Genomic DNA, 49,165 nt, shown 5'->3' on the forward strand with positions numbered 1-49,165 from the left:
GACGAACGCGACGACATCCTTCCACTCCCCGCCGAACAGCGTCTGGCCGTAGTTCTCGATGACACCGAGCAACAGACCGCCGAGCAGCGCGCCGCGCAGGTTGCCGATCCCGCCGAGCACCGCGGCCGCGAAGGCCTTGATGCCGAGCAGGAAGCCACCGTTGTAGATCGCGCCCTGCGGGATCTTCATCATGTAGAACAAGGCGGCGGCGCCGGCGAGCAGGCCGCCGACCACGAACGTCACCACGATGACGCGTTCCTTGTTGACACCCATCAGCGTGGCCGTGTCCGGGTCCTGCGCCACCGCGCGGATGCCGCGGCCGACCTTGGTCTTGTTGACGAAGTAGTCGGCGAGCAGCCACAGCAGGATCGACGCGGCGACGATGATGACGTCGAGCGAGGTCACGGTCGCACCGAAGATCTCGAACAGCGGCTCCGGCTTCAGCAGGCGGATCTGGCGCTGTGCGTTGAGGCCGAAGATCAGCTTCAGAATCTGCTGGATGGCGAACGAAGCGCCGATCGCGGTGATCAGGAAGACCAGCTTCGGCGCGTTGCGGTTACGCAGTGGCCGGTAGGCGACCCGTTCGAGCGTCACCGCGGTCGCGCCCGAGAAGACGACCGCGACGATGAGCGCGAGGCCGAGGTACAGGATCAGCTCGGCGACCCCGAGATCCGGGTTCGTGCCCGGCCGGAAGCCCAGCACGTAGAAAGTCAGCCAGGTCGCGAAGGTTCCGACGATGAACACTTCGGAGTGGGCGAAGTTGATGAGTTTGAGGACACCGTAGACGAGGGTGTAGCCAAGGGCGATCAGCGCGTAGATGCCGCCCTGTGTAAGCCCTCCGACGGTGTTGTTCCAGAACTGCTGGAAGAACGCGTCCACGTTGAAGTGGATCCATTGTTCGCCAGCCGTGTGGAACGGAGTCAGCGTGGGGTGCACGGTTTCTCGTTCTCCAGGTACGGCTCAGGCATGCACACAGAGGCGGTCGGCCCCCGTGTGCATGCCCGAGTCACCCGCGCAAGCGGGCAAGGTTACTAGTTGATCTGACCGTTGTTGACGATCTTGCCGTTCTCGACCTTGTAGCTCCACACCGGAGTTTCGGAGAGCTCGCCCTTGTCGTTCCACTTGAACTTCTTGGTCAGGCCCTGACCGTCGTAGTTCTTCACGAAGTCGAGCAGGCCCGCGCGGTCCTTGATGCCCTTGTCGATGCCCTTGAGCAGGATGGTCGCGACGTCGTAACCCTCGGGCGAGTAGGTGCCCGGGTCGCGGCCTTCGGTGCTCTTGTAAGCGGCGGTGAAGTCCTTGAAGTTGTCCTCAGGGACACAGGGGCAGGTGAAGTACGCCTTGGCGGCGGCGGAACCGGCGCCCTTGACGAACTCGTCGTCCTTCACACCGTCGGGGCCGACGAACTTGGCGGTGACACCCTTGTCGTCCAGCTGCTGCGCGAGCGGCGAGGCCTCGGGGTAGTAACCACCGTAGAAGATGGCGTCCGGCTTCTCGGTGACCATCTTGTTGACGACCGCGGAGAAGTCGGTCTGCGCCGTCTTCACCTTGTCGGAGCAGGTGGCCTTTTCCTTGAGCGCGTCACGGACCTGCTGCGCGAGGCCGCTGCCGTACTCGGAGTCGTCCTCGATGACACAGACCTTGTTGGCCTTGAGCGTCTGGGTGAGGAACTTGGCGGCGGCGGGACCCTGCACGCCGTCGTTACCCATGCCGCGGAAGAAGGTCTTCCAGCCGTTCTCGGTCAGGTGCACGTTCGTGGCCGACGGGGTGATGTGCACCAGGCCCGCCTGCTCGAACAGGTTGCCGGTGGCCTTCGACTCACCGGAGAAGGGCAGGCCGACGACGCCGATGATGCTGGCCTCGGAGATGACCTGGGTGACCACACCGGGCGCCTTGTCAGGCTTGCCTTCGGTGTCGAACTGCTTGAAGGCGACCTGGCAGCCAGCGTTCGCCTTGTTGTGCTGCTTGATGGCGAGGTCGACACCGTAGAGGATGTTCTGCCCCAGCGCGGCGCTGCCACCGTTGATGGTGCCGGCGTAGGCGAGGGTGACACCCGAGCAGACGGCCTTGCCGTCGCCTGCGGGGTTCGCGGCGTCCGCGGCCTGCTTGGGGGCCTCAGCAGCCGACGTGCTCGCGTTGTTCGAGCTGCCCGTGTCACGCGCCGAACAGGCGGACAAGGCAAGCGATGCGGCCGCCGCCAGCACGATGATCCTCGTGAGTCGTGCTCTTGACACTCGTTCCTCCAAATACAGACTGGCCGCTGTCGCAGCGGCAGTCCCAGCTCGGGACCCGACTGGGCGCTGAACGTAGCCGCCCGGCGGTGGGTTGCACAGAGTTACCCAGGGTCTTGTATCCACATCGTGACGGTCGTCATGAGTAAGTACGGATACTTAACACCCTATTGTCGGGTTGCAACAATAGGGTGATAACGATGGGTAACTATGCCCGAGTGGGCAGTCGGAGGGGCTGAAAGATCAGCCGATGCTGTCGACGACCGCCTCGGCGACCGCCTTCATGGTCGTCCGCCGGTCCATCGCGGTCCGCTGGATCCACCGGAAAGCCTCGGGTTCGGTCAGTCCTTGGCCGGTCATCAGCAGTCCCTTGGCCCGGTCGATGACCTTCCGCGTCTCCAGCCGATCGGTCAAACCGGCCACCTCGGACTCGAGAGCCTGAAGTTCAGCGAATCGGGAAACGGCCAACTCGATAGCGGGAACAAGGTCACGCTTCGCGAACGGCTTGACAAGGTAGGCCATGGTCCCCGCGTCCCGCGCGCGCTCCACCAGATCACGCTGGCTGAACGCGGTCAGTATGACTACGGGGGCCACCCGGTCACCCGTGATCTTGGCCGCGGCCTCGATCCCGTCGAGCTTCGGCATCTTGACGTCGAGGATCACCAGATCGGGCTTGAGCTCGGCGGCCAGCTTGATGGCCTGCTCACCATCACCGGCCTCGCCGACCACCTGGTAGCCCTCCTCGCGGAGCATCTCCACGAGATCGAGCCGGATGAGCGCTTCGTCCTCCGCGACGAGCACCCGACGTTGCGGCACGGTGGCAACACCGTTGGCCTCGGCAGCCTGGTCGGTCACCGGGGTCCTCCTGAGGGCTCGAGGGGATGTGACACGCGGTTTCCCGCGAACCAAAAGCCTACCGGGAACGATCCAGTCAGCCAGATGGCGTTCACCACGTGAGTGACGCCGCCCACCTGGGGTTGACCGGTAACCCGCTTGCGGAGGGTCACGGGCCCTCCCGTAGAGTTCTGACGTCGCGCCCCCGTAGCCCAATCGGCAGAGGCAACGGTCTCAAAAACCGTCCAGTGTGCGTTCGAGTCGCACCGGGGGCACATACAGCATCTACACAAGCACCGTCTGCTCTCGGAGCAGGCACTTCTTGTGTAGTTGTCATGAACTCGGTAATCCTCTCCGCCGCGTCGGCGATTTCAGGCAGATGGTCGGCGGGCAACCGGATCGCGATGGTCACGTGGTCGCCGTCGCCGTGCAGCCTGACTTCGAGCTGAGTGATCTCGATCAGTGTACGGAGCAGCGGTTCAGGCGCGCTGGCCAAGTTGAGCTTCAGGTAGGGCAGAGCATCCAAGAGCGCGGTGTCGTCGAGGCTTGGTCGGCCAGGTTCTGATTCGTCAGCCGCGTCGAGTTCAGCGATAGACCCCGCTGCAGCTGACTTGTCGAATTCCAGCTCGTTGTAGGCACTGCGGAGCGCTCTGGTGAACGGGTCGGCGGGGTCGCCGTCCGCAGCTTGGCGAAGCAGGGAGTCCTGCCGGCGGGTGATGTCCGCCAACGTCCGCTGGAGCCGTTCCCGCTCCGTCTGTCGTCCACGGCTGGCGCGGTCATCGATTCCAGCTATATCGGCCGCCAGGATCGCGTGACGGTCGGTGCCGAACACACGCTCGGCGAAGAATCGACCCACCGCGTCCAGGATGGCGTCCTCACGGAGGAAGGTCGCCTTCGGATGTTCCGCGAACTTGTCCTCGCGTCCGCGGTTGTTGTTGCGGGGCCAGCAGATGTAGTACGGCGCATCGTGTCGGTAGTTGCCGAACATCCGGCGGCCGCAGGTGCAGAACATCACGCCCCTGAGCACGTAAGTGCGTTGAGTTCCAGGGCGGGTATTTCGATCGTTGCCGTCGCGAGAGCCTCGCTTCGCTTTACTCCGCGCGTTCAGCTCGTCGTACATTGTCTTGGGAATCAGCGGCTCGTGCGCGGGTTCGAGCGACCACACCCACTTGATCGGGTCGTTGACCTTCCCGTTGCGAGAGCGGCGCGCGCGTCGATTGAACATCTGGTAGCCAGTGTATTTGGGGTTCCGAAGGATCTCGTAGACGCTGGTTTTGCCCCAAGCGCCTCGCGCTCGCACCTTTCCCGGCGGCTCAGGAGGCGGGTACTTCGTCGGGTCCGCGTTGAGACGTTCGGCGATGGTGTCGTAGCCGAGTCCTTCGTGAAAGCGCCACAGCGCGATCTGAGTGACCGTCTCGGCGCGAACTCCGTCCGGTTCGAGCCGGGTCTTGGTGAGCCCCTTTGCCGCCTTGGACGGGTTGGGGTGCCTGTACGACTTCGCCTTATAGCCGTAGCAGGGCTTTCCGATGTTCCAGCCCTCGCGGACGTGCGTGCACAGCCCGCCCCAAGACTGCTCGAGCGTGTTGAGAACCTCGTACTCGGCAACCGACTGATTGATCCGTCGTTGCAATATTCGCTGCGCTCGGCTTCCCGAAAGCGTGATCGGTTCATTCGACGCAAACAGCGGCACCTCGCACTGTTCCAGCGCGCGCTCGATCGACAAGCCTTCGAACGCTCGGCGCGCGACGCGGGCGATGCCCTCGCAGATCACCACGTCGAACCGGCGCCCGGGACGGGTTGCTTCGTCGAGCAGGTCGGCGACTCCACCGTCCCGGGCGATCGGGATGTCGAAGCGCTCGTAGTTGCTGCCCCTCCCCCGTGCGTCAAGCTCCATCCGCCCGGACTCGACGTCGTAGAAGTGGGCGACGATCACCCAAGCCTCGGGTATGGCCACCTTACAGTTCCCAAGCTGCCGCATGAGGGACTGCCGCGGATCTTGTTGATCCTCTGTGGAGGTACGCCCCAGGAACGCGACGCGCACCTCGTCGCGCAGCAATGCCGTGGACATGCCCAGCGGTGAAACGGCGTAGTCGGAAAGACCGGACGGCCCGGAAATCGGGACTGATCTGGTAACGCTTGGCAATGTCGCCGGGCGAGCGAAATCCTCATCGGAGGCTGTCATGCTGGTTTGTCGTCCTCTGCAGCTTGCGCGGCCCAGCGGAGAAGATCAACGATCACAGCTGCGAGTCGACCTCGGAGCCGCTCGGCTTCCGCACCATGAACGTGAGTAACACAACCAGAATACGTGCGGCTGCGCCCACGATTGCATTTTTGAGCGTACCACCAGGTCGGCGCATCAGAATCAGTCTGCAAGTCAGCCACAGTCTCATCCAACTCAGCACGAGAAGCCGAAACGGCTGCATCCTTCCGAGCGAATGGCTTTCCTGGGACTGACACGTGGCCCACCGTCCTCCGCACTCGCATTCTCACGCGACAACGGGAGGAGCAAGCACTAGTCATCAACAGCAACGATCTCCGTCAACCACAACGAGACCTGCCCCTGGAACGACGAGACTCGTCCGTCTCGCGAAATCTCGTCGTTCTCGTGCCAGTCTCGACGAAGTCTCGCTGGAGCGAGACCGACGGAGCACAGCTCAACACGAGCTCGCCTGAGACATGCGCCCTGCGCCGGAGTTTGATTCACTTCAGAGCACAGCAGACCGGTCGCGGACGCCACCACGCCGCGTCCTGCGCAAGTGGCGGAAGAGCGGCCAAATCCCCAACTCAGACGGCGCAGCTATCGCCAGCGCTGCGTAATCAGGCTGGCAATGCAGCACGTAATCGCACAATTCCCCTTAAGAACGAAGGCTCGAACCAACAATCCTCCGGTTAATTGTCCGGCCTAGTCCTGGGTCGCCCTCAGTCCATCTAGCTGGAATGTTTGCATTCGCTCACGCTCTGAATCGGGGTCAATCGGCGTCATTCGGCGGGGTTTATGAACCATAAATGCACCCTCGATGATGATCATGAACGCGCAGCGAATCTGCGCTGGCATCCAGTCGGCGTCGTCCGGGTTCGTTCGACGTAGACCAGCGCGGCGCCGACGCCGAGTGCGACGAACCCGAAGAACCAGTACCCGATCTCGAAGAACCAGTTGCCGAAGCCGATCGTCACCACGCTCGCGGCCGAGAGGGCGGTGGGTGACAGGGGCTGGCCGCGCTGCACCCGCTTCATCGCGCGGTTCCCGTGCACTGAGCTCGACCAGATTTGCGTGCAGGAACAGCTTCCGGCTCGATGACGCCCCGAATCCTCATGTGCCGCAGCGCGCGGGCAACGGTGAGATCGGTGCGGATCACACGGCGGCGAACCGCCCGCAGGATATCCCCGACGCAGCCGCGGTGTTCCAGCGACGTGACTCGGTTCTCCAGGTCGGCCGGCCGCTCGGGATCGGACCCGCGCTTAGCGACCAGTGCTGTCGGTCAGCTCCCTACGGACCAGATCGGCGAACCGCTCGTTGCGCACTGCCTCCCCGAGCGGCACTCCGGCGGCCCGCTCGGCGTCGATGGCCCGCTGGATCACCGGTAGCAGTTCGCGGACGACCAGCTTTTCCGCAGCCTCCGCGTTCCAGATTATCTTTAGAATTCGGTCGCACTCTTTCTGTGCCACTTTGTTGTTCGGCGGCAGTTTCACCGAACCGACCAGTTTCTGCCGGATCATCGCCATTAGATGATATTGGGTGGGTCGATAGCCACGATTGATGCGCTGGTTTCGGATCATCCATTCCAATCGGTACCAGGTCGCCGCAGCTGTGTAGTATAGGATCGGCGGCTGGCCGGTGACGAACAGCTCAGTGCCGCGCGCCTTGATCAGCTCCTGGTAGTGGCCTACGCGAGACGGCTCGTTCAGGAACATCGCCAGGTACGCGCGGCTGAGTTGGGCACGGCTTATGACGCGGGTCTTCTCCACATCCTTCCGTTCGCTGTACTGCTTCGCGCGACGTTCATAGAACAGCTGGTGTGGCTTGTCCCAGCCGAGCGTGAAGAAGTCCTCCAGCTCCTTGTGGAAGTCCTCCCGTGCGGCCAAGTCCTCGTCGCTGACGGGGGTCTGTTGGTTGGTTGCCGCCACAATACCCTGGATCACGTCCTCGTCCATCGAGTGAACGATGTGGACGCTGACGAAAACCTGGTTGGTAAGCTGATCGCGTTCGTGGAACAACACATGACAAGTTTGGCAGCCATTCACGATCTGAAAATCGTCCAACACGAAATCATCACCAACTCGGTCCAGTTTTCGGGTCACGATGGTAATGCCGTTGTTCATCACAGCGAACCGCTGCCGCTTGACCGAATCTCGCAGGGTGTCTCGAATACCGCTGTTGACCCTGTTGTAGCCCTGAAAAGCACGCACGTTGCTCTCAAACAGGTTCTCGCGCAGCTTTCCCGAGCCGTCCTCCAATATCGTGCGGACCAGCTCCGGTGCGGCGATCAGTCCCACAAAAGACTGTTCAACACCGGGGGCCGCCGGCACCGCGAACTGTTTCGGCACCGGCAGGGTGACTCGGATGGTGCTAGTCGCCTGTTGGTACAGCGTGCGCAGCTCCCGCCAGTTCACGCAGCGCACGTCGGTCGTATCGAATCGGTTGATCTTGTCCAGGTGCTTCTCGGCCGACCGCGCCTTGCGGTTGACCATATCCGAGATCTGATCACCGGTAGTCACATAGTGGACGTGCAGTTGCGGTAGTTGGCCGGCCAGCCGGGCCGAGTTCTCGAACACGATGTCCAGGCAGTCGCGCAGGCTGGTCACGTCGGCTGATATGTCGTACGGGACCACGCCAGACCCACATAAGTGACCAAGATTGTCCGCAAGATCCGAAATCACTTTGGTCTCGAACTTACTGCTGGTCTTGGCCTGGATGATCACAAACTGCACCTGAGGCCGCCTGCGGTTCATCGCCGTCCGCACGTCCATCGGGTCCCGGTACAGGTCTCCGTCGATCAGGACCGCGTACGCATCGATGCCGAGATCGTTGCCACCGCCGATACGATACTCGTCCGGATTGAAGGAATCGTTGTAGTACGAACTGAGCACGCAGTAGGTGGCGAATGCCTCGAACGCCTCGAATTCCGATAGTTCGGTCAGGTCGTGGTCGGCCTGGAAGCCCTTGACCAGGCTCTCAATCACCTTCTCCACGGCTGGTTCACTCCTTGCACGGGCATCAGCTCTGCCGAGCGCGGGCGACGACTTCTTCGACGGTCAGCGGGCTCGACGGGTGGTAGCTCAGGCAGATCGGGGTGCGGATCTTCTGGAACGCCAAACTCTCGGCGACGGCGTAGAACTGGCCGGCGCCCAAGCGGGAGATGTCCGGCACCGAACTGGATTTCGCGGCTGCCATTTCCTTGGCCGCCGCGATCTGCGGCGGACTGTTGAGGAAACCGAAGAACTGAGTGGCGGCGTTGCCGGAAATCCGGTTGTGGATACCGCGCGGCGCCTGCGTGGCGAACACCAGGCCGAGCCCGTACTTGCGGGCCTGCGAGGCCAACGCGAGGGTGCTGTACGTGCTTGCGGTCAGTGAACCGGACGGGGCGATGGTCTGCGCCTCGTCCATGACCAGCAGGCCGCCAAGTGGCCGGTCACCGGCGGGATGCCGCTTAATCCAGGCGAACAGGGCCATCTGGAGTTGGTTGACGAAACTCTGCCGTTGTTCCTCGGCGGGCAGGCCGATCAGGCTGATCACCGAGATTCGGGCACGTTTCCCGGCTGATGGGGTGAGCAGTACGCCGGGCTCCACCGGCTCACCAACGCCGCCGAACAACGGATCGTTGATCATGGCCGCGCGCAAGGTCTGCGCCATGTCCGCAGCCATTTCGGCCGCTTTGGCCAGGGGCGTGACGTCATCGGGCAGGTCACCGAGCAGATCCAGGAAATGGCTGAGCCCGCCGCCGGTGCTGTGCACGAAGTACTGCAACGCCTGATTAAGCACCGCGCGTGACCGCTCGGCCTTCGCGGTTGGGCCGTCGGCGCGGGCACGTGGCGCCAGCGCTGCGACGGCCGTCTCAATGGCCTGGCGGAACTCGTCCGGGTCGTCGGCGACCGCAGCGAAGTCGGGCAGTGGGCGGAACGTCAACGGCCGGCCGGTTTCCCTGCGGGGCGTCCAGACCACGACGTCGGTATTGCGCAGGTAGTCCTCGGCGTGGGCCGCGTCCTCGGGTCTCCAGGCGTCCGGTGGCCGCGGCCATGCGTCGCCGAGTCTGGCCAGGTCATTGTTGGGGTCGAGCACGATGGCGGATACGCCGCGCAGCGCACATTCCTCGACCAGTCGGCGGATCAACACCGTTTTGCCCGACCCGGACCCTGCGAAGATCGCCGTGTGCTTCCGTAATGATTCCAACGCGATCGTCACCGCCGCGCCGGTGTCCATCCGATCGCCTAGGTGCAGCGTCAGCGGGTCCATGGTCACAGGGTCTGCCGTCGCCAGATCCGGTGTATTCGTGGCTGACTTGGTCGTATCCAGGTCGGCCATCGGCCGGGACAGGCCGGAGGGTTGCGGCGCTGGAGTCGGCCCGGGTTCGGGGTGTGACGGCTCGGCGTCCTCAGGTGGGTCGCCGAACACCGCGCGCAGCAACGCGGTGTGGCTGGCCGGACGGCGGCTGAGCAACCACGCGTTGAACTGGGCCGGCGGCTGGGTCGCGGCCAGTCGCTCCACCGCCGCGAACGTCCGGAGGTCGGTCTCCAGAGTCTCTCTCGTCAGCCGGATCACGACCCCGCCCGCCGCCTCGAATTCCTGGACCTTCTCTCGGGTCTTGCGGCCGTTCGACCAATCGCCAGTGCGCAGCAGGTAGACCTTGCGTTTCGGAGCGGCCGGGTCCAGCCCGGTGGTATTCAGGACTCGGTCGATCCGGTTGATCACCGCTCTCCCGTCTGTCCACCCGATCGCCCGGAACGACCAATAGATCTTGTCCTCGGTGCCCTCGTCCACGATCTGTCGCAGTTCGGCATGCAGCGCCGGATTGCCCGCGGCCATCGTTTCCGTTGGTATCTCGTACTCGCGAAATTCTTCGCCCTGTTCAGCGACCCACCGATTCAAAGCGGGGGACAGGAGGTCAGGTATGCGCTGATCCTCCTGGTACGGGTCGAGCGCCTTGGCGACCTCTGCGATCACGCTGGCATCCTCGGCCAGAGCAGCCAAGCTCCGGTCAATCTCGGTGAGCGTGCCGCGATCGACCGGCACCAGCGCGGGCCCCGGTCGTGGCGCGGGTGCGTCGGCGTTGCTCACCTCTGCGAGGCTGGTCAACTCGATGACCTCGTTCGCGTTCAGGCACGCCTGGATGTGGGCGTCGACCCTGAGAATGAGGCCACGCGCAGTGAACCGGACCGCGTCGGCGAACGCCTGTGGTCGTACCGGCCAACTCGGATAGGGCGGGGTGAAGCCGACCTCTTCGAATTTGAGCGCGAATCGTTTTTCGATGAGTGTCTGCCCTATCGCCGCAGTCGGGATGGTGTCCAGCTGCTCGGCACGACGGAACCGTTGCCCGACGGAGCTCGGCGAATAGTCCCTGATGTCCTGCCAGACCGAATCCATGCAGGCGACCAGAACCAATGACCGACGGGTGGCTTCGCGTAGCTCCATCAGCCCACTGCCGACATCCTCGAACAGCCGCTGCCTGGGCAACCCCATCGAGTCAGGCACGACCTCGGATGTGGCGCTGTCGGTTCCTCGCTCCGACTGTTTGATCAGCGTGTCGATTTGGTCCAGTGCGATCACGCTTGGCCCGGTGAGCGCGATCAGCTTGAACAGTTCGCTGACCGTTTCGTGCGGTTTTCGAGGGTCGGCGCGAAGGCCCCATTCGGCCCGTTCGCCGACCGCTGACTCGCTCTCCGAGGACAGGTAGGCAACGCCGACATCCCTCGTCTTCGGCGAATTGCTGGCCAGAGTCAAGGCTCGAAGGGTCTGGCCGCATTCGAACGCGAGCCGTCGATCAATCCGGTCCAGCGCCTCGATCAGGTCATCAAGCCCGGACCGGGTCAGTTTGTCCAGTCCCACGAGTTGTCGGTGTATGGGGTCTGGGAGATTGAGTTTCCGGGACAGTCGCGTTCGCAGGATGGCGCCCTGCTCGAGGCCGTCCTTACCGAGTTGGAACAGGCCGTCGAGCACATCGTGCACGACCTTCTGCCAGAAGGACCGTTCGTGCCGTAGGTCAAGCGCGAAGAAATAGCCGCCCGCCGCACTGACCCGCGACCGTACGGTAGCGACGAGGTGGGTCTTGCCCGAACCAGGCCGGCCTGTGACAACCACGCCGATCGGACTGTCCGTTTCGTTGGCATCGGCGGTGGCGAAGCCGGCCATGACCGTCTGTAATGCCCGATCGTTGAGACCGTCGATGTGCGCCTCGGGCACCTTCCACACGCTTTCCCTGACAGGCGCCCAGTTGATCTTGACGAGCTCGGTCAGTGCGTCGTGTTCGATCTCCTTCATGACTGTTCGATCGATAGGAGATGCACGTCCTCGCCGCCGGTGCGCAGCGCGGCTGCCCGGTCCTCCGCGGTGAGTGTTTTCTGGTTGAACTCGGGATTGAGCCGCACTTTCGGCTCGAGGGCCAGCTGAAGAAGTGTGGCATCAAGGTCAGAACGCGGCACGTCGGCGAAGGCGGGCCGTAGCCGGGCCAGACTGACCCAGGCGCCGGGGGTGGTAGCCAGTTCGGCGTATGCGGTGCGGATTCGATCTGCGAGGTCAACGGCTGGGGCCGTCGGCTTGTCGTCCAGGACGAAGATGTCCGCGACGCGCAGGTCGGATCGCATCAAGAAAGCGGCAAACCGCCGGGTCAGCGCATATTGCAGCCGGGTTGCTTTGGGCGCGCCCTGCGGGGTGATGCTTCCCAGTTCGTCCCCACAGCGCCGCCAACCCGCGTCGGTCAGTTCGTGCATCCACGCCCGGTATCGGCCGACCTGCCACGCCTTGATGTAACCCAACTCGACCAGGTGTTCCCGCACACCTTTCTCGATCTTGATACCCATTTCACTGGTGAGGTCGGCGTTGGACGCGTCCCGGATCATGGCCATCAGCGCGAGTAACGCGGATCGTTCCGGCAGGGTCAGGTCCGAGTCCGCCATGGGTCCGAACGTACCTGGATACCGGCATGACGGGGAGAGTCGTCGCCGGAATGACGCAATGACCCCCATGGCTAGTGACCGGCGGCTAGCACGCCGATTCTGCCGAGTTCGACGACGAGCCATACGCCACCCTCACGGCGCACCTCCGGGCTCGCTGACTCACGGGCTCGCCGGAGCGATCAACGATCACGCCAAACCGGTGACGGTGCAGGTCATCCCCAGGGCGGTAGTCTCACTGCGTGCCTAGCGACACCAGTGCCGCCAATGACAACGGCGCAGAACGCGCCTCCGCCACCGAGGCGCGTGGCGATCAACCAGCGTCACGACAGCACAACATCCACATCGGCGGGGACGTCCGCGGCGGCAACATCATCGTTGGCGGCAACAACAACATCGTCGTAGAGATTGCCATGTTCGTTGGGGTCGCCCTGGGCTCCGGGATCATCGGCAACGCCGCCTACGACACGCTCAAGCTGAGCGTGAAGAAGCTGGTCCGCCGCTCCCAGAACGGCACTCCCCATCTCGGACACGAACGGGAGCTTCTCGCGCGCGCAGCTGTCCAAAAGCGATGCGCCGAGGTCGATTTCCCAGCTCCCGATCTCGACGCACCGTGTGACGTTCAATGGGACACGGGGCCTACCGGCTACACCTATCGCCTGACATTCCGCCACGTTGTTGCAAAAGTCTTGATCCCGAAAGGCCCTCTCGAAGGACAGGACCTCGAGGTCACTCTCCAGTCCCACGCCGACAGCTACGACCTCGCACAAGCGCGACTGGAAGTTGAACAAGCTCGGCGTCGTCGCCAGGGCCGCTCCAAGACCTGACCGCTATCGCCAGCGGGGCCGAGCCGACGGCGAATCCGGGACGGCCGACTTGCTGGCTCGTTGGACACCCGGCGCACGCTACGACGACGCAGGCGAAGAACTGGAGCGACCGCTGGCAGCCACCCTAATACTTCACCGGTTGCTGTACTGTTCGAGCCGTGCTGACGTGTGAAACCCGTGGCGCCGCGCTCGCCAGGCTCGGCCGAGCCCTCGCGGACCCGACCCGCTGCAAGATCCTGGTCGCGCTGCTCGACGGGGTGAGCTACCCCGGCCAGCTCGCCGAGCAGCTCGGACTGAGCCGTTCGAACGTGTCCAACCACCTGGCCTGCCTGCGCGGCTGCGGACTCGTCGTCGCCACCTACGAAGGCCGCCAGGTCCGCTACACCCTCGCCGACGCCCACCTCGCCCGCGCGCTGCGCGAACTCGTGCAAGTCGTGCTCGCGGTCGACACCGATGAGCCGTGCGTCGACGACGCGCCCGTCACCAGGACGATCCGGTGAGCGAGCCCGTCGAACTCCCGCTCGCCAGGTGCGCCGACGGCTGCTGCCCAGCGCCCGCACCCTCCGCGAGCCCGGAACGGCGCGCGGCGCTCGCCCGCCGGGTACGGCTGTTCGTCGCGGCGACCATCACCTACAACATCATCGAAGCGATCGTCGCGCTCTCCGCGGGCACGATCGCCTCCTCCCCCGCCCTGATCGGCTTCGGCCTGGACTCGGTCATCGAAGTCGCCTCCGCGACCGCCGTCGCCTGGCAATTCTCCGGCAAAGACCTCGAAGCCCGCGAACGGACCGCGCTCAAAGTCATCGCGCTGTCGTTCTTCGCACTGGCCGCGTACGTCACCGTCGAATCCGCGCGCACGTTGTTCGGCGCCGACCCCGCCGAGCACTCGACCGTCGGGATCGCGCTCGCGGCGGTTTCCCTTGTCGTGATGCCGTTCCTGTCCTACGCCCAGCGCCGCGCCGGCCGTGAACTCGGCTCGGCCAGCGCGGTCGCCGACTCCAAGCAGACCCTGCTCTGCACCTACCTGTCCGGAGTCCTGCTCGTCGGACTGCTGCTCAACAGCCTCTTCGGCTGGTACTGGGCCGACCCGCTCGTCGCACTCGTCATCGCCGCCGTCGCCGTCAAGGAAGGCCGTGAAGCATGGCGCGGCGACCACTGCTGCTGAATTCCGTCACAGGCTCGACTTGGTGGGACCTGCTGCTCGGCATCATCGGCGCGCTGCTGGTGACGTGGATCGTCCTGGTCGTAGCGCTCGTGATCGTCCGACCGCAGGGCGCCCTCCTGCGGGAAGCGCTCCGAATACTGCCGGACGTACTGAGACTGGTACGCCGCCTCGCCGCCGACAAAGCCCTGCCACGCAAGGTCCGGATCCAACTCGGCATGCTGCTGGCCTACCTCGCCCTGCCGATCGACCTGATCCCGGACTTCATCCCCGTCCTCGGCTACGCCGACGACGCGATCCTCGTCATCGCCGTCCTCCGCAGCGTCATCCGCCACTCCGGACTCGGCGCCGTCCGCTCGCACTGGCCAGGCACCGACGACGGCTTCGCCACGCTGGCCCGGCTGACCGGCCTGTCTCGCCGTGCGAACAAGCCCGACCAATGATCATCAAGCCATTCGCCTTGCATCCGGTACCCAGGTACAGGCTTACGGTGATGCCATGAACACAGACGCACAGACTTGGGTCCCGCGCGCATGCACGCTGCCGACGGAGGAGCACCCGCTACGTATGGCGGAGTTCGACGAACTGTTCACCACGCTGCGCGGCATTGCCCGCAAAGGATCAACGCGACTGCGCATCGAACTCGAACCAGCGCCGCAGGTAGCCGAGAAAGCCGCGGGCTTGGCCATGCGCGAGATCGGCTGCTGTTCCTTCTTCACCTTCACCCTGACAGCCGCGACCGGCGAGCTGCAGCTCGACATCACGGTCCCGGCCACTCAGGCCCCCATACTGGACGCGCTGCACACTCGTGCCACGACGGCGGCGGGATCACCAACGTGACCAGCCTGCGCAGCAGCCAACTCGCCGACGCGGCCGGAGTGAACCTGCAAACGCTGCGCTACTACGAACACCGAGGCCTACTCACCGAACCCGAACGAACGCTCGGCGGACACCGTCTCTATCCACCGGAAGCGGTCACCGTGCTCCGGGTGATCAAAGCGGCGCAGCGCCTCGGCTTCACCCTCGAGGAGATCGCGGATCTACTCGACATCGGCCGCCACCGGCATGGCAGACGCCCGCCGGGCCGTGTGCAGGCGCTCGCCACCGCCAAGCTGGCCGACGTCGAAGCCAAGATCGCCGACCTCAGCGTCATCCGCGACACGCTGCACGCCGCGCTCAACGCCGGATGCGACGACCTGATCGCTTGCTCGCATGCACCGACCTGCCCGATCCCGTTCTCCGACATCGCCGGACATGACCGCGGGCTATCGTCCCGATCATGACGATCGCTCGTTCGCTGGTGCTGTTCGCGCTCGCCGCCCTGGCCGAGATCGGCGGTGCCTGGCTGGTCTGGCAAGGCGTACGGGAACACCGCGGCCTGCTCTGGATCGCCGCGGGAGTCATCGCGCTCGGTGCCTACGGCTTCGTCGCGACATTCCAGCCGGACCCGAACTTCGGCCGGATCCTCGCCGCATACGGCGGCATCTTCATCGCCGGATCCCTCGCTTGGGGCATGATCGCCGACGGCTACCGACCCGACCGGTTCGACATCATCGGCGCGCTGATCTGCCTCGCCGGAGTCGGCCTGATCATGTACGCGCCGCGCGGCTGAACACGTCTTGCCCGCACACAAGATCGTCCGCGCGACGAGAATTTCCTTGCCCACAAGCAACCGACGATCCCGGCCACAACCGCCGGAACCTCGACGGCGATCGCGAGGTCGAGGTCCGCCGACACGATGATTGATTAGCCAGGAAGCGATCACCTCAAAATCGGCTGGAGATGCTCCACCAGGGCAGGAAGTGTCTTCACCAGCTTCGCCCCTCCAGAACGGCTGCGCCAGGCGCGGGCGAGGTAGTCGGCTGCCTTGTTTTCGCAGGCGACCACGTCGGCGTAGGCACTTGCGCAGGCGAGATAGAGCAGGTCGTTGAGGTCGTGGCCGTGCCAGACGTCGCCGGCGTTGCGAAGTCGAGCGTGCGTGGCCTCATACACGGTCCCGACATAGGGCGTTGCCAGGAGATCCTGCTCCGCTTCCTCGGTGTGCCAGGCTTCGAACCGCTCCAGCGGCATACCAGCAGCCAAAGCTGCCTCGATCACGTCATCCCGCATGTCGACTATCAAGCGCGTACGGATCACGGTGCGCGAATTCTCGCGAGCAGCGGTGTTCCTCTTCAGCTCGACGGCTAACTCGTGCAGTGATTTGGCCCAGCGGTCGGCGAGTTCGTCAGCTTGGCCCCGTTCGATCGGCTCGTCGTCGAGCACACTGGAGTACATCGCCGTAACCCAGGTGACACGGCGATGGAGTTCCGCGAACTCGGGCGGCACCGTGCCGCCCGTCGGCGGCGAGGCGTCCGTGCCGAACAGAGCTCCAGGTTCAAGGGTGAATACCGCTGGCCGTGCTTCCTCGCTGGTCTGCTGCCCTGCCTGCCGAACTCTGAACATCGCGCGCAGTTCGTCTTGGCGCACGCGGATCGGGGATCGCATTTGCCATCCGCGGCACAGTTCGAGCATCAGCGGCACGAGCGTGTTCCGGTACCGCGATCGCGCTGAGGCGATCTCGGTCAGGTGCGCCCCCGACAGCGGCAACAGGATGCGCTGATCGCGCGCCCAACGGCACACAGTCTCCGCCGCCGCACGCTCGGGCGCGGTCAGCTTGTCGGGGGTGTGTACGTACTGGGCGAGCTTGATCCACTGATTTTGGTCCAGGTAAACGCACAGCCGGTCACCTCGACGGTGGTCATCGTCTGGAAATCCGCCGATCTCGACCTCGACCTGATCTCCGTGCACCAGGTTGAGGATGAGCACGCGATCGACGAAGTCGTAGGTAGCACTTAGGAATGTCCGATAGGGATCGGAGGTTCCTGGGCTCGACAGCTGGATACGCTGACCGTCGAGGCGAACGAGCTCTACCGTCTCGTGCTCGAAGTCCTGCACCATCCGCGCCCAAGAGTGCACCAAGTAGGACACACCGCCCTTCGAAGATCAGCGTAGGTGTCTATCCTGGCACGAATGGCTGGACCGAAGCGTCACCATTTTGTTCCGCGCGCCTTTCTCGAGCGTTTCGGCTGCGACGGCAAAGTGGCCGTGCGCTGGCGCACCAGGAGCAAACTGGTAGTCACCAGTGCACTGAACGTCGCCGTCGAGTCGGGCTTCTATACAACCGAGACCCCTGACGGGGGCCACTCGACCGAAGTCGAAGAGTGGCTCGCCGGTATTGATGGTCCGGCGGATGCAGCGATCAAGGCGGTGATCGAAGGCGAGGCGCCTCCACGCGTAGGCTCAGCTGAGCGCGAGATTCTCGCCGTCTACATGGCAATACAGGCGAACCGTACGCCCGAAACTCGGGAACGCCTCCGCTTCCCTGTCGAAGTGATCAAATACGCTGGTGCCCGTGCCATCGACACAGCACTCGTGGCGGAGTATCTGGAGAAAGTCCACCTGGGATTCTCAGCCAGTGCGGGAGAAGTTCGCGGTGCTTTGACGATGATCCAAGTGTCGCAGCAGATGGGGCATCTCACCAGGAACGAGGAAGTAACGTTGCCGATGAGGTCGGTGGACAAGAGCATGTCGGCATTGCTGAACAGGCACTGGAGCCTCGAAATCGCCCGTAAACCGCGCCTGCTCACATCGGACGCGCCGCTCGTAATGTGGAGCAAGCCCACCCCCGCGAGCCGCTACCGTGGCATCGGCCTAACAAACGCGGAAGAAATCCGGTTCCCGATCGGCGCCGGTCACCAGCTCGTTCTTGGTAACCAGCCACGGCCACCATCCATCCGGATCGAACCCGATCGTGTGAGACGGTGCAATGACGATGTCGCGGCCGGTTGCCACAAGTTCATCGTTGGGCATCCCCGTCGCCCGAAGCAGATGCACGAGATCCAGCTGGCGGCGAAGCGACCGACCATTCGGTTCAACGAAGCCCCCGGATATCGCACCGGACTCGACGGGGAGGACGAGTTCATCGGGGATATCCTCCATTACTGGATACAACGGGCGGCGCCCGCCGCGCCCCGAGGGAGACAGCGGCACCACCGGCAATAGCTCCGTCGCCTGCACTTTCGCGATGCCTGTCAGGCCGGATGTTCAGCGATGGTTTCCTAGCAAGCACAGGCATCTGACCGTAGCGACGACGAGACACGTGGCGGCGATCAAGGTCTCGGTATTCACACGGTCAGGGGTTTCGGCGGGGGTTTGATAGCCGGGCATGCCCATGCCGATGCCCACAGCAGGGAGTCCGGCGGCGGCATAGCGGCGGTTGTCCGAGGGCATGGCTCCGGCTCGGAGTGGGACGCCCGTGTCGCGGCCGGCATGGTCGAGAGCAGCAAGCAAGTCCTCGGCGGGGCCACCTGCTTGGACGGCGGCGAAACCGTCAAGCTGGGCGGCGCCGTCGAGGTTGATGACGTATGTGCCGGGCGCAACTTCGGGAGCGTGGTGGGCGGAACCGCGGGCTCCGGCTTCTTCGGCGTCGAGGAAGGTGACGGCCAGTCCGACGTCGGGTAGGTCGGTCGCGAGGATGCGGGCGGCTTCGAGGATGGCGGCGACGCCGGAGGCGTTGTCGGCCGCGGCGGGCAGGCGTTGGACGGGGTCGTCGCCGACGCCGTCGTAGTGCGCGGTCAGCAGCACGGAGATCCCGGCGGTCGCGGGCTCGCGGAAGACGCCGTGGACGTTGGAGCCGGTGACGGTGATGCTGCGCAGCGGCATGGACGCGGTGACCCGAGCGGCGCCGGTCTCCGCTGCTCCAGTCAGCTGGCGGTGGAGATCGGTGCGTAGAGCGATCACGGGAAGCTCGCCTGCCGGCGGTCCAGCGATCATCTTGGGCATCCATCCCGCGTCGTCGGTTCCGCGTGGCACCAACAGCCCCGCCGCTCCCCCACGCACGGCGCGCGTCATCGCGTTCGACTCGACGGCATTGGCGAGAATCCACCGCCCGGGTTCGTGATTGGCGCCGTCGAGCGCGAGGGCGCCGTCGAGCGCCAAGGACTGGTCAGTTGAGGTGAGATGTTCGACGAAGTCGCGCCGGTGGACGAGCCGCTGGGTCGTGGAGCCGTCGGTCCATGCGAACTCGGGTGTCTCGTAGAGCTCGCGGACGCCGTGGACGGTGAACTCGTCGGTGGTGACGGCCGCGCCGATCTCCCGCAGCTGGCCGGCGAGCCAGTCGCGGGCGGCGCGGCCGCCGGGGGTACCGACCCGGCGGCCGGTGAACGCGTCGCACGCGAGTGTGTCGACGGTGCTGTGGAGCCGGTCGACGGAGATCTCGGCGAGCGCCGGGTCGGCGGGCAGGGAGGTCATCCGCAGCAGCTCGCGCCGTCGGCGATGGCGTCGGCTTTGGCGGTCGGGTCGCAGCAGCTATCCGCGGCGGTGGCGGCTTCGGGGGTGCCGCAACAGGTTGTCGTGGTGGCCGTGGCGGTCGCGGTGCCGCAGCAGCCGCTGGTGGCGGCGAGGGTGAACGCTTCGGCCCGGTCTCCGGCGAAGCCGCCGGGCGTCTCGTTGCTCATAGGACTGTTCCTTCCAGGCTCTATATAGATGGATATCTAAGTAACGGCTACCTTGCACGCTGATTAGGCGACTGTCAAGATAGACAGATGTCAAATCAGAAGACGGTGCTGGACGTGGAAGACGTGACGGTCGGCGGGGGTTGCTGCGCGCCGCTGGTCGCGGCGCCGTTGAACGCCGAGCAGGCCGTTGACCTGAGCAAGGCGTTCAAAGCTCTCGGTGACCCGGTCCGACTACGACTATTGTCGCTGATCACCTCGGCCGAGAGCGAGACCTGCGTCTGCGACTTGAGCGCGGCGTTTGATCTGACAGGGCCCACGATCTCCCACCACCTCAAAGTGCTGCGCGAGGCGGGCCTGATCGACAGCGAGCGGCGCGGAACCTGGGTCTACTACTGGCCCCGCCCGGAGAACCTGAGCCGTCTGTCGACGCTGCTGGCGACGCCGCGCCTGGCCCCGGCCTAGCCGAGCAGCCGGGCCACAACGTGGCGAGCATCGCGGCCGACGCCGCGCAGCGACGCCGAGGCCAGGCTGCGCTGCCACTCCAGGCCGACGTAGCCGAGCCCGCGGTGTGTTCGCGAAATACCGCCGGAGTGCAGAGGTGTGCCATCGGAGGCGAGGGTGCCCAGGTCGCGGAGGTAGGGCAGGTCGGGGCGGTAACCGGTGGCCAGGATGATCGCGTCGATCTTCTCGACTTGGCCGTCGGGCCAGGTGACCTTGTCATCCTCGAGCGTGGTGAACATCGGGCGCCGGTCGGGGCGGCCGGCGGTGAGCGCGGCGCGGTAGATGCCGGTGTCGAGCACGGGCGCGGTGACGTGATTGGGCAGCCAGCGGCCGATCGGCGCGATATCGAGCCCGGTGACGGTGAACCAGAAGTGCACGTCGCGGCCGAGCGGGCGTTGCGGGACGAAGCTGACCGGTGTGCGGCTGGCGAGACTGACCTCGGCGTGGGCGGCGAGTTCGGTGGCGACCTGGACGGCGGAGTTTCCGGCGCCGACGACGATGACGCGCTGCCCGGCGAAGACAGCGGGGTCGCGGTAGTCGGTGACGTGCAGGACTGTGCCGGTGAACGTCTCGAGCCCGGGAAGGTCGGGACGGTGCGGGCGGCCGAAGCCGCCGGTGGCGGCGATGACGATCGGCGCGGTGAACGTCTCCTGGTCCGTGCGCACGGTGAATGTGTCGCTGCGGGTGACGGTGGTGACGCGGTGGCCGGTGCGCAGGTCGGCGTCGAGGTGGGCGGCGTAGGTGCGCAGGTAGTCGACGACTTCGTCGCGGTGCGGGTAGTGGTCGGGGTCGCCGGGGAACGACATGCCGGGCAATGCGCTGTAGCGGGCGGGCGAGAAGAGGGTGAGGCTGTCGTAATAGTGCGGCCAGGATCCGACGGGGTTCGCTCCGGCTTCGAGCACCAGCGGGGTGATGCCGCGGGCGTTGAGCGCGTGGGTGGCGGCGAGGCCGGATTGGCCCGCGCCGATGACGATGGCGTCGACGTTGTTCATGGGCACCTCGAAGAGACCGTCACCCTGACAGGGCAACGGGTTGGCGGGTGGGTGGGGTTAGTTCTGGTCGGCGGCGCGGCGTTCGAGGAAGACGGTGTCGCGCCAGACGCCGTGGTGCTGGGCGATGCGTTCGCGCACGCCGAGGGTGCGGAATCCGGCGGCGTGGTGCAGGGCGAGGCTGGCGCGGTTCTCCGGGAAGATCGCGGTCTGCAAGGTCCACAGTCCACCGGCGTCGGCGGCGGTGACTTGCTTGTGCAGCAACACTTTCCCGACACCTCGGCCACGGAAGGTGTCGCCGACGTAGACGGAGGTTTCCGCGACGCCGCGGTAGCAGTCGCGTGTGGACACCGGCGTCGCGGCGGCCCAGCCGGCGACCTCGCCGTCGATCTCGGCGATCCAGCGGTGTTCGGGCAGCCATTTGCTGTCGAGGGTTTGCCGTTGCGGGACTTCGGTTTCGAAGGTGGCGTCGCCGGTGGCGATGCCTTCGGCGTAGATGCGGCGCACGGCTGGCCAGTCCTGGGTGGTCATGGCGCGGACGGTGACGTCGGCGGGCAGGTCGGCCGGGCAGCAGCCGCGGGGCGCGAGCACGCCCATGACGGCGTCGGCGGCGTGCGGCAGGCCGGTGCAGCAGGCGGCGTTGACCGTGATCAGGGTGGTCGTGCCTTCCTTTTTCAGCAGCACGAAGCCGACGTCGGCGAGTTTGCGCACGTGATGCGAGCAGGTGGACTGGCTGATCCCGAGCTGCTCGGTCAGCTCCCCCACCGTGACCGGCTTGGTCGCGACCGCGACCGCGTGCAGCAGCCGCACGCGGGTGGGCTCGGCCAGGCAGGCGAACCAGTCCGCATAGGTCGTGGCCTCGTCCGCCCCCAGCGTCGGGGACACCGTCGTCGTCATGCGGCCCATTATCGACACAGATCGATGGTTGCGTCAATCGATCCAGGTCGATACAGTCGCCATCGTTGATTTGATGAATGTCTATACAGGGAGCGTGTGATGGACGAGTTGCCAGCGGTTGTGGTCGGAGCAGGCCCCGTCGGACTGGCCGCGGCGGCCCAGCTGGTCGAGCGCGGGCTCACCCCGCTCGTGCTGGAGGCCGGGCCGCAGGCGGGTGCCGCGGTCGCACAGTGGAACCACGTGCGGTTGTTCTCGCAATGGTCCGAACTCGTCGATCCCGCCGCCGAACGGCTGCTCGCGCCGACCGGCTGGCAGCGCCCCGAGCCGACGGCCTACCCCACCGGCGCCGAATGGGCGCGGGACTACCTGCGTCCGCTCGCCGCAGTCCTCGGGGACAAGGTTCGCTTCAGCGCCCGCGTCACCGGGGTCGCCCGGCGCGGACGCGACCTCGTCGTCGACGCCGGACGCGACACCGAGCCAGTCACCGTGCACGTCGTCACCGACCATGGCGAGGAACGGATCACCGCGCGGGCGGTGATCGACGCCTCCGGCACTTGGGGTTCGCCGAACCCGCTGGGCGGCGATGGCCTGCCCGCGCTCGGCGAGATCGCGTCCAGCGACCGGATCTCCTACCGCGTACCGGATCTCGCCGACCCGGCCGTGCGCGAGCGCTACTCGGGCAAGCGGATCGCGGTCGCCGGGAGCGGGCATTCGGCGTTGACGGCGCTGGTCGCGCTCGCCGATGTCCCGGACGTGAAGATCGTGTGGCTGCTGCGCCGCGGCGCGACCGGCACGGTGTTCGGCGGCGGCGACGCCGACCAGCTGCCCGCGCGCGGAGCACTCGGCCTGCGGGCGAAGGCCGCGGCCGAGGCGGGCTTCGTCGAAACCGTGACCGGGTTCCGCACTGCGGCCGTGCAGCCCGACGGCGATGGTCGTCTGGTACTCGAGTCGTTCGACGGCCACAAGCTCGACCCAGTCGACGAGATCGTGGTGCTGACGGGATTCCGACCCGACCTGTCCTGGCTGTCGGAGGTCCGGCTCGACCTGGACCCGGTGCTGCAGGCGCCGCGCGCGCTCGCGCCGCTGATCGACCCGAACGTGCACTCCTGTGGCACCGTCTACCCGCACGGCGTCAAGGAACTCACCCAGCCCGAGCCGGGCGTGTTCGTGGTCGGGATGAAGAGCTACGGCCGCGCGCCGACGTTCCTGGCGATGACCGGCTACGAGCAGGTCCGCAGCGTCGTCGCCGCGCTCGCCGGTGACCACGAGGCCGCCGGGCGCGTCGAACTCACGCTGCCCGAAACCGGGGTCTGCGGCGGCGCCGGGGTGTTCGACGAGCCCGCGCAGGACACCGGCGGCTGCTGCGGCCCCGCCGAAGTCACGCTGACCGCACCGTCGGCCGCACGCTGACTTGGTGGATCAGGCGGCGGTCACCCGGCCGCGGGCCGCGCTGCGGCGCGTGCTGATTGTCTTGTGTATCACCGAGATCACCAGCTGGGGCGTGCTCTACTACGCCTTCCCGGTGCTCGCGCCGACGATCAGCGCGAGCACCGGCTGGCCGGCGGGCACCCTCACGGCGGCCTTCTCCGCCAGCCTGCTCGTATCCGCGCTCGTCGGGATCCCGGTCGGCCGGTGGCTGGACCGATGGGGGCCGCGGGTGGTGATGACCGCCGGGTCGGTGCTGGCGGTGCCCGCGGTGCTCATGATCGCGCGGGCGAGCTCGCCCGGGTGGTTCTTCGCGGGCTGGGTCGTGGCCGGGGTGGCGATGGCGGCGGTGCTGTACCGGCCGGCGTTCGCCGCGCTGACCCGCTGGTGGGGGCCCCGGCGGGTGGTGGCGCTGACCGCGGTGACGTTGATCGCCGGGCTGGCGAGCACGGTGTTCGCGCCACTGACCGCCCTGCTGGTCGCCCACATGGATTGGCGACACACGTATCTCGTGCTCGCCGCGGTGCTGGCCGTCGTCACGATTCCCTTGCACGCCCTCGGGTTACGCGGCGAGTGGCCGCACCCGCTGCCCGAGCACGACACCGTCGTGACCGACCACGCGCCAGACGTTATCGCACGCAGCCGTCCGTTCGTGCTGCTGGCGGTGTCGATGAGCCTGGCCGCGTTCGCCGTCTACGCCGTGGTAGTCAACCTGGTGCCGCTGCTGACCGGGCGCGGGATGTCCACCGGCACCGCGGCGCTCGCGCTCGGGCTCGGCGGCGCCGGGCAGGTCTGCGGACGGCTCGGCTACGCCCGGCTCACCGCGGCGACGTCCGTGCGGCCCCGCACGCTGATCGTGCTGCTGTTCGCCGCCGCCGGAATCCTCGTGCTCGGGCTGCTCCCCGGACCGGCGGTGCTGCTCGTCGCGGTGTCCGTCCTGGTCGGCGCGAGCCGCGGGATCTTCACGCTGCTGGAGGCGACCGCGATCAGCGACCGCTGGGGATCAGTCCACTACGGACGGCTCAACGGCCTGCTGTCCGCGCCCGTGACCGTGGCGGCGGCACTGGCGCCGTGGGCTGGGACTGCGCTCGCCGGATACCTGGGCGGGTATCCGGCGGTGTTCGCGGTCCTGGCCGTCATCGCGGGTCTCGCCGGGGCGCTGGCGATGGCCACGATTCCGGGCAGGGGCTAGCTGTCGAGCAGCTCCGCGACCAGTCCACGCACGCGGCGGTCGATGTCGTCGCGGATCGGGCGCACCGCATCGAGACCCTGCCCGGCCGGGTCCTCGAGGTCCCAGTCGAGGTACCGCTTGCCGGGGAAGATCGGGCAAGTGTCGCCACAGCCCATGGTGATGACCACATCGGACGCATGAACGTCCTCCGTGGACAGTTTCGTCGGCACCTCGGCGGTGATGTCCAAGCCCCACTCGGCCACGGCCGCCGCGGCGGCCGGGTTCACCTTCTCCGCGGGCTCAGAGCCCGCCGAGCGCACGGCGATACGGCCCATCGAATAGTGCTGCAGCAACGCGGCGGCCATCTGGGAGCGGCCGGCGTTGTGCACGCAGACGAACAGCACTTCGGGAACGCTGGTCACGTCGATTCCTCCAAGAATCCAGGGGTCAGTCGGTCAATTCGTCGAGCAGATGGCGGACACGGCGGTCGATGTCGTCGCGGATGGGACGGACAGCCTCGATCGGCTTGCCGGTCGGGTCGGCGACGTCCCAGTCGAGGTAGCGCTTGCCGGGGTAGACCGGGCAAGCGTCACCGCAGCCCATGGTGACCACCACATCGGCGGTGCGCACCACCTCGTCGGTCAGCGGTTTAGGGAAGGCGGAGGTCAGCGGGACACCCAGCTCGTACAGCGCGCCGACGATCTCGTCCGGGATGCGGCCCGAGGGCTGGGACCCGGCCGAGCGGACGGTGACGCGGCCGAACGCGTGGTGGTCGAGCAGCGCGGCAGCCATCTGGGAGCGGCCGACATTGTGCACGCAGATGAACAGCACCTGCGGGACCGTGACGTGCGTCAGACCTTGGGACTTGCCCAGGTCAGTGAGCCGGTCCTGGGCGAATCGCGCGGTCAGCGTCGCCAGGTGGGTCTTGATCGATGCGTGCTCGTCGAGCAGCGCGTAGGTCTCGCGCACGTACTGTTCGACGGTCTCGCGGCCGAAGACACCGTGGAACTTGTCGGCCAGCTCGTCGACGATCCGATCCAGTTGCAGCGCCACCTCGCGCGCGGGCAGGCCATCGGTGGTGTTGACCATGATCTTCTCCTGACGAGCGACTGCATCGAAGTCTACCAATGCAATTCAATCGCCCTGGATCGATGTTTGTCAATGCAGCGGGTACGCTCGTGTGGTAGACGTCAACCTAGGCCAGCGAGGAGGACACATGGCGAGCACCAAACCGGTCCCGGTGACCTTGATGCTGTCCAAGCCCGCCGACGTCGTCGGCGACGCCGAAGCCGAGCAGGCCGCCAAGCTGTTCAAGGCGCTCGCGGACCCGGTGCGGATCAAGCTGCTCTCCCTCGTACGCGGCACCGCGGGCGGCGAAGCCTGCTTCTGCGACCTCGCCGAAGAGTTCGACATGCCGCAACCCTCGCTCAGCCACCACCTGCGCGTACTGGTCACCGCCGGGATCCTCGACCGGGAACGACGCGGAACCTGGAGCTGGTACCGCGTACTGCCCGGCCCGCTCGAAGCCCTCGAAAGCCTGCTGAAGCCCGGTGGACCGCTCGCGGACCGGCCCGCGGACAGTAAGGCGACGCCGGGCAACCGCTGCTAGCGCGGTCAGCTACCCCCAAGCCACCGTTGCAAAGCAAGTTTGAGGGCGACACCTGCGGCTTCTTGGCCGATCTTGCCGGCAACGCTACCGACCTTTTTCATCGCCGCCATCAAACGGCTGTCTTCTTCGACCGCGTCCGGCCCTGCCTCCCGCGCGGCCTCGGCCGCAGCAATCAGTTCGAGCTTGTCGTCCTCGCTCGCACCGCGGATACCTTCCAGAAAACGCGTCAGACTTTCTGTGTCACCAGGTATCACCTGGACCTCGTAGTGCACGGCAGTTTGGTTGTTGCCCACATAGGCGTTCTCTGCGTTGACGATCGTCTGGAAGACGGCACTGACCTGCTCACGTTCCGCCACCGCTTGCACGTTCGCCTCATCGAGTCGGGGAGCTACTTTCTCGAGCTCGAGTGCGAGGTCCAAGATCCGGTTGCGCACCGCGTCGATCACGCTGATAACGCGGCCAACGGAGACAACGCGGCGCGCGGATGCGAGGTACATACCTTCGATCAATGTGACTTCACCGCGATCGATCTGGCTGTTCACCCAGGCGATGGCGTTTCCTGACCAGGGAGCCTCCAACTTGTCCTGGTCGGATTTGATGAGAGCTTCGAGTTCAGCGATCGGCTGGCGAAACTCGAAGCGGAACATCTTCGCGAAGTCTTCGGGGAACAACGACTCGGGCAACAGCATATTTGTCGCGCTGGCGCCGTAAGGACCGTTCAGGTTCGCGTACACGTGGGCGATATCTGGACCACGGTAGCGCGGGATCGCCTCACCGGCCGCGTACCCGTCACGTTCCTTTTTCACCCACTCCGCGAGGTCATCGACGTCGCCCCGCACAGCGAGCACTTGTACGGCGCGAAGCAGTTGGGACACAGGCTTCTCGCCATCCATCGCATCAGCGACGATCTGCTGCAGTTGGCCCATGACAACCTACCTCCTTGATCCTCTTAGGAGTCTACGTCGCAACACCGACAAGGCAGCGCGCCGTGAACCGGCCGGGCTACTTCCATGCCCCCGCCGTGCCCTGTTGGATCGTGATTCGTGGGCGAAACGATTCAGCACTGCCGAACGACATATCGGCATGTGGCCCAACGTGATCACCGGTCTGTTCGCGCTCGCAGGCGTCACCATCGGCGTTGCGCTGGAGCCGATCAAGTCCTTGATCGGCTCTCGGGCGCGCACACGTCAGATCCGAGGCGAGCATTGCGCGAAGCTCATCAGCGCTGTAACGACGACCAAATACGGCGTCATCTCATTGAACGCAGCGGGGCGCGCTCGAAACGCGGGACAGCCTCGACCACAGAATGACCAAGTCAACGGCTGGATCGACCTCATGAACAAAGCCCGCTCGGAAGGTCGCGAGACGTCTGCCTTGCTGTACCTCTACGGCCCAACGGAGTTGGCCAACGAGGCGCGCAAGGTTCAAGCAGCGGAGGAAACCCTCTACTTCCTGCTCGATGATCAAGGTGCATCCGCTGATCCCACGATCGTCCCTCAGCGCCTCCACAACGCCAGCGAAGCACTCGACTCAACGGTTCGAGATTTCGCTACTCTGGCACGGCGATTCACCCGATGACCCGCCACAGTCGCCGCCCGACCTCATCTCGGACACACCTATGGAACGAAGTTTGGTTCTATGGGTTCCTGGCGTTCGTCGGCGGCCTGCTGCTCTTGGCGCTCGGCATCGCACTCAAGAAAGACTCTGGCTGGCGGGCCGCCTGGGGCCAGTGGGTAGGCGGGCTCGGCAGCATCGTCGCCGCAGGCACGGCGGTCTGGATCGCGGTCGAGGGGTGGCGACGGAGCGACGAGCAACGCCGCGCCGACCAAGAACGCGAACTCGCGAGCAAGTTCGCCGTATGGATCCAGTGGAATGGGGCCGATCTGGAGGTCGCCTACTACAACAGTGGGGCCACGCCGGTCTTCGACGTCGTTGTACGACCCGTCATCGGCAGCATCAACATTGGACCGCCCTTCGGCTTGAGAAACCTAGGCCCGACACAGCAAACGCAGGTTGTCACGGAGCTAAGCGAGGCCTTCCGCGGTTTTCTGCGGATCGCGCTCGACGAGATACAGGCCAGCGAGTCAGCCCATCCTCGGAGCGAGCCCGCCTACCCTTCGCCGTACCTGACGAGACGGCTAGAGCTCGTGAACAACGTCGGCGTGCACCTGAAGTTTCGCGACGCAAGCGGAATCAACTGGATTCGACACGCGGACGGGCGGTTGGTCCAGGCCAAGTAGCCGAGCCTTCGTCGGGCGCCGGTGCGGGCAGCCTAGCTACCCGCACCTCGCAACCCAACGCGCTCGACCAGATCAATCGCGTGTAGCCGACTTTTCCTCGGTGAAGAATTTCTTGGCCCACAAGCAGACGTAGACGAGCGCGACGAGCACCGGCACCTCGATCAGCGGCCCGACCACACCCGCGAGCGCCTGTCCGGAGGTCACCCCGAACACGCCGATCGCGACCGCGATGGCGAGTTCGAAGTTGTTGCCCGCCGCGGTGAACGCCAGCGTGGTGGAGCGTTCGTAGCCGAGTCCGACGCGCTTGCCGAACCAGAATGACAGGCCCCACATCAGTCCGAAGTAGGCCAGCAGCGGCAGCGCGATCCGGATGACGTCGACCGGCTGCGAGGTGATCGTCCCGCCTTGCAAGGCGAAGAGGATGACGATGGTGAACAGCAGTCCATAGAGCGCGAACGGCCCGATCTTCGGCAGCAGCTTGTTCTCGTACCAGTCACGCCCCTTCGCGCGCTCGCCGAAGGTGCGGGTCAGGTATCCGGCGAGCAGCGGGATGCCGAGGAAGATCAGCACGTACTTGGCGATGTCCCAGCCGGACACGTGCAACTCGGACTGCGACAGGCCGAGCCAGCCGGGAAGGACCTGCAGGTAGAACCAGCCCAGCGCACCGAACGCGATGATCTGGAACACCGAGTTCAGCGCGACGAGAATCGCGGCGGCTTCGCGGTCGCCGCAGGCGAGGTCGTTCCATATGAGCACCATCGCGATGCAGCGGGCGAGGCCGACGATGATCAGCCCGGTGCGGTATTCGGGCAGGTCGGGCAGCAGCAGCCAGGCCAGCGCGAACATCAGCGTGGGGCCGAGCACCCAGTTGAGCAGGATCGACGAGACCAGCAACTTCTTGTCGCCGGTGACGGAGTCGAGCTTGTCGTAGCGGACCTTCGCCAGCACCGGGTACATCATCAGCAGCAGGCCGAGCGCGATCGGCAGCGACACCGAGCCGATCTTCACCGAGTCCAGAGCGGTGTTCAGGCCCGGAATCAGCCGTCCCAGCCCGAGGCCGATGCCCATGGCGAGCAGGATCCACACGGGGAGGAACCGGTCCAAGGTGGACAGCTTGCCCATCACGGCCGGTTCGTGCTGTTCCCCGGCGCGCTCGGCGACAGACTCGCTCATGACCACCTGCCTCTTGCTGGATTGAAGTTTGCCGATTCAGACAGTAGCAGGCGGGCCGCCTCGAACGCGAGATCCAGCTCAGCGGCTGTGGTCCAGACCTCCCGGCTCATGCCGCGGCTCTCCGTGCGATCTCGGCGTCGACGGTCTTCGCGGTCCGCGCGGCGCCGACGAGGGTGGCCGAGGCGGCGCCGGTCCAGTCGCCGTAGCCGAGCGGGTAGATCCGGTTGTCGCCGCGGGCGTGGGCGCCGTCGAGCGCGAGGTGCCCGTCCTGGTCGCGCAGGCGCAGCGGCGCGAGGTGGGCCAGGGCGGGGCGGAAGCCGGTGCACCAGATGATCACGTCGGCGGTTTCGGTGCGGCCGTCGGCCCAGGCGGGGCCGTGTTCGGTGAGGTGGGTGAACATCGGCTCGGCGTGCAGGACGCCGCGGTCGCGGGCCTCGCGCACCGGCGGCACGGCTACGATGTCGCCGAGGCCGGCGACACCCGAGCTCTCCTCCCCTGTCTGGCGGGCGAGGAAGTACTTCGAGGCGACCCCGAAGAGGACGCGGCCGTCGACGTCGTCGGGCAGTAGCCGGGGCTGGCGGGTGGTGACCCAGCGGGTGTCGGCGACGGTGGAGGCCTCGGCGAGGATCTGCGCGGCGGAGTTGCCGCCGCCGACCACGACGACCCGCTGCCCTCGGAATTCCTCGGGGCCGTGGTAGCCGACGGTGTGCAGCTGACGTCCGGCGAAGTCGCGCTGCCCGGGGTAGTGCGGCAGATATGGACGGGACCAGGTGCCGGTCGCGCTGATCACGATCCGCGCCGCGAACCGTTGGTCCTGCTCGGTTTCGACAGTCAGTCGAGTGTCGCCATTGTGGACGGTCGTGACGCGGGCCGGGCGGATCACCGGCAGGTCGTAGCGGGCTTCGTAGGCGCGCAGGTAGTCGACGACGTGCGACGCCGTCGGGTACGGCTCGCCCGGTTGCGGTGGCATGCCCCGGCCGGGCAGCGAGCTGTACTGGGCCGGGGGAGAACAGCCGCAGCGAGGGCCACCCGTGCCGCCAGGCGCCGCCGGGCGAGTCCTGGGCATCGAGGATGACGAAGTCCAGGCCAGCGCGGCGCAGGTAGAACCCGGCCGCGAGCCCGGCCTGTCCCCCGCCGATCACCACCACGTCCACGTCACGGGTCGGCGGGTTCGCGGTCGAAGATGTAGCCATAGCCGCGCAGGGTACGGATGTAGACGGGGCGGTTGCGGTCGACCTCGATCTTGCGGCGCAACCGCAGGATGTGCACGTCGACGGTTTTCTGGTCGCCGCGGAAAGGATCCGCCCATAGCTGGCGCAGCAAGGTCACGCGCGGGATCGCGCGCCCGGCGTTAAGCATCAGGATCTCGAGCAGCTCGAACTCCTTGAGCGGCAAGTCCACCCAATGCCCGCGCGGGCCCTCGATCAGCTTCCGCAGCACGCCCTCGCTACGGCTTGTTCTCGCCGCCCGGTCGGTGACACTGGCCTGGAAGATCTTGCCGGCGGTACCTCCACTCCGCTGGACGCGGGGGATGGCGTCAGAAGATCTGCCGCGCATCCTTGGCGATCGATGGCTCACTATTCAGCAACATGCGCAAGCGGACAGATTGCAGCGTGGACAGCTGGATTCGATGTTCGATGAGCAGTGCGTTCCATGTCCCGACGTCCGATGCCGCCTGTTCGAGTACGTCAAGAACCGTCGCCCCGGCTTCAGTCCGAGCAACGAGCCGCTCAATGAGGAACGGCCACCGCAGTGCGATCATGGCCAGCTTGGCCACAACGATTGGTTCGACCTGTCGGTACGTACCGAACAGCAGAAAGGAGTAAAAACGATACAGGTTAAGGTAGCGCTTAATCTCGCGAGGGTTGTCCAGCTGAACTGACGCGGCAAGGCTGGCGATCGCATCGAAGGCCTCTTCGGCGGTAAGTACGTCACCCAGCACCCGGAGGACGGCCGCATCTATCGCAGGGCGGCCGAGTTCGGGATGTGTATCGAACAGTCTCTCGGCGGAGTCGAACAGGGACGTGCTGTTGGGCCGCTGCGCGCGAAGCGCCTCCTCGGCCGCACAGACCAGATCCTCGGCAGGAACTACGGACTTCGCAGATGGCATGGGACTCCTGAGAGAAGGAGACCTGCTGCTTGGTGTAGCTGCCGCCATGGGCTCTGGTGCGCGGCGAATTCGCTCGTCTCCGACCAGTGCACGAAGGTATTGATCCATTGTTTCGTCAGAGTCGAGGGTGGGCAATCCGACTGGCAACTGGATGATCTTCTCGAGGAATCGCCAGCCAAACTGCTCATTCTTGCTGTGGTTCTCCAGCCGTTCTCCGACCTCACGATATGCCACGTCGATATGGGCAGCGATCACGTGCGGCTCGATAGCCAGAACAAACATGCAGTTCTCAAGTTGGCCAGCAAGGAAGATATTGAGCGCCTCGATCACTTCGACGACAACGGCTGGTGAACACCGGTCGAGGTCGTCGATGAAAACCACCAAGGGCTGATCCGGCCTGGCAACGAGACCTAAAACATCGGCAATGTCACGATTGGCGCAAGCGAACGAACCGGTCTGGGCTCTATAATTGTAGTCGCTCAGCGCATCACCCAGCAGCGTGCCACCCGTTTCCCAGGTACCCCGCGCGATCTGACCCGGGGTCGGCTGACTGACTGCCTGGCCGAACGTGCGAGCTGCCGGCGCCAGGAGGAAACGTGCAGTACTGACCAAGCCACCGCCAGCCAGCACTGCAAAGGAGGCGACGGCGCTCCAGCGGAAGATTCCGTCAGCGAAGTGAAATAGGGATGCCAAGGCAGCGAAGGCGAGGATCAGTACGGCTACGAAAAAGGCAGGCACAAGCTTTTGGAGAATTAGTCGATAGGCTCGCCGGCGCACCGCGAGGACGTCCAGGCGCCTCAGGTTGAGGCGCAGCCAGAACCGCTCCCTCTCGCCAGTGGCCATGCGGCTGGTCACCTGCTCGATGATCGAATCAGCGAGGCCAGCCCATACTTGTTCGCTTTTCTGGTACATCCATGGGTTGAACCACACCGTGGGCCGCCAGCGACCGGTTTCCCCAGCAGCCTCATGCGTAATCTCAGGGGACGCAGCCTTGGTGAGGTTCCTGAGAACCTCGGCGTTTGATACCGATTCCGACGCCGCAGGCGCAGCACCTCGTCTGCGGCGCCAGCGCAACAAAGCCGGAACCGTAGGAGAGAGCTCGATGCGGCGGAGCCGTCCCTCGGCGTCGATGTCATCCAAGTCAGCCTGGATCATCCGCATCAGGGATGTCTTCCCAGCGCCCCAGTCGCCTCGCAGGGCCACGACCAACGGGGGGCGTGATTGAGGATGCCGGATGAACTCAGCGAGGGCGGTGGCGTACCGGCTGCGGCCCAACTGGTCCTCGATGGTCCAGAAATCTCGGACTAGTCGTGACCGCGGCTGTCGGTTGGCTGCCGAGCGCCGCAATTCGAGCAAAAGGTGGGTAGACAGACCCGGGTCATCGACAACCTCCTCGGCAAAAAGCTGCGCAGCATCCTCCCAGTCGGCGGTGACAACCCGCTGGTAGCCGCCGTCGATCGGTGCGAGCCACCCAGTGCGCACGAGTTCTGTCAGCAGCTGCTCAAGATATTCAGGCGACGCATCATTGGCCAGGACCTCTACATGCTGAGAAGTTATGGTTTCATCGGCACCAAGGAGAGTGAGTCGACCCAAGAGCCTGCGCGCTGGCAACAAACTCGGGCGTTGTCGACTTGGAGGCCTAAGGCGTTGTGGTCCAAAAGGTGGAGGTGCCTGGGAGGTCACCGGCCCCAGATCTGACGCTATCGAACTGGTCAACTCCTCGTCGTGAACGACCCGAACCTGCAGGGCCTGAGGGCCGCGCGCAGCGTCGCGCATTTCGAACTCCACTCGCTGCCCCTCTGCGAGCGAGCGAAATCCGCGCCCCTCGAGTTCGCTGTAGTGGACAAAAACATCGGAATCAGAATCATCAGGAGTTATGAAACCGAATCCTTTTTCCGCGTTGAACCACTTCACGACACCACTAGCCATAGCTACCCAGTCGCCCAGACACTGAACAGTGTTACATGGCGTAACCGAACCGAGATGGACTACCACGAACGCCCACCGGCGACGGCGATGCTCTCACAAGCTGACGCAAACTGTCCTGCTGAGAGAGTTAACCACCAAAGCAACGAGCGATGGCAGAACGGCACGCCACCAGCGCTAGGAGGTCAAGGCAGTTGCTATCTCGGTCGCCATCCGCGTACTAAACACTGAGGAATACGATAGACCCCGCAGCAACTACCCGTCCGGTCGGTGGCGGCCAACCCATCGACATATTCTCCGGGTTTCACCAGAACGCATGGTCGCCCTCACGGGCGGCAGGTCCGCAGATTGCGCACGCCTGGAGTTCCCAGCTGACTTGGCGGGTGGCCGCCCGAGAACGAGGTCCGCTTATGTCACGCGACGCGAGCGGCTTCATAGCAGCGCTGCCGCTCCCGGATCCACATCGACGCGTCGTCCAGTGCGTGGTACTCGTTTCGAAGGCGCCGACCCAAGCCGTAAAACCCTACACTCGGTGCCCCGCTCTCCTTTGAGACGACGAGCGCACTCCACATCGGTTCACCCTGACGGACAGCCCGCGTCGAGACCTGATCGAGGAAGTGGCCAAGGTGATCAGGCCGGACGCCGACTCGCCTGCCGAGCGGCGCATACTGGATCAGTCCTTCACCGGACGCGACGCCATAGAGGATGTCGGCAATGCGGTCGACACGGTCCATCTCGAATGTTTCCGGCATTGGTATCCCAACATCGTCGGCGGTGGTCTCGTGGTCCTGGAAGGAGTCGTCGATGCAGTCAGAACCGTTACGTGTCACCCGGGTGCGACCGGACTTTTTTCCCGGTCCGTACAGCGAGAGCCCCAGATCGGACAAGTCGACAGCCGACACCACGAACGGCGCGATTCACACCACGACGCCCTGACCCGGGGACCGGGTTGACCTTCCCCGACACGGAAATGCTTATTGCACATACAGACGTCGAACCCTTTGAGATGGTGAAGACCTCGCTAAGCGCGGCTCAAACAGGCGTTCTCAACGATGCTCGGTATCGCAAGTCCAGAAGCTTGTGCACCAGCTCGCTAGTTTCCTCGTCGAGGTCCACGTCCAGGTCCGCCGCGAGACCTGCAAGTTTGTCAGCGGTCTCCTTGACTCCAGCGAGGTTGCCAGCTTGGTGCTCCACACGAAGCAGGTCTCGGTAAAGTATCTCGCTGGCGGGGTCCGCTTGAAGCCCTCGCGCAAGGGCTTTCCTTGCCGCAGCGAGACTTCCGGTCTTCTGAGATGCGTCCGCGATGGCGTGGGCGACGTCGACGATCGCGTCGGTCATCTCGCGTTGGATCCATGAACTCCACACGTATCGGCCGTGGGGGATGCTGCTGAATGGCATTCCGGTGACCAAGCTGAGGGCCTGCTTGAGGTAGGGCAATCCGTCGGCAGGTGCCTGGCTGAGTCCTTCCTGAACCAGACTTTCAAAGCGATGCCAGTCGCAGCGCACCGACTCTGAAAGCCGGTAGCCGCCACGCTTGATGTCGACGTTGGGCAGGTAGAGCTCGCCGTCGTGGTCGCGGCCGAGCCAGGTGCGCAGCCGTGAAATGTAGCCCTGGCGGGTTGAGGCGGACCACGGTTGGGCACCGGTGCCCATCTGGCGGGAGATTTCGTCGGCGGTGACGCCGGAGTGCAGGGCAAGGAACGCGGCGAGTTCGGTGAGCCTGTTGAACTTCTTCGCCTCGACATGGTCCGGGTCGACGTTGGCCAAGACGACTGGACCGAGGACTCGCACCTCGGGGACGTCGGAGCACGCCTGCTCGATCTCACTGTCTTCGGGCTCGACTTCGAGTTCGTCGGGATCGAGCGGAACTGGAAGAGCGTCGGGCTCAGGTGGGATGTTGCGGAAGTTCTCGACCGGCACGTTGATGGCGTTGTCCGCGGAGGCGAGCGCGGCGACCAGTTCGCGGTCCTGCGCTGGGCTCAGCCGTTGCAGGTCGACCTCGAGCCCGAGCGGCTCGATCCGCGTGCGCTTCGTGCCGAGGTCGAAGTGCCAGGCGCCGGGCAGGTCGTCTGCAACTTCTGCGGCGGTGATGACCGCGGCCAAGCTCGACGTGGGGCGGTCGAAGGAGACGAGGTTGCAGAGCCGGTCTTGCTGGCTGCGGTTGAAGGGCGCGGCGGAGAGGATGATCTCCGGGCTCCAGGTGTCTTCGGCGAGGCCGAGTCCGCGAGCCTGGTCGATCGAACAGGTATCCGCGGCCTGAAGACCTTCGCGGACGTCCTGTGCGCGGCGTTCGAAGGTGTCGAGGGCGTCGTCGATGGTGGCGGCGTAGCGGAGGCGGCCGGGGTTGTGGGCGGCGGTGGTTTGGCCGAAGCCGATGAGGGTGGCGACGAGGTGGTCGGCCCAGCTGGAAGCGGCGAGGTCCCAGGCCATGGCCAGCAGGACGGCTTCCATGTCGTCGGTGTTACCGGTCAGCGTGATGGCGCCGACTTGTTCGAGGTTGAGCAGGATGAGGTTGCGGTGCTGGTCGTGTCCTAGCGAGATGAGCGCTGGGTAGGGAGGGGGGACGGTACGCAGGAAATCCAGATCCACCGCTTCGGCCGCGGGATCGAACGCCCACGCGCCTGGTGCTTCTCGGAGTGCGACGAGCGGCGACGGGGGCTTGCCGGGTTCTTGAGGATGCAGGACCACGCCGCTAGCGCCGACGGTCACGGCCCGGATCGCGGGGAGCGCCTGGCCTGCTTGGTGAACGTGATGAGCGAGCGTGCGCAAGGTGGTATCGAGGTCGTCGACGGTGGCCGGTTGCTCGGCCACGCGAAGGGCGGTTTCGAAGTCACCGGGGAGGTTCGTGTGGATCCGGTGTCCTGGACGGCGACGGCGCTGGGCGCGCATGCGGCGGGTACCAAGGGTGGCGAGAAGGCCCGCGGCGAGCAGACCGCCGACGCTGAACCCGATCAACGACATCGGGCTGCCGTCATCGACTTCGGCAGCTGGAGCGCGGTGTGCCGTCGGCGCAGCAGGAACGGGTGTGGCTGACCGACTGGGAGCTGCTGGGATCGGGTTGGACTCGGATGGTGAGTCTGGTTTCGCCGGCTGGTCCTGCGCGACGGGCGTTGGTGCGGCGCAGCTCGGAATCAGCGGTGGAGTGCCACCGGCGATCGGGTCTGCGTTTGTCCGCGAGGCTGACTGGGATGCCGAGCCGCCCGCTGGGCGCGGGCCAGTGCTGGGGAGCCGCAGGACGGTTCCCGGGTAGATGTGGTTCGGAGTGGTGAGCGGTGCTCCGCCGGGTTGTTGGCGGCCCTTGTTCAGCGCGAAGATCTCCGGGTAGCGGCGAGCGTCGCCGAGATGGTCACGGGCGATCTTCGACAGTGTGTCGCCTTGGCGGACACAGACCTCATCGCACGCTTCGTTCTCCGGCAGGAGCAGTTTCCAGCCTGGTTTGATCAGTCCGACGTCACGGAGGGCGGCGCCGTCGGGTTGGCGACGGTCTTTGTTGAGGTCGAAGATCTCGCGGTAGCGGTTTTCGTCGCCGAGCTGGTCGGCGGCGATGCTCATCAGGGACTCACCCGGCGCCACCGTGTGCGTTGACGGCTTCGGCGCTTTTGAGGTCGCTGGTTCCGCAGGCGCTGCTCCGGTGGGTGACGCGGTCGTGGGTGGCGTCGTGCTGAGCAGGTGGCTGGCTGACGTGTGCGGGATGGTTTCGGCGGCGGTGGCGGTGCTGGCAAGCAGTGTCAGCAGGAGTCCGGCGACGAGTTTCTGGGCCCAGCCGAAGCCGCGGACCCGCGGGACAGAGACACCGCGCAGGGCTGCGATCGCTTCGAGGAGCACCGCGACGACGAGTTGCAGCCAGGCGATCAGGCCGATGAGGACAAGCAAGCCGAGGAACACGTGCCCGCTGTCGCGTTCGGTGAACCAGTCCAGTAGCTCTTGCCCGGTTGGGAGGTGGTCCGGCAGGAATGTGGAGCGCAATGTCCACAACAGAAAAGGAGGCACCGCGATCAAGGCGATCAGCGTGAGTGACGCGGTGCCCGTGCGGGCGAGTTTGGTGGCTGGTCGCATGGGTTCACCCGGCCGAGATGAGGTTGGCGGTGCCGTGGCCGTGGATGGTGATCTCCGCGATGCCGATCATGCCCAGGAAAACGGTGGCTTTGGTGATCGTCGTCTCGACCTCGATGCGGGTTCCCTGCACGGACACGGTCCCGGTCGCGCCGGTCGCGGTGATGTAGGCGCGGGCTTGGGTGGCGGCGAGTTCGGGGTTGACGTCGGCGTCCCGGCCGCTGGCCAGGGACTGCACTCGGAGGGCTTGGCCGGCCGCGCGGGCGGCTTCCTCGGCGACCGCGGTGGCCTGCGAATGTGCTTGGGCTTTGCGGCTGCCGTCGACCACGCCACCGATTGCGATCGCCAGTGCGACGCTGAGGCCGATCAGCCAGACCGACGCCGACCCGCGGTCACCGCCAAGGTCTCGCCACGAGCGCGCGGGCGTCATTGCCGGGCTCCGTGACGGTCGATCGGTGAGCGGAACTCGGCGCGGGTGGTTCGGGATCCGCTCATTCCTGGGATGAGCAGGTCGTTGTAGCCGACTTCGCAGGTGATGGTGGCGATGACGTAGCCGGTCTCGCCGAGCGGCTTGGCGAAGTCGTGGGCATCGACGTCGATCTGCAGACCTGAGCAGGACAGGTGCTGCTGGGCGAGGACGTCTCTCGCGCGTTGCCGTGCGGCTGCAGCCGCAGTTTCGCCGTCGTGGGCAAGCGATGCGGATCGGGCGGCCGAGCGGGCGGCTTCGGCGATGGCGGATTCGGCGGTCTGGATTCGCATGGCCACGATCGCGAGTCCGAAGAGGACGATGAGCGCGGCAGCGCCGATGGCGACCTCGATGTTCATGTCGCCCCGGTCGCTATGGCGGAGGTCGTGAAGGCGGGTGGTCATGACGTGAGCTGTTCGATCGGCGCGGACGCAGTCTGGCTGACCGGGAATCGCAGGAACGGCACGAAGGACGCGGCGTCCGCGCTGACGGTCACGGTGACGTTTCGGCCGTCGCTGGAGGCTCGGGCGGCGACGTTGGTGAGCCAGCCGAGCGTCACGCGGCTGGTGTAGTCGCGGGCCCGGGTTTCCGCGGCCGCGGTGTCGACCGGCGGCAACCTCGCCGCGTTGACGCCGTCGCGGGCCGCTTCCAGGGCGACGTTGCTGCCGAGGAACACCGCGACGGCCTGGAACACGGCCCAGGCGATGAACAGCAGCGCGCTGAAGGCGTAGGCCGCGGTGAGGTTCTCGTCGCCGCGTTCGCCGTGCAGCGCGGCGAGGCGGTTCATTGGCCGCCGATCAGCGGTAGTTTGCCGTTAACGAACGCCGTGACCGCGGCGGCGATGAGGGTGGCGACGGTGACGCCGAGGACGGCGTAGAACACCTTGGTGATGTTCTCGTCGCCGCGTTCGCTCTCGCGTGCGAACTGCGCGCGGCGCTCGTGAAGGACCTGGCCGAGGGCCAGCATGGCGAGGTAGAGCCTCGTGATGAGCATGATCTTCTCCTTATCCGCCGAGCAGGGTGTAGATGCAGGGAAAGGCCAGGAAGCCGATGAAGGCCAGGCCCATGACGGCGACCGGCATGTCCATGCGGTCGGATCGGATCGATGACCCGGCCTTCTGTGCAGCGAGTTGCTGCTGAGCCAGCGAGGATGCCTTGGCACGCAGGGTGTCCACGATGCTCGCTCCGCCTTGCCCGGCGTTGGTGATGATGTGGCCAAGGTCTTTGAGCTCACGCACGCCCATGGATTCCGCGAGCCGGGTCGCGGTGCCGTCGAGTGGCCGCGCGGCCTGGCCCGGTTCGAACTTCTCGTGCGTCCGCAGCGAGCTCAGCTGGACTGCCACATACGGCGCAGGCGCCGTCGGGGCAAGGCTTGTTCCGGGCGCGGTATACCGGTCCAGGCTGCCTTGCCCCGCCAGGTAGGCAGTGAGAAACCCGAGCACGGACTGGCCGATAGGCCCGGTGAGCTCAGCCGTCTCCGGATAGGCGAGGTCCGCGGAGCCCAACGTGGCAGGGCAAGCCACCGGAGACGGCAATGCCGCTGCCACATACGCGCCGGGCTCGGCAGGTGACTCCAGCATGCTGACCTGGACGCAGACGAGCTTCGCGATCCGCTTGCCCTCGGGCTGCTGGGTGAGCAGGTTGACCGCGACCACCACCGACCAGACGCCAGTCGAGGGCGAGGTCGCCGTGAGCGTGGCGAGGTCGACCGGCACCTGGCTGCCGACCGCGCGCTGGGATTTCATGCCCGGTGGGTAGAAGGTCTCCAGGCTCGCGGGATCATCGCGGCTGACCGACAGCCACGCCCGCACGTACATCTCCGCCCACCCGCGCGGATCCCGCTCCGAACGCTCATCCGCCGATGGCGCCGCCGACGGTGTCGGCCGCAGCAGGATCAACGCGAGAAGCGTCACCAGCGGACTCGCCAGCACCACACTCCACGCGGCAAGCCGCCCGCCCCTGCGCGCGACTGAACGCAACGCGGGCTCCACGTCGGCGTCCGGCACCAGCCGCGACAACGGACGAGACCCGGTCTCGCTGGTCTCGCCGCGAGAGCGTCGACGCCGCATCAGGTCTCGTCCTCGATGCTGGCCCCCAGACCAAGCACCAGGTGCAAACGCCGCCGCAGTTGCACCTCAGTTCGGCTGGCGAAGGCCTCCATGGCATCACAAGCCGGGAAGCCGACCTCATCGAGGAACAGTCGAATCTCGGTGTACAGCTCGCGGTCGACCAGCGAGACCGCCAGGCGCGCGGCCAACGCTCGTGCTCGGATGCGAGCGCGAGCGATCGCCTCCTCGTCGGGGTCGAGTGCGATGCGGGAACCGGTCACGAGCGCTCCAACCGTCGGTGCGGACTGCAGTTGTCCAAGACATGCAGCCCGCACCTGCGTTTGATTCGTGCCGATCAGCTCGCCCACGCCCGGCCCACACCTGGGAAATCCAGCGCGGCGGAGGCAAGCTGCTCGACGGCCCGCTGGCGGTGACGGGTGATCGTCGGCTGACTCAGGCCCAGCAGCACGCCGACTTGGCGATCCGTGGCCACACCATCGCGCCCAATCTGATCTCCGAAGTAGCGAGCGGTCAGGATCGCTGTGGCTTCCTCGTCCAGCCGCTGCTGCTCCACCGCCCACGAAAGCAGCTCCAGCAGCTCCTCGGAGGCGTCCAGTTCTGCCGGCTGGTCGCTGACCTGACCGGGGAACGCCTCGTTGTCCATGCTGACCACCTCGGCAGCGGTCTGACCTAGGTCGACCCCGAAAGACCGGAGTGCGGCACGCTGCGTCTCACGCGTCAGATTCGCGGCGACGTGGTTCCGGCGCCGGAGCGGGTAGCAGCAGACCATCTCCCACAGGTGCCCGATCACTCCGGCCTGGATATCTCGGTTGCTCTCGGAGGCCGAGACCCCGGATCCCGTCACACCTCGACGAGCCCCCGACGTGAACGTCGCAGCTCGGGTGGCACGAATGACACAGCCGACCACGCCCGGAACAGCGGGAATCATCGCGTTGACGACCAGTTCGGCAGCCAGATGCCCGTCGTCGTCCTGGACGGCGGCGCGGCACAACAAGCTGTGCAGGACCACGTCGTGACGCGGGTAGTCGTTCCCTCGCAGCACATCGACGAGCCGGTCATGGCTGGTGATCCCAGCCAAAGCCGGATCCTGTTGCGACCAAACGCTCAAGGCGGTGTTGAACCGGGCGATCGAACGCGGGCGGGCGAACTGGGTCTGAAGCGCCGACAGCGGGCTGGATGCAGACATTGGCTGAGGCCTTTCGAGTGGCGGCATGATCGCCACGAGCCTCGAAAACAGGCCTCGCCCTTTTGCTTGGCCAAATCCTTGCCCCGGGTGAAGGGCAAGGGAATCTTCACCCAGATGACGTACACGAACGCCGATCCAGCGCCCTCTTGTACGAGTCGCGCTCCACGAAGCAGTGGCCTGTCGCCCACAGACAAGGTGACAGGCCACTGCTTTAGGCACAGTCAAGTGCAAGGTTGGTGACCGGTCAGTGAATCTGCCCGCCTTCGCGCCATTTTCGAAGGATGCGACGGCCGTAGTTGTGAGTCCCGACCACCCGGTCAAGCTCAGCCCCACTCGGTGAACGCCCCTTGGCGCGCTCGGCCGCGTAATAAGCCCACATCCGTTCCTCGGCAGTCGTCTCGTTCCCCGTCAAGGACTCGCTCGGTACGACGGCAAGCCGCACTACCCCCGAAGGTTCAACCTCCGCGACTTCCTCGGCGTGCAGGTCGGCACGATGGCGTTTCAGCGCTCGGTTCAGCAGCTCGACCGCGAGCAGGAGCGCGAGCGGAGGGCACGCCGCAACCGCGATGGCGAAAACGGACAGAGCGGGCGCCGCGGCGACATTCGCACACAGCGAGAGCACGATGCCGAACACGAACGCCAACCAGGCCGCCCACCGGCCGCTCCCCCTGCGGCCAGATCTCCACAGCTCGACCGTGGCCGTCGTGAGCAACCCGTCCACGATCAACGGCCAGATCGCCGCCGTCGTCTCGTCCGAACCAAACTTCAACGCGAACACTCGACCGTGTCGATAAGAGGCGTAGGCCGCACCAAGCGCCACCAGCGCCGTGCACGCGCACTGGATCCACAAGGCACGATCCCGATGAGCCCGGCTGACCGGCTCGATCGCCCCGCGATCTCCAACCTCATCAATCGATGAACGTTCGTGAAGTGAGGCGCTCATCCAGCACCACCGCCCTGACCACGGCGACGTCGCTTGATCTTCAGAACAGCGGATACTGCCAGCTCACCGCGGGTGCGGCCTCGTGTAGATGCTGTACGAGCCGCTCCGGGGGCACCACGCTTGACCAGGCATTTCGCCGTTCCCAACATCCACGTTCGCGATCTTTGGGCATCGTTTTGGGCATGACCCCGGCGCACCGTTCCCGTTATGGCTGGTCAACGCGGTGCCGGACGGAAGCGCGGGAACATCGAAGAACGCGGTGGAGCGCTCCGCGTCCGTCTCTATGCGGGCATCGACCCGGTCACCAGCAAGCAGGTCTACCTTCGCGCCACGATCGACGGCACGGGCGACAAGTCTTGGCGTACGGCGGAAGACAAGCTCGCCGAGTTCCGGACGCAGGTACTCAAGCAGCGCTCTGCCGGTTCGTCCGTGACTCTCTCCTATGCGCTGGACGAGTGGCTGCGCGTCAGTGAGTTAGAGGAGAGCACCCGGAACAGCTATGAGGGCTACATAGCCCGGACCATCGTTCCGGCGCTCGGACACCGGCCGGTGAAGAAGATCGACGCCCGCATGCTGGAGAGCCTCTATACAGAGTTGCGTCGCTGCCGGGTTCGCTGTGATGGCAAGCCGTTCATCGAGAAGCACAAGTCAGCCGTCGAGGACCACGACTGCAAGGCTGTCGGATGTAAGGCGCATGCCTGCCGTCCTATGGCCGCGTCCACGGTTCGGCAGATCCACGGGCATTCTGAGCGGCACGCTGGGCACGGCTGAGCGCTGGGACTAGATTCCCAGCAATCCCGCCCGCGTCGCACGTCGGCCGAGGCCCAAGCCGCCTGAGCCGGACCCGCCGACGCAGGCCGAGGCTGCCAAGCTGGTTGACGAGGCGTTCCGGATGGATGAGGAATGAGGACTGGGTGCGCGGGCGCGAGAAGGACACAAAGACTAACCAGATCCGGCGCGTCGCGCTCGACACAGAAACTCTTGTCTTGCTCAAGGAGCACCGCGAACGAGTCAAGGCACGTGTGGAAGCGCTCGGCCGACCGTTCACCGACGACCTGTTCGTCTTCTCCGGCAGCCCCTCGAAGAGCGCAGTCCGCTGAGAGATGGCTGGGCAGCCTGGCGACGCAAGCGGCAGTGCTGGCGCGACTCGTGTCAAGCCGAGTAGCCAACGTGGCGTGATGCATCCACCTTAGTGACGCAGGCTCAAGCCATTACGACGTAGCCTGCTTACGCTGTGAAGACGATGCCCACACAGCCTGCTTTGCCAGTACTGATAGGAGCAGTCATGCCGGACGGACGGAAGCCCTCGTTTGATCTGACAGAGCTATCGGGCTATCCGGAACGTGAAGCGAAAGAGCGCTGCGAGTCTGAGGGCTTCACCGTTCAATTGCTTGACCTCGGCCAATCGTCGACCGCAAGCCTCGATTACAGGCCCGGCCGAATCCGACTACTCACCAGGCATGGAAAAGTAGTAGAGGCACGTCAAGGTTAACAACATAACCGGTTATACAAACCAACGTGGCTCCTTGTCGATTATCCAACAAGGAGCCACGTTTGCGTTAGCGGGTCATCGGTGTTACGTCAAGGGCATCTACGACAGCTTCAATACTGTTGCGGAAAACTCAGAGCCTTGGCATTTCCATTGCGCCAGGACTACAAGAAGCTTGGCTGTCGATATATCCAGCAACGATTATTCCGGTAGCAATGACGGCGGCACCACGAACGGTGAAGCTTGCTCCGCCACTATCTCCTTCCCCAGCACTACCGTGATAGTCGATGGACGAGTTTTCTGTCATATAGCCAGGCCCTGTGCCACCATCGGAACCATTGATGAATGAGTCAGTAGCGGCAACACGGGTAGGGCAGACTTCCCCACTGTACGCACCGCTGTCGCACACATACTCGCCAATAAATGGGTCGCTCCTGTCGTTTACCGGGTATCCAAACCCACTCTTCGTCGCAGATGAATTCCCCCACCGGTCGGTGCTGAAGCAGGTCTCCTTGGCGATCGCGGCGATGAGCAGGTCGAAGGCGCGACCGAAGAGCTTGCGCGGAGGGATACGCGCAGCCATACGTTCATTGCTCATCTCCAGCGCGCTCGGCAGCGGGATCTCGTTGGTACAGAACACGACCATGTCCGCGCCGAGCAGGTCGACGGGCTTGAGGTCTGGATCAAAGATCGGCCTGGTGATCGGGTCGCGGCTTAGCCGCTGGAGCCGGTTCTCCCTCACCGCGCCGTGTCCGGCACGTCGGCGTGCCCTGCCCGGAACCTGCTGGGGCATCACGCGCCTGATCAACGTTCCCGTGCTCGTCGTCACCGCGATCACGATCACCGCGCTGCTGCTCGCCGTCGACACCACCGAAGCCAAGGACGGGTAGCCGCACAGAAGCATGCCAGCGGCGAGCAGACCGGCGCCCGTGAAGTCCACTTCGGACTGTGCGGTTGGTGTTCGCTTCGGGAGGGCGAAGATCGCGCCCGCGAGCACCGCCAAGCCGATGACCAGTCCGAACACGCCGAGCGCGCGATCAGCAGTTCGGCGCCGGGGGGGAGGCGAGGCCGCAGCACGCGGACGCGGCGGTTTCAAGCCGCCCGAATGGAGCGTCTCGCCCAGATCGCGCCCAGGCGAGAAACAGCGCCCGCCAGAACGCGGCCTGGCTCAGTTCGGGCCGCTGCCGGTTTCCGGTGCACCATGCGGAACCACGACCTGCGCGTGTTTCGCGGGCGCGGGAACGACCGGCTTGGCCGGCGCGGACGGAGGGGTACCGAGCACGGTGAACCCGATCTTGCCAGGGATCGGTGTCCCCTTACACGTCAACGTCGCGATGTACCGGCCCGGCGTCGTGGTCACCGTGGTCGTGCCGCTCATCCGGCTGAAGTTCCCGCCCTCGGTGAACAGCAATGGCGCGGCGAACCCGGGTGAGGTCACGGGTCCCGACGGGCCGCCGGGGCAGCCGCTCATCGAGCAGGGGTTTTTACCGGCGGATGAGGCCGAGGTCCGTCGCGGTGGCTACCGCGGCGGTGCGTGAGTCGACGCCGAGTTTGGTGTAGCAGCGGGCCAGATGCGATTTCACCGTGCCTTCGGTGAGGTGCAGGCGTGCGGCTATCGCCCGGTTGGACAGGCCGTCGGCGACGAGGGTGAGTACTTCGATTTCCCGTCGGGTCAGCGCCATGTCGGGCATGCGCATCCGGTGCAGTAGCCGGTCGGCGACGGCGGGTGCCAGTGTGGTGCGCCCGGCGGCCGCGGTGCGCACGGCGGCCGCGAGGTCTTCGGGAAGGGCGTCCTTGAGCAGGTAGCCGGTGGCGCCCGCCTCGATGGCCGGCAGCGTGTCGGCGTCGGTGTCGTAGGTGGTGACGATCAGGACCCTGGGCGCGCCGGGGTGTGCGGTGATCGCCGCGGTGGCTTCGGCTCCGGTCATCCCGGCGCCGAACTGCAGGTCCATCAGTACGACGTCGATGTCGCCCTGTGCGGCTCGTGCCACCGCGTCCTCGGCGGTGGCGGCCTCGGCGACCACGACGAGTCCGGGTTCGGTCTCGAGCACGGCGCGCAGGCCCGCGCGCACCACGGGGTGGTCGTCGGCCAAAAGAAGACGGATGGGCATGTCGGTCACGGGCGGGCCTCGGGTTGGGTGTCGTCGGATTGCGGCAGGGGAAGCCGAGCGGCCAGCGCGGTGCCGTGGCCGGGAGCCGACTCGATGCTGAGGGAGCCGCCCAGTGCGCGGGCGCGGGTGCGCATGGCCGCCAGCCCGAATCCGCCTTCGCCGGGATCGGGAGTGGGCAGCCTTTCGGGGTCGAAGCCGGTTCCGTCGTCGACGACGTCGAGCGCGATCTCGTCACCGAGGTAGCTCAGGGTGATCTCGGCGGTGGCGGCGCCCGCGTGGCGGACGGTGTTCGCGAGGGCGGCCTGGGCAATGCGAAGGAGAGCCACCTCATGGGCTGTCGGCAGCGGCACCGGGTCGCCGGTGGAGTGGAAGCGCGCGGTGATCCGGTGGCGGGTGCTGGTGGTGGCGCACAGGCGTTCCAGTGCACCTGCCAGCGTGGTGTCGTCGAGGGCGGGCGGGGTGTGGGCGGCGACGAAGCGGCGGGCTTCGGCGAGGTTGTCCACGGCGGACTGGCGAGCCTGATCCACGTAGCGGGCGGCGTTTCCCGCAGTGTCGGGCAAGGACCGCTCGGCGGCGCGCAGCAGCAGCTGGATGCTGGACAGGCCCTGGGCGAGGGTGTCGTGGATCTCCCGGGCCAGCCGTTCCCGTTCGGCCAGTACCCCGGCGGTGTGCTGGGCCTCGGCCAGGTCGGCACGGGTCGCGGTGAGCTCCTCGATCAGGCGTCGGCGTTGCTCGCTCTCCTGGTACAGGGCCTGATAGCCCCAGACCACGGCGACCGCGACGGCCGCGCCGAGTGCCGGGCCGATCGCGGCGACCGGGCTGAAGACCCCCTGGTGCGCGGCGAACGCGGTGATCGCGGCCAGCGCCGTGGCGGTCACCGCGATCAGGCCCGCTCGGCGCGGCAGCAGGTGGAGCTGGAGAAAGTACAGGGGGAAAGCGACCCACACCCCGTCAGCGGTCAGCACCACCAGTACCAGCCACACAGCGCTGACAGCACTCAGCCACCTCGCGGCCACCCGCCAGGACGCGCGGACGCGGGGCAGCAGCGGTCCGGCCGCGTACACGACCCCGCACAGCACCGCCACGACGACGACCGCCGCGGCCCGAGGCTGTCCCCCGGCCACGGCCCTGGCCGCCGCCAGTACGAGCAGGGCGACGAGCAGCAGGTGCAGGCACCAGGTCAGCACCCGGCTGGTCGGTGTCAGAGCAGGAGCGGCGGCGTTCACAGTGCGTCCAGACTACGCAGCGTCAGCGGGACTCCACCTCTATCGAAAGGTGGAACCGGCGAGCCACCTTCCGGCTCGTGAAGTGCCATCCCCGGCCAGATGCCGCCACTGGGCACCGACGGCGATTGTGGAGACATCCCTGATACGCCACCGGAAAGGATCGATCGAGGCCGTGTTCGTCGCCTGGAGAGACCTGAAATACGCCAAGGGGCGCTTCGCCCTGATGGGAACCGTCATCGTGCTGATCACCCTGCTGGTCGGCCTGCTGTCCGGGCTGACCGCCGGGCTCGGCAGGCAGAACATCTCCGCCATCACCGGCCTGCCGGCCGACCGGATCGCCTTCGCCGCTCCCAGCGGGGAGCAGCGTTTGTCGTATGCCAACTCGACCGTCACCGAGACGCAGTGGCGGCAGTGGGCCGCCACCCCGGGGGTGACCAGCGCCGAACCGCTGGGCGTCACCACCACGAAGGCGACCGCGGGCGATCGGAGCATCGGCGTCTCGGCCTTCGGCGTCCTGGCCGGGTCCGTCCTCGCCCCGGACAGCGGCAAGCTCACCGAGCACACGGTCGTGCTGTCCACCGCCGCCGCCGACGACCTGGGCGTCCAGCCCGGAAACAGCCTCGTACTGGCCGGACGACAGCTGACCGTAGCCGCCGTGTCCGGTGACGCCTCCTTCAGCCACACCCCGGTCGTCTGGACCACCCTCGACGTCTGGCAGGCGACCGCGCCCCCCGGCAGCATCGGCAGCGGCGGCCCGACCGCGACGGTGATCGCCTTGACCACCACCTCCGCCACCGCCATCACCGCCACCGATCAAGCCGCCGGCACCAGGACGGTCACCAAGGACGACTCACTGTCCGCGATCGGCTCCTACACCTCCGAGAACGGCTCCCTGCAGCTGATGCGCGTCTTCCTGTTCGCCATCTCCGCGCTCGTCATCGGCGCCTTCTTCACCGTCTGGACCATCCAACGCAGCGGTGACATCGCCGTGCTGAAGGCATTGGGCGCCACCACGACCGGGCTGCTCAAGGACGCACTCGGCCAGGCTGTCGTGCTACTCGTCGGCGGGACCCTGATCGGCACCGGCCTCGCCGCCGCACTGGGCGCCGCACTCACCGGCTCGGCGATCCCTTTCGTCCTCACACCCGCCACTGTGCTCCTCTCGGCCGCCGTGATGATCCTGCTCGGCGCGCTAGGAGCCGCACTCGCCATCCGCCGCATCACCTCCGTCGACCCGCTGACCGCACTGGGGAGCGCCCGATGAGCCTCAACCTGACCGGCATCACCCTCACCTACCCCGACGGCGACGCCCGCCTCACCGCACTCGACCAGGTCACCCTGGACGTCCCCCGCGGCAGCATCACCGCCGTGGCCGGCCCGTCCGGCTCCGGCAAATCCAGCCTGCTCGCCGTCGCCGCCACCCTCATCACCCCCGACCACGGCACCGTCACCATCGACGGCACCACGACCACCGGCATGACCCGCGGTGAACTCACCGACCTACGCCGCGACAAGATCGGCATCGTCTTCCAGCAGCCCAACCTGCTGCCCGCCCTCACCGCCGCCGAACAGCTTCAGGCCATGGCCCACCTCGACGGCCGCTCCCCCGCCAAGGCCCGTGCCCGTGCGCTGGAACTGCTCGACGCCGTCGGCCTGGCACCGCAAGCAGGGCGCCGCCCGCATCAGCTCTCCGGCGGCCAGCGCCAGCGCGTGAACGTCGCCCGCGCCCTCATGAACGACCCCACCGTCCTGCTGGTCGACGAACCCACCAGCGCGCTCGACCACGAACGCGGAGCCGCCGTCGTCGAGCTCATCACCCGCCTCACCCACCGACAGGCCACCGCCACCGTCCTGGTCACCCACGACCGCACCCACCTCACCGCCGTCGACCAGATCGCCGAAGTCCACGACGGGCGCCTGCGCCTTCC

General features: G+C 66.0%; 51 protein-coding genes, 1 tRNA gene and 3 pseudogenes (1 of these 55 only partly in view). 19 read left to right on the forward strand and 36 right to left on the reverse strand.

From position 1 onward, the window contains the following. The 3 genes from BLV57_RS38615 to BLV57_RS38625 form a co-directional block, all read right to left on the reverse strand. Positions 1-936 carry the 5' portion of a branched-chain amino acid ABC transporter permease gene (locus BLV57_RS38615; protein ID WP_245757691.1) on the reverse strand. It extends 72 nt beyond the left edge of the window, so only the first 936 of its 1,008 coding nucleotides appear in the window; its start codon is at positions 934-936; the stop codon falls past the left edge of the window. Between the two features lie 95 nt (positions 937-1,031). Continuing rightward, entirely contained in the window at positions 1,032-2,204 is a 1,173-nt protein-coding gene (locus BLV57_RS38620) for a branched-chain amino acid ABC transporter substrate-binding protein (protein WP_091298539.1), read from the reverse strand. A gap of 270 nt (positions 2,205-2,474) precedes the next feature. Beyond that, a complete protein-coding gene (locus tag BLV57_RS38625) occupies positions 2,475-3,086 on the reverse strand; it encodes an ANTAR domain-containing response regulator (RefSeq protein ID WP_091298543.1) in 612 nt (203 codons plus the stop codon). A 180-nt stretch (positions 3,087-3,266) separates the two neighbouring features. Here BLV57_RS38625 and BLV57_RS38630 point away from each other — a divergent pair. Next, positions 3,267-3,340: transfer RNA gene (locus BLV57_RS38630), tRNA-Leu, on the forward strand. Between the two features lie 638 nt (positions 3,341-3,978). Here the strand turns inward: BLV57_RS38630 and BLV57_RS44460 are convergent. From BLV57_RS44460 to BLV57_RS38655, 5 genes and pseudogenes are all read right to left on the reverse strand, one after another. Beyond that, positions 3,979-5,247, reverse strand: a pseudogene (locus tag BLV57_RS44460) (recombinase family protein); the annotation flags it as partial. An 842-nt stretch (positions 5,248-6,089) separates the two neighbouring features. Beyond that, positions 6,090-6,299, reverse strand: a complete 210-nt coding sequence (locus tag BLV57_RS38640; RefSeq protein ID WP_091298546.1) for a hypothetical protein — start codon at positions 6,297-6,299, stop codon at positions 6,090-6,092. A gap of 225 nt (positions 6,300-6,524) precedes the next feature. Then, positions 6,525-8,255 carry an AIPR family protein gene (locus BLV57_RS38645; RefSeq protein ID WP_091298549.1) on the reverse strand — a complete coding sequence of 577 codons (1,731 nt, stop codon included), beginning with the start codon at positions 8,253-8,255 and terminating at the stop codon, positions 6,525-6,527. A gap of 25 nt (positions 8,256-8,280) precedes the next feature. Continuing rightward, entirely contained in the window at positions 8,281-11,538 is a 3,258-nt protein-coding gene (locus BLV57_RS38650; RefSeq protein ID WP_091298552.1) for a helicase HerA domain-containing protein, read from the reverse strand. Continuing rightward, positions 11,535-12,173, reverse strand: coding sequence for a hypothetical protein (locus BLV57_RS38655; RefSeq protein ID WP_091298555.1), 639 nt, complete (start codon positions 12,171-12,173; stop codon positions 11,535-11,537). Before BLV57_RS38655 ends, BLV57_RS38650 begins: the two co-directional genes overlap by 4 nt. Before the next feature lie 239 nt (positions 12,174-12,412). On the opposite strand from BLV57_RS38655, the gene BLV57_RS43085 reads away from it, so the two are divergent. From BLV57_RS43085 to BLV57_RS38690, 7 genes are all read left to right on the forward strand, one after another. Further along, positions 12,413-12,997: a hypothetical protein gene (locus BLV57_RS43085; RefSeq protein WP_143047264.1), complete on the forward strand. Its 585-nt coding sequence runs from the start codon at positions 12,413-12,415 to the stop codon at positions 12,995-12,997. A 158-nt stretch (positions 12,998-13,155) separates the two neighbouring features. Then, positions 13,156-13,497, forward strand: a complete 342-nt coding sequence (gene cmtR, locus BLV57_RS38665; protein ID WP_091298561.1) for a Cd(II)/Pb(II)-sensing metalloregulatory transcriptional regulator CmtR — start codon at positions 13,156-13,158, stop codon at positions 13,495-13,497. Beyond that, the gene (locus tag BLV57_RS38670) at positions 13,494-14,162 is read left to right on the forward strand and encodes a cation efflux transmembrane domain-containing protein (RefSeq protein ID WP_091298565.1); all 669 of its coding nucleotides are present in this window, start codon (positions 13,494-13,496) and stop codon (positions 14,160-14,162) included. Before cmtR ends, BLV57_RS38670 begins: the two co-directional genes overlap by 4 nt. Beyond that, the gene (locus BLV57_RS38675) at positions 14,138-14,602 is read left to right on the forward strand and encodes a YkvA family protein (RefSeq protein WP_091298568.1); all 465 of its coding nucleotides are present in this window, start codon (positions 14,138-14,140) and stop codon (positions 14,600-14,602) included. Before BLV57_RS38670 ends, BLV57_RS38675 begins: the two co-directional genes overlap by 25 nt. Before the next feature lie 124 nt (positions 14,603-14,726). Next, a complete protein-coding gene (locus BLV57_RS38680) occupies positions 14,727-14,999 on the forward strand; it encodes a hypothetical protein (protein WP_218134973.1) in 273 nt (90 codons plus the stop codon). After that, positions 14,996-15,442 carry a MerR family transcriptional regulator gene (locus tag BLV57_RS38685; RefSeq protein WP_091298573.1) on the forward strand — a complete coding sequence of 149 codons (447 nt, stop codon included), beginning with the start codon at positions 14,996-14,998 and terminating at the stop codon, positions 15,440-15,442. Before BLV57_RS38680 ends, BLV57_RS38685 begins: the two co-directional genes overlap by 4 nt. Further along, positions 15,436-15,771 carry a YnfA family protein gene (locus tag BLV57_RS38690; protein WP_218134976.1) on the forward strand — a complete coding sequence of 112 codons (336 nt, stop codon included), beginning with the start codon at positions 15,436-15,438 and terminating at the stop codon, positions 15,769-15,771. The genes BLV57_RS38685 and BLV57_RS38690 overlap by 7 nt, the downstream gene beginning before the upstream one ends. A gap of 149 nt (positions 15,772-15,920) precedes the next feature. Here BLV57_RS38690 and BLV57_RS38695 read toward each other — a convergent pair whose 3' ends face one another. Then, positions 15,921-17,096: a hypothetical protein gene (locus tag BLV57_RS38695; protein WP_143047265.1), complete on the reverse strand. Its 1,176-nt coding sequence runs from the start codon at positions 17,094-17,096 to the stop codon at positions 15,921-15,923. 72 nt (positions 17,097-17,168) lie between these two features. On the opposite strand from BLV57_RS38695, the gene BLV57_RS38700 reads away from it, so the two are divergent. Beyond that, a complete protein-coding gene (locus BLV57_RS38700) occupies positions 17,169-18,200 on the forward strand; it encodes a DUF4238 domain-containing protein (protein ID WP_091298582.1) in 1,032 nt (343 codons plus the stop codon). 42 nt (positions 18,201-18,242) lie between these two features. On the opposite strand, the gene BLV57_RS38705 is transcribed toward BLV57_RS38700, so the two are convergent. Together BLV57_RS38705 and BLV57_RS38710 are read right to left on the reverse strand one after the other, a co-directional pair. Next, positions 18,243-19,448, reverse strand: coding sequence for a M28 family metallopeptidase (locus tag BLV57_RS38705; RefSeq protein WP_091298585.1), 1,206 nt, complete (start codon positions 19,446-19,448; stop codon positions 18,243-18,245). Further along, positions 19,445-19,654 carry a hypothetical protein gene (locus BLV57_RS38710; protein ID WP_091298588.1) on the reverse strand — a complete coding sequence of 70 codons (210 nt, stop codon included), beginning with the start codon at positions 19,652-19,654 and terminating at the stop codon, positions 19,445-19,447. The genes BLV57_RS38705 and BLV57_RS38710 overlap by 4 nt, the downstream gene beginning before the upstream one ends. An 87-nt stretch (positions 19,655-19,741) precedes the next feature. Between BLV57_RS38710 and BLV57_RS38715 the strand changes: the two genes are divergently transcribed. Further along, a complete protein-coding gene (locus BLV57_RS38715; RefSeq protein WP_091298590.1) occupies positions 19,742-20,116 on the forward strand; it encodes an ArsR/SmtB family transcription factor in 375 nt (124 codons plus the stop codon). Here BLV57_RS38715 and BLV57_RS38720 read toward each other — a convergent pair. Both BLV57_RS38720 and BLV57_RS38725 read right to left on the reverse strand, forming a co-directional pair. Then, positions 20,113-21,147: a flavin-containing monooxygenase gene (locus tag BLV57_RS38720; RefSeq protein WP_091298592.1), complete on the reverse strand. Its 1,035-nt coding sequence runs from the start codon at positions 21,145-21,147 to the stop codon at positions 20,113-20,115. The two genes, BLV57_RS38715 and BLV57_RS38720, sit on opposite strands and share 4 nt — an antisense overlap. A 57-nt stretch (positions 21,148-21,204) precedes the next feature. Continuing rightward, on the reverse strand, positions 21,205-22,041 hold the full coding sequence (locus BLV57_RS38725; RefSeq protein ID WP_091298680.1) for a helix-turn-helix domain-containing GNAT family N-acetyltransferase: 837 nt from the start codon (positions 22,039-22,041) through the stop codon (positions 21,205-21,207). Positions 22,042-22,140: 99 nt separating this feature from the next. Between BLV57_RS38725 and BLV57_RS38730 the strand changes: the two genes are divergently transcribed. Both BLV57_RS38730 and BLV57_RS38735 read left to right on the forward strand, forming a co-directional pair. Further along, positions 22,141-23,451: an NAD(P)-binding domain-containing protein gene (locus tag BLV57_RS38730; RefSeq protein WP_091298594.1), complete on the forward strand. Its 1,311-nt coding sequence runs from the start codon at positions 22,141-22,143 to the stop codon at positions 23,449-23,451. 1 nt (position 23,452) lies between these two features. Beyond that, on the forward strand, positions 23,453-24,658 hold the full coding sequence (locus tag BLV57_RS38735; protein ID WP_425426081.1) for an MFS transporter: 1,206 nt from the start codon (positions 23,453-23,455) through the stop codon (positions 24,656-24,658). Here BLV57_RS38735 and BLV57_RS38740 read toward each other — a convergent pair. Both BLV57_RS38740 and BLV57_RS38745 read right to left on the reverse strand, forming a co-directional pair. Beyond that, positions 24,655-25,059, reverse strand: coding sequence for an arsenate-mycothiol transferase ArsC (locus BLV57_RS38740; RefSeq protein WP_091298596.1), 405 nt, complete (start codon positions 25,057-25,059; stop codon positions 24,655-24,657). The two genes, BLV57_RS38735 and BLV57_RS38740, sit on opposite strands and share 4 nt — an antisense overlap. A gap of 25 nt (positions 25,060-25,084) precedes the next feature. Continuing rightward, a complete protein-coding gene (locus tag BLV57_RS38745; protein WP_091298598.1) occupies positions 25,085-25,726 on the reverse strand; it encodes an arsenate-mycothiol transferase ArsC in 642 nt (213 codons plus the stop codon). A gap of 127 nt (positions 25,727-25,853) precedes the next feature. Here BLV57_RS38745 and BLV57_RS38750 point away from each other — a divergent pair, with 127 nt between their 5' ends. Further along, complete coding sequence (locus BLV57_RS38750) at positions 25,854-26,246, forward strand: ArsR/SmtB family transcription factor (protein ID WP_091298600.1); 393 nt, start codon at positions 25,854-25,856, stop codon at positions 26,244-26,246. A gap of 5 nt (positions 26,247-26,251) precedes the next feature. On the opposite strand, the gene BLV57_RS38755 is transcribed toward BLV57_RS38750, so the two are convergent. Next, positions 26,252-27,172 (reverse strand): AbiTii domain-containing protein, encoded by a 921-nt coding sequence (locus BLV57_RS38755; RefSeq protein ID WP_091298603.1) that lies wholly within the window; start codon positions 27,170-27,172, stop codon positions 26,252-26,254. Between BLV57_RS38755 and BLV57_RS38760 the strand changes: the two genes are divergently transcribed. Both BLV57_RS38760 and BLV57_RS38765 read left to right on the forward strand, forming a co-directional pair. Continuing rightward, positions 27,171-27,824: a hypothetical protein gene (locus tag BLV57_RS38760; RefSeq protein ID WP_143047266.1), complete on the forward strand. Its 654-nt coding sequence runs from the start codon at positions 27,171-27,173 to the stop codon at positions 27,822-27,824. The genes BLV57_RS38755 and BLV57_RS38760 overlap by 2 nt on opposite strands. Beyond that, positions 27,821-28,486 (forward strand): hypothetical protein, encoded by a 666-nt coding sequence (locus BLV57_RS38765; protein WP_091298608.1) that lies wholly within the window; start codon positions 27,821-27,823, stop codon positions 28,484-28,486. Before BLV57_RS38760 ends, BLV57_RS38765 begins: the two co-directional genes overlap by 4 nt. Before the next feature lie 72 nt (positions 28,487-28,558). Here BLV57_RS38765 and arsB read toward each other — a convergent pair whose 3' ends face one another. The 16 genes and pseudogenes from arsB to BLV57_RS38835 all read right to left on the reverse strand — a co-directional run bounded on the left by arsB (position 28,559) and on the right by BLV57_RS38835 (position 42,411). Then, positions 28,559-29,659 (reverse strand): ACR3 family arsenite efflux transporter, encoded by a 1,101-nt coding sequence (gene arsB, locus BLV57_RS38770; protein WP_091298610.1) that lies wholly within the window; start codon positions 29,657-29,659, stop codon positions 28,559-28,561. A gap of 106 nt (positions 29,660-29,765) precedes the next feature. Next, positions 29,766-30,725, reverse strand: a complete 960-nt coding sequence (locus BLV57_RS38775) for an NAD(P)-binding domain-containing protein (protein ID WP_245757694.1) — start codon at positions 30,723-30,725, stop codon at positions 29,766-29,768. Positions 30,726-30,744: 19 nt separating this feature from the next. Beyond that, positions 30,745-30,852, reverse strand: a pseudogene (locus BLV57_RS44115) (hypothetical protein); the annotation flags it as partial. Further along, a complete protein-coding gene (locus BLV57_RS38780; RefSeq protein ID WP_091298613.1) occupies positions 30,815-31,216 on the reverse strand; it encodes a winged helix-turn-helix domain-containing protein in 402 nt (133 codons plus the stop codon). The gene BLV57_RS38780 and the pseudogene BLV57_RS44115, both read right to left, overlap by 38 nt. Continuing rightward, positions 31,197-33,452, reverse strand: a complete 2,256-nt coding sequence (locus BLV57_RS38785) for a KAP family P-loop NTPase fold protein (RefSeq protein ID WP_245757702.1) — start codon at positions 33,450-33,452, stop codon at positions 31,197-31,199. Before BLV57_RS38785 ends, BLV57_RS38780 begins: the two co-directional genes overlap by 20 nt. A 45-nt stretch (positions 33,453-33,497) precedes the next feature. Then, positions 33,498-33,698, reverse strand: a pseudogene (locus BLV57_RS44120) (cold-shock protein); the annotation flags it as partial. A 410-nt stretch (positions 33,699-34,108) separates the two neighbouring features. Further along, positions 34,109-34,582 carry a hypothetical protein gene (locus BLV57_RS38790; RefSeq protein ID WP_143047267.1) on the reverse strand — a complete coding sequence of 158 codons (474 nt, stop codon included), beginning with the start codon at positions 34,580-34,582 and terminating at the stop codon, positions 34,109-34,111. A 145-nt stretch (positions 34,583-34,727) separates the two neighbouring features. Continuing rightward, entirely contained in the window at positions 34,728-37,751 is a 3,024-nt protein-coding gene (locus BLV57_RS38795; RefSeq protein WP_091298619.1) for a BTAD domain-containing putative transcriptional regulator, read from the reverse strand. Positions 37,752-37,755: 4 nt separating this feature from the next. Further along, positions 37,756-38,178 carry a pilus assembly protein TadG-related protein gene (locus BLV57_RS38800; RefSeq protein ID WP_091298621.1) on the reverse strand — a complete coding sequence of 141 codons (423 nt, stop codon included), beginning with the start codon at positions 38,176-38,178 and terminating at the stop codon, positions 37,756-37,758. Then, positions 38,175-38,618 (reverse strand): hypothetical protein, encoded by a 444-nt coding sequence (locus BLV57_RS38805; RefSeq protein ID WP_091298623.1) that lies wholly within the window; start codon positions 38,616-38,618, stop codon positions 38,175-38,177. Before BLV57_RS38805 ends, BLV57_RS38800 begins: the two co-directional genes overlap by 4 nt. Beyond that, positions 38,615-39,001, reverse strand: coding sequence for a hypothetical protein (locus BLV57_RS38810; RefSeq protein WP_091298626.1), 387 nt, complete (start codon positions 38,999-39,001; stop codon positions 38,615-38,617). Before BLV57_RS38810 ends, BLV57_RS38805 begins: the two co-directional genes overlap by 4 nt. Continuing rightward, positions 38,998-39,207 (reverse strand): hypothetical protein, encoded by a 210-nt coding sequence (locus BLV57_RS38815; RefSeq protein WP_176968999.1) that lies wholly within the window; start codon positions 39,205-39,207, stop codon positions 38,998-39,000. Before BLV57_RS38815 ends, BLV57_RS38810 begins: the two co-directional genes overlap by 4 nt. Before the next feature lie 10 nt (positions 39,208-39,217). Next, the gene (locus tag BLV57_RS38820; RefSeq protein ID WP_091298629.1) at positions 39,218-40,282 is read right to left on the reverse strand and encodes a conjugal transfer protein; all 1,065 of its coding nucleotides are present in this window, start codon (positions 40,280-40,282) and stop codon (positions 39,218-39,220) included. After that, on the reverse strand, positions 40,282-40,629 hold the full coding sequence (locus tag BLV57_RS38825) for a hypothetical protein (protein ID WP_091298630.1): 348 nt from the start codon (positions 40,627-40,629) through the stop codon (positions 40,282-40,284). The genes BLV57_RS38820 and BLV57_RS38825 overlap by 1 nt, the downstream gene beginning before the upstream one ends. Next, complete coding sequence (locus BLV57_RS38830; RefSeq protein WP_091298633.1) at positions 40,617-41,468, reverse strand: hypothetical protein; 852 nt, start codon at positions 41,466-41,468, stop codon at positions 40,617-40,619. The genes BLV57_RS38825 and BLV57_RS38830 overlap by 13 nt, the downstream gene beginning before the upstream one ends. Positions 41,469-41,712: 244 nt before the next feature. Next, positions 41,713-42,411, reverse strand: a complete 699-nt coding sequence (locus tag BLV57_RS38835; RefSeq protein ID WP_091298636.1) for a DUF2637 domain-containing protein — start codon at positions 42,409-42,411, stop codon at positions 41,713-41,715. 207 nt (positions 42,412-42,618) lie between these two features. Here BLV57_RS38835 and BLV57_RS44125 point away from each other — a divergent pair, with 207 nt between their 5' ends. After that, positions 42,619-43,182 (forward strand): tyrosine-type recombinase/integrase, encoded by a 564-nt coding sequence (locus tag BLV57_RS44125; RefSeq protein ID WP_245757695.1) that lies wholly within the window; start codon positions 42,619-42,621, stop codon positions 43,180-43,182. Between the two features lie 143 nt (positions 43,183-43,325). Beyond that, a complete protein-coding gene (locus BLV57_RS44130; protein ID WP_245757696.1) occupies positions 43,326-43,511 on the forward strand; it encodes a hypothetical protein in 186 nt (61 codons plus the stop codon). Between the two features lie 522 nt (positions 43,512-44,033). On the opposite strand, the gene BLV57_RS44135 is transcribed toward BLV57_RS44130, so the two are convergent. From BLV57_RS44135 to BLV57_RS38865, 4 genes are all read right to left on the reverse strand, one after another. After that, complete coding sequence (locus BLV57_RS44135; protein ID WP_245757697.1) at positions 44,034-44,903, reverse strand: chymotrypsin family serine protease; 870 nt, start codon at positions 44,901-44,903, stop codon at positions 44,034-44,036. A 165-nt stretch (positions 44,904-45,068) separates the two neighbouring features. Then, a complete protein-coding gene (locus BLV57_RS38855; RefSeq protein ID WP_091298640.1) occupies positions 45,069-45,338 on the reverse strand; it encodes a hypothetical protein in 270 nt (89 codons plus the stop codon). Positions 45,339-45,384: 46 nt separating this feature from the next. Then, entirely contained in the window at positions 45,385-46,020 is a 636-nt protein-coding gene (locus tag BLV57_RS38860; RefSeq protein WP_091298642.1) for a response regulator, read from the reverse strand. Further along, on the reverse strand, positions 46,017-47,237 hold the full coding sequence (locus tag BLV57_RS38865; protein WP_091298645.1) for a sensor histidine kinase: 1,221 nt from the start codon (positions 47,235-47,237) through the stop codon (positions 46,017-46,019). Before BLV57_RS38865 ends, BLV57_RS38860 begins: the two co-directional genes overlap by 4 nt. 172 nt (positions 47,238-47,409) lie before the next feature. Between BLV57_RS38865 and BLV57_RS38870 the strand changes: the two genes are divergently transcribed. Next, entirely contained in the window at positions 47,410-48,501 is a 1,092-nt protein-coding gene (locus BLV57_RS38870) for an ABC transporter permease (protein WP_091298647.1), read from the forward strand. After that, positions 48,498-49,165: ABC transporter ATP-binding protein (locus BLV57_RS38875; RefSeq protein ID WP_091298650.1), on the forward strand; the 668-nt coding region annotated here is incomplete at its 3' end. The genes BLV57_RS38870 and BLV57_RS38875, both read left to right, overlap by 4 nt.

Source organism: Amycolatopsis xylanica (assembly GCF_900107045.1).
GTDB lineage: Bacteria > Actinomycetota > Actinomycetes > Mycobacteriales > Pseudonocardiaceae > Amycolatopsis > Amycolatopsis xylanica.

What these genes read in the sequence shown, in the direction of transcription:
- BLV57_RS38805 (WP_091298623.1), bottom strand. Translation starts at nt 38,618, where the DNA reads ATGACCACCCGCCTTCACGACCTCCGCCATAGCGACCGGGGCGACATG.
- BLV57_RS38745 (WP_091298598.1), bottom strand. Translation starts at nt 25,726, where the DNA reads ATGGTCAACACCACCGATGGCCTGCCCGCGCGCGAGGTGGCGCTGCAA.
- BLV57_RS38640 (WP_091298546.1), bottom strand. Translation starts at nt 6,299, where the DNA reads ATGAAGCGGGTGCAGCGCGGCCAGCCCCTGTCACCCACCGCCCTCTCG.
- BLV57_RS38765 (WP_091298608.1), top strand. Translation starts at nt 27,821, where the DNA reads ATGACCCGCCACAGTCGCCGCCCGACCTCATCTCGGACACACCTATGG.
- BLV57_RS38715 (WP_091298590.1), top strand. Translation starts at nt 19,742, where the DNA reads ATGTCAAATCAGAAGACGGTGCTGGACGTGGAAGACGTGACGGTCGGC.
- BLV57_RS38750 (WP_091298600.1), top strand. Translation starts at nt 25,854, where the DNA reads ATGGCGAGCACCAAACCGGTCCCGGTGACCTTGATGCTGTCCAAGCCC.
- BLV57_RS38705 (WP_091298585.1), bottom strand. Translation starts at nt 19,448, where the DNA reads ATGACCTCCCTGCCCGCCGACCCGGCGCTCGCCGAGATCTCCGTCGAC.
- arsB (WP_091298610.1), bottom strand. Translation starts at nt 29,659, where the DNA reads ATGAGCGAGTCTGTCGCCGAGCGCGCCGGGGAACAGCACGAACCGGCC.
- BLV57_RS38820 (WP_091298629.1), bottom strand. Translation starts at nt 40,282, where the DNA reads ATGCGGCGTCGACGCTCTCGCGGCGAGACCAGCGAGACCGGGTCTCGT.
- BLV57_RS44125 (WP_245757695.1), top strand. Translation starts at nt 42,619, where the DNA reads ATGGCTGGTCAACGCGGTGCCGGACGGAAGCGCGGGAACATCGAAGAA.
- BLV57_RS38755 (WP_091298603.1), bottom strand. Translation starts at nt 27,172, where the DNA reads ATGGGCCAACTGCAGCAGATCGTCGCTGATGCGATGGATGGCGAGAAG.
- BLV57_RS38830 (WP_091298633.1), bottom strand. Translation starts at nt 41,468, where the DNA reads ATGTCTGCATCCAGCCCGCTGTCGGCGCTTCAGACCCAGTTCGCCCGC.
- BLV57_RS38655 (WP_091298555.1), bottom strand. Translation starts at nt 12,173, where the DNA reads ATGGCGGACTCGGACCTGACCCTGCCGGAACGATCCGCGTTACTCGCG.
- BLV57_RS38780 (WP_091298613.1), bottom strand. Translation starts at nt 31,216, where the DNA reads ATGCGCGGCAGATCTTCTGACGCCATCCCCCGCGTCCAGCGGAGTGGA.
- BLV57_RS38810 (WP_091298626.1), bottom strand. Translation starts at nt 39,001, where the DNA reads ATGAACCGCCTCGCCGCGCTGCACGGCGAACGCGGCGACGAGAACCTC.
- BLV57_RS38730 (WP_091298594.1), top strand. Translation starts at nt 22,141, where the DNA reads ATGGACGAGTTGCCAGCGGTTGTGGTCGGAGCAGGCCCCGTCGGACTG.
- BLV57_RS38680 (WP_218134973.1), top strand. Translation starts at nt 14,727, where the DNA reads ATGGCGGAGTTCGACGAACTGTTCACCACGCTGCGCGGCATTGCCCGC.
- BLV57_RS38725 (WP_091298680.1), bottom strand. Translation starts at nt 22,041, where the DNA reads ATGACGACGACGGTGTCCCCGACGCTGGGGGCGGACGAGGCCACGACC.
- BLV57_RS38720 (WP_091298592.1), bottom strand. Translation starts at nt 21,147, where the DNA reads ATGAACAACGTCGACGCCATCGTCATCGGCGCGGGCCAATCCGGCCTC.
- BLV57_RS38775 (WP_245757694.1), bottom strand. Translation starts at nt 30,725, where the DNA reads ATGCCCAGGACTCGCCCGGCGGCGCCTGGCGGCACGGGTGGCCCTCGC.
- BLV57_RS38795 (WP_091298619.1), bottom strand. Translation starts at nt 37,751, where the DNA reads ATGCGACCAGCCACCAAACTCGCCCGCACGGGCACCGCGTCACTCACG.
- BLV57_RS38815 (WP_176968999.1), bottom strand. Translation starts at nt 39,207, where the DNA reads ATGCTCATCACGAGGCTCTACCTCGCCATGCTGGCCCTCGGCCAGGTC.
- BLV57_RS38700 (WP_091298582.1), top strand. Translation starts at nt 17,169, where the DNA reads ATGGCTGGACCGAAGCGTCACCATTTTGTTCCGCGCGCCTTTCTCGAG.
- BLV57_RS38675 (WP_091298568.1), top strand. Translation starts at nt 14,138, where the DNA reads ATGGCGCGGCGACCACTGCTGCTGAATTCCGTCACAGGCTCGACTTGG.
- BLV57_RS38695 (WP_143047265.1), bottom strand. Translation starts at nt 17,096, where the DNA reads ATGGTGCAGGACTTCGAGCACGAGACGGTAGAGCTCGTTCGCCTCGAC.
- BLV57_RS38800 (WP_091298621.1), bottom strand. Translation starts at nt 38,178, where the DNA reads ATGACGCCCGCGCGCTCGTGGCGAGACCTTGGCGGTGACCGCGGGTCG.
- BLV57_RS38650 (WP_091298552.1), bottom strand. Translation starts at nt 11,538, where the DNA reads ATGAAGGAGATCGAACACGACGCACTGACCGAGCTCGTCAAGATCAAC.
- BLV57_RS38835 (WP_091298636.1), bottom strand. Translation starts at nt 42,411, where the DNA reads ATGAGCGCCTCACTTCACGAACGTTCATCGATTGATGAGGTTGGAGAT.
- BLV57_RS38760 (WP_143047266.1), top strand. Translation starts at nt 27,171, where the DNA reads ATGACAACCTACCTCCTTGATCCTCTTAGGAGTCTACGTCGCAACACC.
- BLV57_RS38710 (WP_091298588.1), bottom strand. Translation starts at nt 19,654, where the DNA reads ATGAGCAACGAGACGCCCGGCGGCTTCGCCGGAGACCGGGCCGAAGCG.